Genomic DNA, 56,969 nt, shown 5'->3' on the forward strand with positions numbered 1-56,969 from the left:
ATTTGCTGTTTGGATAAGGTTTTGGCTTCATAATAAGGCTGCATTTGTGCAACTAATTTAGTATCCGAACCTTGGGTTTTAATTAAGGCTGTGATGCTAATTGTTTCGCCTTGAGAATTGCGGGCAACTAGACGATGTGGTAAATGTTTGTGGGTAAGAGATTTACCGCTCATTGTTTCTACAGAATGCTCTTGAACAAGTAACCAGCGATATCCGCATTCTTTCAGCGCTTTCACAAATTCAAAAAGAGCATCAGGGTGATTTGGTAGGTGCATCTCTGGAGGCGAAAATCCCTTGACTCGCGCTAGTGCTTCCCAGCCAAAAATTGCCGCAAAGTGATGTTGCCATGCAATGATATGCAATTTGATATCTGCTATGGGTGTAGAAGGAATAACTGCATGGCCCCACATTGTACCCAGCCATTCTACATAAGGTTGGTAGGTGCGATCGCAAGTAATCCGTTTGAGATTATCGAGAACATCATCGCGTCCCATTTGCCGCAGTCCCCACAGAAGATTACCTGAGTAATCCAACATCACACGGGGATTGCAACCTTGACTGACAAGTTCGGGGATCAAGTCTCCCATGCGGCTATAACAATGGGCAAAAGGATCTGCATTGTGGTTATCCCCTTCATGAGGATGTTCAAACATATATTGCAGATTGCTGATGAGTGTACCACCATTTCCAGCAGGTATAGTTGGCTGGTGCATGTGTAAGGCGATCGCAAACACAGCATTGACATCTTTTAAGCGAATATTTGTTGTTGGTAAAAATACTGGTTGATTGTGGTTAACTACAGAGAGAACCTCTGTTTCCCAACCAGAAATATTTGGCAAGCCATCAATAATTTCGGGTAAATTACTAAGAGTTGTGGGGAAGGACAGCATTTCTGGTAGCTCCAATATGAGTTATATCGAGAAAATTACGTTTGTATTTAATAAGACTTGACTCAACATATATACAATGAATACCCCAAGTCACGCTATTCTCAATTTGGTGATTTTCAATCAACAACTGCGAACTCAGGCAAGTGCGGCAATTGTCATCGGCGCAGTCTTACCAGATATTCCCATCTTTGTGTTCTACTTCTTAATGAAGTTTGTTTACCATCTGCCAACACGCCAGATTTGGTCAGAAGTCTATTATCAACCTTTTTGGCAAGCTATTGTCAGTACGTTTCATTCGATTCCACTGGCATTGCTTGGAATATTGATTGCCCATATCTGGAGTTGGCAGTTGATTGAAATTGGCTTCGTCAGTATGGTGTTACATTCTCTTTTAGATTTACCAGTTCATAACAATGACGCTCACCGACACTTTTTTCCTTTCAGTAATTACCGTTTTATCAGCCCTGTTTCTTATTGGGACTCAAATCATTATGGCGCAATCGCAGCTTTGGTAGAAATCCTGTTAGTTCTAGGGGCAACTATTTATCTATTTCCTTCCACACGAACCTACTGGGGTAAAGGACTGCTGATTACGGTCAACCTGTTTTATTTGATCGGGTATTTCCGTTTTTACCTTTTAGCTAAAGGCAATCAACCCCAGTAGGGTAGGTGATGCGCTAAAAAATCTAGAATTTACGCGCAGACACACCATAAATCATCAAAAATTCAGTTTCGGCATTAGCTTTTTCAGTTTTTGACTCGGCTGTTGTTTTGTTGATGCTGGCGGAGTTGCTATTCGTAAAATTAGTTCTAGCAACCAAGGAACAAAGCGTTGACACCATACAGCTAAATGACTTTGCCATCCGACTAAAATTTCTGGTGAATCATTTTGCATTCCGGTGACGAGTGCTTTAGCCACTTGCTGGGGAGTCATGGGGATCACCCAGCGAAATAATTTTAAGTCGCGCACCATATCTGTGTCTGTGAGGGAAGGTAGTAATGCAATGACTCGGATATTGTAATCAGCTAGTTCCTGGCGCAAGGCTTGGGTAAATCCTAAGATGGCAAACTTGGTAGCAGAATAAGTCGCCATCGTCGGTGCAGCCACCTTCCCCATTAGACTTGATACATTGACGATTGTTCCCTGCTTTTGGCTGGCCATGCGTCTAGCTATCAGACTAGTGAGGTTGTACATTCCTAACAAGTTCACGGAAATTTCTTCTTGAACTTGCGGCATTTTAAATTGCAAAAACGAGCTTTGGTATGCGACTCCTGCACAATTAACCAGTAGGTGAATCTGTCCGTAATTGCGCCACAGTTGGGCAACAGCGATATTTACTTCAATTGTCTGCGTCAAATCTAAGGGTACGATCGCAGTTTCTGTTCCTATCGCCTCGATTTCGTTAGCTACCTCAACTAACTTTTGGCGATCGCGTGCTACCAATATCAGTCGCTTTATACCTTGTTGCGCTAGTTCGAGGGCGATCGCTCGTCCAATCCCACGCGAAGCCCCTGTAATTAAGGCAACTTTACCTTGAATCTCCATTGGTTTTATCCTCCAAAATTTAAGTCTTACCAAACTCTTCGTTATTGCCGATACACACAATCAAGAGCTACTCACTTGTCGGCACAAGGTAAGACAAATAATCAATTGCAATTTAAATCAAACTGAAACTAAGCCTTTAGCAACGAGATATTTCTTGGTTAATCTGCAATCCCTCATAATTGTCTATACGAGGCAGAAATTTATCGTTTTTAAGCTGTTAAAGCCTAACACACTTGGCTGAATGTATATAGCTCATAGATTTTACTTCTCCTAGATCCGAGCGCTCATCAGCATCGTTGTCATACACACGTTAGCAATTAAATCAAGCTATTGCAATATTCTTTAATAAGTATTTCTTAATACTTCTTAACTACAAGTATATATATGGAAAATATTTTATTAAATAAGTTTTTATGAATACCTCAGTACAAATATCTTACTTCCCTGACAATTAAGCACTCTTTCGAGAAATTGTAATATCTCAGTCATAGTTAAGAAACAAAAAAGACATATAGGTTTTGGTCTATTGTTGCAACACCTCATTTATTAAGCTAGTTCACATAACTACGTCAGTATATTTACTTAAGTAGTTAAAATAAAGGTTTTTGATTTCTATTTTTTAAAGAATAGAAGAAAGAGAGTTGAATTATTGTTTTTAATGTAAATTAGAACAGTATATTTCTTTACCAAACCTTTATAAAAAATGTTAACTTGTTTGGCTTTAGCTTTGAGTTTATCAAAGGAATGCTTGAGACTTGCTTAGTGTATAGCAAACTTAAATCATTTATGAACAACAAGAACCCCGATTTTTTAGAAAAATCGGGGTTCTAAAGCTTTCAATTTTGACAAATCAAATAAGGCTGGCCTAGTTAAAACTGTGAGCAATTAAGGGTTTAAAAAGTCTAAATGCTTTCCTGGCTGGACACGCAAATCTTCTACTGTCCCCTGAATTTCTAACTTGCCTTGATTAAGAAAAACAATCCAATCAGCACGGTTAATTACTCTAGGACGGTGGCTAATCAGGATCGTGGTTTGACCTTTGCGGTGGGACAACAATTGATCTAAAACTTGAGCTTCACTAACTGGATCGAGTCCAGCAGTTGATTCGTCTAAAATTAGGACTGGTGGATCGTTAACAATAGCTCTTGCTAAAGCCAGTCTTTGGCGTTGTCCACCAGAAATATTTGACCCAAATTCACCTAATACAGTTTGATATTTTTCAGGTAGTCTACTAATAAAATCATCTGCCTCAGCAATTTGGCAAGCCTTGACAATTTGATCGAAGGTGAGGTGAGGAGAACCTAAGCGGAAGTTTTCAATAATTGTGCGACTCCAAAAATGAGCGTCTTGAGGAACGAGAACAACTTGTTGCCGCAAACAATCAAGAGCTAGGTCTTGCATATTGTACATTCCAAAGCGAATATTGCCAGAATTAGGTGCATATAATCCGGCTATCAGTTTCGCAAGAGAACTTTTTCCACAGCCAGATGTACCAATTAAGGCAACAACTTTACCACCAGGAATTGTCAGGGAAAAATCTTCCAGTAGCTCTAGTCTGCCAGCGTAGTGAAAGTTTAGCTTTGTGCAAATAATATCAGCATCACTGGGAATTTTAGCAAAGGGTTTGTTGCTATCGCTTGGAGCTTCAGGCGTGGAATCGATAACTTCTGTTAAACGTTCCGTGGCAGTTTTAGCACGCATGAATTCATCTATAAATCCAATCACAGTACCGATTAATGCCAAAAAATTCCCATTCATCCCGTTAAATGCCAGCAGTTGACCGATGCTGAGTTCCTTACCAATAACTAGGACGCTGCCGAAACCAATCAAAGTAACGCTGCCGATAGCATAAACTAACCCAGAAAAGGTGCTGTTAATAATTCCAATCTGAATTGTGCGAAATGTTATGTTTGAGAGCCGACCAAATCTGTTCTGAAATTCTTCCCAAAATTGAGGAGCAGCAGTAGTACTTTTGAGTGTCAGCGCTCCTTTAAAGCTTTCTACAAGAACGCCCTGGTTTTCCGCGTCTAAGACCAACATACTTCTAATTTTTTGTTGAAGTGTAGGCAAGAAAACCACCGTAGATGAACTCATGACAATAGCAACAACGACGGCAACAAAGGTGAGTTTCCAGCTATAGAACACCATGAAACCCAAAGAAATCAGTCCGATAAACAATTGGCTAGGCAGACTGATAACTGCTTGAGCAACTAGCTGATTAATTTGTTGAATATCTTGTAATCTGCTAACAATCTCGCCACTGCGACGTGATTCATAGTAAGCCAGAGGCAACCGCAGGATTGACCTAGCAAATTCCAGAATTAGCCCTAACTCAAGCCGTTGGGCAAAATTGGCAATCAGGTTAGATTGAACTAGTTGTAGACTACTTGACACCAAATTCATCACTACAACAGCTATAATCACACCAGCAAGAAGCTGGATATCACCTCTAACTAGTACATCATCCGTTAGAATTTGAAGCAGGAAAGGAGACGTTAATGAAAGCAGACCGATAACTATAGCGCAGAGAAAAGCCTCGAATATTATGCCTCCATAAGGCAATGCACGCCGCGCAAAGCGCCAAATACCGTTGACTTTGTCATCCGGTTGAGCATAAAAGCGAACCGAATCTGGCTCTAGTAACAGCATGACTTGATCTGACCAAGCCTCTATTAATTCTTTTCTAGAGACATAACGGATGTTAAAAGCTGGGTCAGCAATTACATATTTTTTGCCTTTCTGACCATACAAAACAACCCAATGGTAGCCTTTCCAGTGGATGATTGCTGGCAGTGGCGCTTGGTTCATTCGGTCTAATATTTCTGTTGATGCCCTGACCGAACGTGCATTAAAACCAAGTGCCTCGGCTCCCCGTCTCAATCCCAACAATGTTGTTCCAAGTTGGCCAGTCCCTACCGCTTCCCGGATGCGATTTAGTGTAAAGTTACGGCGATAATGTTTGGCAACGGAAGCAAGACAAGCAGCTCCACAATCTTCTTCACTATGTTGTGTAACAACTTGGTATTTCATTTCACACTCCAGTACCCAATAGCATCGTAAAAAAACTTAAAAAAATAGCAGGGTTTCGTCCCTGCGTGGTTAATAATTTGACCAACAGTTTAATTTTACTAAGTAACTAAGCAAAAAAATCAAACTATGTTATGTAATGTAAAATTAATTAAATTACCTTGTAGTAAGCGGCTCCAGCCGCTTACTACAAAACTTCAATTATTCACGCCCGCTTACTTATCACTACCAATGAAATTTTAGTAGGGAGGACAGGTCTATTCCCAGGCTCTTTAATATTCCTGACGCTGAAGTTTTTCCTTTGGTAGTTTTCGTTTTCACAACTTTTTTAATTTGTTTATTTGCTCCCTTCTTATCAATTATGACTTGACTACTATAAGAATAAGAAACAACGTTGCTTTCACCACCACACAGGGTTACTTCTTGATCTTCAGTCAGGGAGATAAACATTGGGAAGATTTGAGTGCTTTTCATGATTCTAATTAACCTCAGATGTTAATTACAAGTTTTCAAGTTGATATAAAGGTGCATTAAATGAAACATAACCAGAGGTAGCACCTACCAAAATGGCCATATCTTTTCCGCTATTTTTTGCAAACTAATAAATTTTGATCTATATTCCTCTTTAATCACTCTCGGATGAGAAAAATTAGGGCTATATGCCGAAAGTCAGATATAGCTAGGGATTAAATACTTGTATATTGATAGAAACCCCAAAACTAAGGGAAATCAACAGAACCCTAAATATAAAAGGGTTTAAAATTTTCCTCTGCCGAGAGTGATTAAACATGGATATGAGCGATTTCTGAAATAAGAGCGTTTAGTTCCCTACTTGACTGCTCACCTTGAGCAGTATCTTTAGCAGCAAAAGCATTAAGTAAGTCCATCAACAGTTGCCTATTAGGAACCATTGATAGACTTTATTAACTTTGTTCAACAAAAGTATGCGGTAGGAATAAACGTAATGCTAGAATAACTGCAATAAGCAACAAAGCTAATGTCTTGTCAGAAGGCAAACTACCCTGTTGGAGCAGGTTATTTTGTTTAAGACACTTTATCTCAGCAAAGACACGGTTAATCGTGTCTTTACGTTTATTCTTTCCCTTTTACTAACCAGCAATAACATTAGTAATGTTACTGGTATTTTTTTGTTCTATCTTGTCTACATCACCGACGTCAGCAATAGCATTTGTTTGTGAAACTGTGTTTTTAATTATGTTCAGGTTCAAATCTAAGTACTTGGATGCAGAGTCCTTGTACTTTTTAACCTTGTGTTCCTTCTTGCCCTTCTTATCAGTACCACCAGACAAACTAGCTTCTTCGGTAACGGTTAATGTGGTGAACAATGTGCTTTCCATAATCTTAGTTCTCGCTTGATTGTTGAGGTTAAAATCGCGTCGCTTCAAAGTAATAAATATAAACATTTAAAGAGTATATTTAATTACTTTTTTGTTTCGCTAAAAGTATTATGCGACTCTTTCTCGAAAGGTCAACAAAAGTATGCGGTAGAAATAAACGTAATGCCAGGATAACTGCGATAAGCAACAAAGCTAATGTCTTGTCAGAAGGCAAACTACCCTGTTGGAGCAGGTTATTTTGTTTAAGACACTTTATCTCAGCAAAGACACGGTTAATCGTGTCTTTACGTTTATTCTTTCCCTTTTACTAACCAGCAATAACATTAGTAATGTTACTGGTATTTTTTTGTTCTATCTTGCCTACATCACCGAGATCAACAGCAACATTTGTTTGTGTAACTGCGTTTGTAATTATGTTCAGGTTCAAATCTAAGTACTTGGATGCGGAGTCCTTGTACTTTTTAACCTTGTGTTCCTTCTTAGCCTTTTTATCAGTACCACCAGACAAACTAGCTTCTTCGGTAACGGTTAATGCGGTGAACAATGTGCTTTCCATAATCTTAGTTCTCGCTTGATTGTTGAAGGTGAAAGTAACGTCACTTCAAAGTAATAAATATAAACATTTAAAGAGTATATTTAATTACTTTTTTGTTCCGCTAAAAATATTATACGACTCTTGCTCGAAAGGTCAACAAAAGTATGCGGTAGAAATAAACGTAATGCCAGAATAACTGCGATAAGCAACAAAGATAATGTCTTGCCAGAAGGCAAACTACCCTGTTGGAGCAGGTTATTTTGTTTAAGACACTTTATCTCAGTAAAGAAACGGTTAATCGTGTCTTTACGTTTATTCTTTCCCTTTTACTAACCAGCAATAACATTAGTAATGTTACTGGTATTTTTTTGTTCTATCTTGTCTACATCACCGAGATCAACAGCAACATTTGTTTGTGTAACTGCGTTTGTAATTATGTTCAGGTTCAAATCTAAGTACTTGGATGCGGAGTCCTTGTACTTTTTAACCTTGTGTTCCTTCTTAGCCTTCTTAACAGTACCACCAGACAAACTAGCTTCTTCGGTAACGGTTAATGCGGTGAACAATGTGCTTTCCATAATTTTAGTTCTCGCTTGATTGTTGAGGTTAAAATCGCGTCGCTTCAAAGTAATAGATATAAACATTTAAAGAGTATATTTGATTACTTTTTTGTTCCGCTAAAAGTATTATACGACTCTTGCTCTAAAGGTCAAGCATTTATTTTTTTAATAAATATGTATTACACCTTTTCAAAAAAGATACTACATAGTTCTTCTTTATACAAATTTAATTAGAAAAATTTCAATTATCCAAAAATAGCAAATACCGTCAATATTCATATTCATATAAATATGGCGGACTAAATGATGTATTTTTTCCGAGAATACATAAGTTAAACATATTCAGCATTAATGCTGAGGAAATAACGTAAATACAGGCAGTTAAACATAAAATTAGTAAAATTAATATATTTTTTATACAAGATACTTTTAAGTAGTCGATAAAACTCACAACTGGGGTTCTGCATCTCTTGCTAAGTATATTTACATAGATATGCTTTACGTTAAGTTTTTATATACAAAGCTAAAATAAATTTGTATAAATTATTTTAATATCTAACAGTGTAAACTTACTTAATCTTTGATAAATGAGAAATAGCTTTGAAAAACTTGTAAGCATTATACCATTTTTTTGAAAATAAATAAAGGAAAGATAAAATTTTAGATAAATCTTATAAAGATTTGATATTCATACTAAAACGCCTAATTGTTATTTAAACTTAGCTGTATAGAAACCTTGTATTTACATACTAACTATATACTGGTAAGGGACTTATCAGTAATAAAAGCAAAAGCTGTCGCTTTCGCCCTGAAAGGCAAAAGCGCCAAAATCATAAGATTTTTACAAAAAATATTATTGAAACCGAAGAGAGGTTTTATTTCTTGTATCTACCTAAATCTTTATCGTCGCGCTAACGGTAGGTAAGTTTTTTTGCTAGATTATTTACGTAAACAAAATGCTTTTTAACGTTTATGCTCATTGACCCACAGCCAGACTTTCTCCGCCTAGTCGAAAAAGACGAATATCTTCCCTCAGTCAGTATATGGACAAGGTTGGGAGGGATATTTTTAATTGGAAGTGTTGGCGCTGCCTTTAGCCTTGCTAGTGTCTTTCAATACAACGTAATAGTAAAAGCTAATGCTACCGTCCGCCCAACCGGAGAAATCCGGTTAGTGCAAGCAACAGCAGAGGGAACAGTCATAAATATCAAAGTAAAAGAAAATCAAGTTGTGAAAAAAGGAGATACGATCGCCCTCATCGACAACTCCCAATTACAAAGTAGAAGAGAAGAAATACTCGGAAATATTCGACAAAATGAGTTACAAAGAGCGCAGTTTACTGCACAATTAAAAGCTCTAGAAACTCAAATCACTGCTGAATCTAATGCAATGCGACAGGCGATCACATCTGCAAAAGCAGACCTTAGTCGTAACCAACGGGACTATAAAGACAGGGGAATTACAACTCAGACAGAAGTGCAAGAAGCAGAAGCGGCTGCTGAATTAGCTAGGGAGGAAATGAACCGATATCAGCAGCTAGGAAATACAGGAGCGATCGCTATTCTCCAAATTAAAGAAAAAGAACAAGCTTTAAAAGCTGCACTTGCCAGATTGGAACGTACTAAAGCTGGACTCAATCCCAGTAATGCTAATGTGGCGATCGCCCAAGAACGCATTTCCCAAGAAGTAACAAGAGGTGAATCTACTCTAGCGGCATTGAACAAAGAAAGACAGGAACTCATCAGGCGTCAAATAGAGATTCAAAACCAAATTAGTAGCGCTCAACAAGAACTTAAACGAGTGTTCACGGAATTACAAAAAACTGTAATTCGTACCTCAGAGGCAGGTACTATCCTCAAACTGGAGTTGAGAAATGCTGGACAAGTTGTCCGTCCTGGGGATGCGATCGCTCAAATTGCTCCCAAAAATGCCCCTTTAGTAATCAAAGCCCGTGTTCCCTCTTCAGATATTAGTAAAGTGCAGGTGTGTAAAGTTCCAGAAGTAACAAAATGCTCAGAAGGGGAAGTACAAATGCGGCTTTCTGCTTATCCGTACCCAGATTATGGCATTCTCAAAGGTGCTGTTAGAGGCATAAGCGCTGATGCTATTACATCTCAAGGGAACAGTAACATTCCAATTGCGCCTTACTATGAGGTGACAATTGAAGCAGAAAGAAATCATTTAACAAGGGGCGATAAATCCTATTCTATTCAAGCAGGGATGGACGTTACAGCTGAAATCATTTCCAAAAAAGAAACCTTACTAACATTTATTCTGAGAAAAGCAAGGCTGCTAACAGATTTGTAGGCTCCTTACTATATTCCACGCCATTGAGAACTACCACAACAATTACTAAATTCCAAATTCACCCATTGTTCGCGCAGCGTCTCGTAGAGAAGAGAGTTACATAAGGGGATTTAAAACCCAACTGTAGCCTACTTCTCGCAGCCTAATTGAGCAGATTTGGCTGATTCTTTTTCAATTAATGCAAACACTTTTTTCATATTGAACTTTCACCTACAATCATTGTCAAACTAATGCCTGTTTCCTTCACCTTGGGCGCGCAAGTTTTATGCAGAGCCAACTAATTCTTTAGCGGATGTTTGAAAAGTCATCTTGTCGGCATCAAAACCTCTAAATACCTCTAAATCCACTTTAGAAAGGGGGACTGTGATTCCGGTTCCCCCTTTAAAAAGCTGTAGGGGGGATCTAAAATTGCCTAAAATCACAGTGAAACACTTTTCAAACATCCTCTGACAGAAGTCCATAAAATCCTCCCTGATAGTTGGACAGCACTGTGTCTGTTGAGTTATCAGTTGGATCTCTAAATTTTATGCAGACCCAACTAATTCTTTACAAAAGTTCACAAACTGCGTTATAACCAACGTTTTCTCGTTATGCGTGGTCAGAGTTTTGTTTTGGTTGCTTGGGCCTGCTGGTAAAACTTCGGCTCCCAACTCTTGGAGAGGCTGCGTCCAAAGGGTAGCTATGCCGCAGGCTTTACGATTACGCTCAGGGCAAGACGCTCAGTGACCACCTGCCTCCCTTCCCTTAAAGCGTACTCCTTTGGGGAAGCAAGCTACACGTAGCGTCCCGCAGGGATGGAATATTTTTTTATCAAAAAAGCTTCATGTTCAAAACCTCGCCCGCAAGTGGCGCGTTCGCGGTAGCGTTTGCACGAGAAAAAATCCTTGTATCTCAAGGTAGGTAAAAACCCCACCCCTAGTATCGGGCTGAGTTTAATTGCGTTAGCGCAGGGTAAAGCCTTCTCTACGAGAGGCTGCGCCCTAAGCGTAGCTATGCCGCAGGCTTTACGGCATGGCTACGCTTAGAGCGACGTAGGAGCGTCATTGCGAAAAAGCGAATTGCGAATTGGATTTATCTGGAAGCCCCAAACCTCTTACGGATGGTAGGGGTAGAGGGAGGTTGAAAATTTAATGGTTTGACTGACTGGACAGTTGATCTATTCCGAATTTGATTGAACTGATCTGCCGACAACGACTGCAAAAGACTAAGATTAAGTGGCTCTTGACTAATATATGTGGCGTAGGATGGCTGTAAATAGGAACGGTATTCAGGGCGGTTGAGGAGATGAGTTTCCAAAAAAGCTACGCTGAGGGCGTTGAGATAGGAATAAACAGGAGTACGATCAGGGCCTAACAAGGCAGCTGGCACAGGTAAAACATTATTTTCAGAAGTAGGTTCTGCGATCGCTGAAAAGTGGGTGGCATTTTCGATCAAAGCTAGGTACTTATTAGATGCAGAAAGCCAGGTAAAGGGGCGAATCTGCTCAAATACAGGTGGGGCGAAAATATCTTGACTAGCTCCTACCAACATTACAGGTACTTTAATTTGACTAATTCCGTCTTCACCCAGGATTGAACTGTTAATCGGATTAATCGCCATAATGGCCTTGATGCGATCGTCTTTGAGTTGGTAAATTGTCGGGGATAACTCAATTGCTTGGCACTGCAAAAAGAGCGACAAATTAAAGGATGAAGTAATAGGATCACAGTCTTGGCGCAGTTGGTTAAAGTTAATATTTGCTCCTGCTAGAGCCAACACAGTATAACCGCCAAAAGAATGGCCGATTGCCCCAACTTGCTGAAAATTGAGTTTTCCTTGGAGGGTAGGATCAAGTTTTTCCAGTCGCTGGAGTTCATTGAGTAGATACTTAATATCCAAAGGTCGGTTGATAAATTCCGTTGGTTGTGGCGGCCCTGCTAAACCCGAAAAGTATTGTTGAATGCGTTCGGCATTACTACCAGGGTGTTCCAGTACAGCAACAGCAAAACCATAGGATGCTAGATGTTCAGCTAGATAAACAAAGGGAGAGCGGTCTGAGGCGAGGCCATGAGAAATGACAATAAGAGGAAAGGGAGGGGACAGAGAGTTTTGAGTTTCAGGTAAATAAATATCTACTGGTAAACGGCGATTGCGAAGAAAGTCATTTAGCTCCAGGTTTTTTTTCTGCCAGCGGAATTTACCAGGCGATCGCAAATCTAGCTTTTGTGAGAAGTCAACGGTTGAATTAGCTGCTTGAGCGATCGCTTCTTTTTGAAGAGAGGCAACAACTTCATCCCTTCTTCTGAGCAATTGTGACAAGTCATCAACTATTCTTAACCCCTCTGTGAAATTCACCCGCATAGTATTGCTAGGAAATTTCCGCAGCAAATTCACAACTGTTAAACCTTCTTGATCAACAGCAGCCAAAATCAAAGAGGCACGTATGGCATAGAAGCCGTTCTGTCGAGACTCAGTGAGGAGTAATTCTCCTAGCTGTTGCATCACTTGTTCGCCTATAGGTGAGTAGGTAACCTGAGACACCAAAGTAGGAGTGACATTGAACCTTTGCTGGAGCAGATCCCGCAGTTGAGCGAGTTGTTGTGGGGTAGCACGACTAGCATAAAATGAAAAATTTTGATCGATTTTGCCTTCTCTAGCAAAAGTTTCCAGCGAATCCACAGACAAGGAGAACTCCCCGAAGGGAGGATAATAAAAGCTAATGCGTTCAGCTCCCAATCCAGGAGTTGCAGTCAGAAACGTAGATAGCAAACCTAAACCCAGGTATCTCAAAAATTTTTTCATTAGAAAAATCCACTATCTAACCCTGTCAGACAAGTTTGAGCAGAGAGGAAAGCGGGGCGGGATCTATAACCGCTTTCCTGTTTACTTGGTTTAGATATATCAAACAGGTTACAAGCACAAGAAAGCAACTACTTACAGCCATAGTTTCGCATATACACTTTAAATCGGCACTGGCATCAAAACACATCAGGAGCAAATTTTTCAGCCAAACAGCATCAGTAGAGCGATAATAGATATAGAGATCAAAATATTTTATATGTCTTTCTCCTCCTGCCCTTGTTGTGTTGTCGTCCTCAACCAACAGCAGCAAAATGTCTCCTACCAAAACCAGTCCCAGGATGTGCCAGTTAACTACAGCAAGAGCATGGTTAAAAGTTGCACTGTAGTTGAGAATGGTCGGGTTGTCGTTAAACCCTTACAACCAGCACTCAATCAGAATTTGGACTAACTTTTAGCCATTTAAAGTATTTCATCTAAAGGTAAAACATCGTGGAAGCGGTTGTAATCAATGTAGCGATGTCCATCGGGTGTGTGGTGGATGATATCAACAAATTGATTGTTCCACAAAATTTCATTAGCAGCATAACTATGACGCGCATGGACGACCTGTGCAACCGTTTCATCAATGCCACTTAAAGAGATGATCAGCATAGTATTTGTCTGCGTTAATGATTCTGCTGTCATCCCATATAAAGGGCTAAACTCATCAATCACATGCATCACTGACCAGCTTAACGTAAAGCTAGGTGTTTGGCTGCTTAAGAGTTTGAGATCGTAGAACCGACGCATGAACTTACCTTCTAGCGTTACTTCGTCGCGCATCAAGTAGACTCGCATCTGCGCTTCCAGAATCATATTGCGACGCTGATTAGCGCTACGAAATATGAGAGTCGGCATCGCATTATGAGGTGTAATTACAGCCACACGACTAAAAAGCACGCGGGCTGTCGGTCGGGAGAATCGAGCAAACGCTAGCCCCGTCATCACAGCAATTCCCATCAAACCGATCATTGCTTCAATCGTGACAACAATGTTGGCGTAAGTTGTTTTAGGATACATTGCCCCATAGCCGATAGATGCTAGGGTTTGCACGCTAAAGAAAAAGACATCTAAAAAAGAGCCAGGTCGGGCGTTGGCAATACAATCTCCTCCTATCCAGTAAGCTAGGGCAAATAGAATATTAATCGTTATATAGAAACTACAAATTAGGCTCAGAAAGCCAGCCCAGGAAATCGTCAGCAGCAGATGGTAGGGATCGCGCCAGTAGGAATGCCATGCACCCATACCTATAATCTCAAACTTTCCATCTCGAACTTGAATCTGAATACGTGGGATCAGGCGGGGTTTTTTCTTCGGTAAAAGTCTCTTCAGTTGAAATTTCATTGCAAGTGGCCAAAAAAACGGCAACTGCTTAGTATTGTAAATTAAGTTGCTTCAGGGACATTCCACTGGCTCTTAACAGAAATTTCAACTTTCTTTTCTTAAATCAACAAAAAAAATTAGGGTGTGCGATGCCCACCCTAACAATCAGCGAGAAACTAACTCATTTTTCAGGATTTGGTTGCTGACCTTTAGAACAGCGATCAAACCATTCCTGATATTTTTTCTGGTGTGACTCATCTTCAACAGCAATGGTCACTCGCACCTGATTGCAGCCGTGATTTTGCTCTAGTGCGATCGCATTTAATAATAAACTAGCTGTTTTAGGTGAGCTAAACTCGCCGCTTACCGTTAAACCACTGTTAAGATGTGTAACTTCAAATCTTTCTGTATCGGTTAATTCGATGCCAGAAATTTCTTCTTCTCCTAAATCAATTTCTGCAAGTTGTTTTTGTTCTGGGCTAATTTGTTCTACGATCAGCTTTTCACGCCGGACAGGAACTTGTATCATCCGGGTTTCGACTTGTTTGCGAACTATCACCTCGCCAATTTTACGCTTACTGCTTTCAACAACTAATCGTTCTTCTAGTAAACGAATAATCTGTTCTTCGGTAGCCTCTTCTAAATTTATTGGCTCAACTGGGTTATTTGTAGTTTGATAATCAACTGGTTGCTCAGTTGAGTTTTCTGATAGTACGCGTTCGCCTGGTGTTTCTGCTTCTAAATATTCAGGCATATATTCAATTTCTGATTTGTTTAAGTCTATGAAGACAGATTTAGTCGGCTTGTCGATTTTTTTGATTTTCTGGCTCTGCAACCGAAAGAAACAAGGATGTTTCCCGGCTAACTGCTGACCATATTCTAGAGTCTCTTGATTCACCTGGTTAGATATAACTAGGTTTAATCGACGATTAGGATCCACAACTAAGTCATGAACTACTCCTACTAGTTGACCTTGCTGATCGAATACAGCAAAACCTTTCACCTTCTTTCTTAAATCTGCTAATGAGGTGCTAGTTTGAGAGTCGGAGTTTGCCTGTCCAATGTTTTTTGTCATCGGTTGGCTATTCATATGCAAATTATGAGTTACTTTTTACTTAACTAAATTAAACGTATTGACCACTTAAATACTAATTAGAAAATGTTTACGACAGATAGTATTTATCTAACCCATATTTACGACAATATCCGCAATCCAAAATCTAAAGTTGCATTATCTATCGTAAGCACAGGCAAAGCTAACTTCACAGCCTCACCTGTACTGTACTAAATTGATTATTAGTCATTAGCTACTAACTAATGACTCTCTTAGTTAGCGTTCTTCAATCGGAAGATTACCAGCATTCACATCTAACTCTTCACGACGTACAGTTTCTTGAGTTTCAACTGTGTCTTGTTCGACCACTTTTCTAACTCTGACTTCTTCACGCAAAAATGCTTCTTTGCGAATTTCAGGAGTTTCTTCGTGGATTTCCACGCGAGCAACTTCGCCTTCACGGAAGTCTGCTTCGCGCCCAGAAACGGCAGTACCTGCGTCTGCTGGAGTTACGCGCTCAATCACAACGCGCTCTCTTTCTATTGGCACTGCAACCCGTGCAGTCTCAGTTTCAACGTGTTTGCCAATCGCTACTTCTCCAGCTTTTTGGCGACGTTTGCCGGCAATTAGCCGTTCTTCATACAATCTCAGAGTTTGATGATCTTGCTCATTTACCCCGTATAAAGAAGGCTCATGTTCGTAATTGTAGGTATCACGATTGTAAGTTGGTGTAGTTGCTGCTGGTTGATAGCTTGTATCTACAGGTATTGTTGCTTCTACAGGTGTTGATGCTTCTAAAGGACGGGTGTAGTCTGTGGGCTGGCGATACACCCCACGCACCCGTTCTTCATAGTCGTAATCAAGCGCTAGGCGCTCATTGAATTCAGGTAAGTCTTCTGCTTGCTCTCTAGTCAAGCCAATTGTGTAAACGCGATCAACGTTATAGTCGATCCTGGCACGACCAATTGGTAGTAATACCTTTTTACCAAAAATCCAGAAACCTAAGTCAACGACTAAATAGCGGAAATGACCTTCTTCATCCACTAAAGCATCGCTAACAGTACCAATCTTTTCATCAGTTCCTTGTGTATAAACGCCAAGGCCATTAATGTCGCGACCTTCAAAGGTTTCACGATAATTAGGCTCAAAATCTTCTAATCTGTAAAGAACCATGATATTTTCCTCAAAAATTTTCTTCCCATCTCCTAATAACTAAGTTAGCCATTTAATGACTTATTTACCTCTTTCTGGCGAATGAACTATTTTAAAAGTTAAATTATCAAAAGTTATAGATATTTTCTTATAGCAGATTTATAGCAGAGCCAAGCATTAAGTAGAGATAGGAAGGAATTGTAATATAAAGTGCAATTTGATGTCTCTATATGTAAATTTTTTTCAATTGGTTAAATCTCCGCCTTCTTAGAGAAACCGGAAATTTTGTTGTTTAATACAAAAATACAGGCATAGATAAAAATTAACTTTGCCTGCATAATTATTTTAGATAAAGATACCAAACAAACTTATTGACCTATTAGTTAAATAGTTTCATGTGTAGTAGTACCATGTTCTTGCACTTGTAAATTACCCTCAGTATCAACATCTAACTCTTCTCGACGAATAGTTTCTTGTGCTTCCACTGTGTCCTGTTCTACTACTTTCTTAACACGGACTTCTTCACGCACAAAGGCTTCTTTACGTATCTCAGGAGTTTCTTCGTAAACTTCTATGCGTGCTACTTCCCCTTCTTGGAACTTAAGCTCATTGGCATCTACAACGTTTCCTGCTTGTGTTGGTACAACTCGCTCAATTAGAACTCGTTCTTTTTGAATAGGTACTGTAACACTTGCAGTTTCTGTTTCAATGTGTTTACCAACCGTTACTTCTCCAGTTTTGATCCGCTGTTTGCTAGCAATTAATCGTTCTTCATACAGTCTAAAAGTCTGATGGTCTTGATCATTCAAGCCGTATAAAGCTGGTTCTGTTTGGTAATTGTATGTATTGCGATCATAAGTCACATCGCTGCTTGGAGAACGAAATCGACTACGTACACTTTCTTCATAATCATTATCAATGAACGCGTCTTCTTTGTACTCAACTAAACCTTCTACTTGCTGCTTAGTTAATCCCTCAACATAGACACGTCTTGCAGCATAATCGATCCGGGAAAGCCCAATTGGTAGTAATATTTTTTTTCCTAGAAAATCTACGCTTGTATCAATAATTAAATAGCGAAAATGGCCGTCGTCATCAACTAAAACATCGGCCACTGAGCCAACTCTGTCTCCTCCCTCAGTATAAAGATCCAGGGATTTAAGGTCGTCTCCGCCAAAAGTTTCTCGATAGTTTGGGTCAAAATGTTCAAGTTTATGAAGAGGCATACGCTGTTTCCAGATTTATAAGCTTTGTTCGCAATTATAAAAAATATTGTGCTAAATCTCCTCCTGCTGGCGACTGAATTAAATTGAGATATTTTATGGTTTATGGTCTTTATGAGTTAAATACTCAAGTTGAACATTCAAGGTAATCAATAGGAGTATAACTAAAGTTATATAAAACTCTAGCTTATGCTTGGAGAAAGAATTTTTTACTGGAGATGATCTCGAAGGTTGGTCAGGGGAGGCGGACTTATAGAGCAGTAAAAAGACAGAGAGATTTCAGGCTGCAAAATCTAACCTGTAAGTGTTTCCTTGAAAGAACTTATTTCTTCCACATTCTTGAATAGTGTTGTTTTAAGAGTAGTGTCTACTTCCAGAAAGTTGATAGTAGAAAGACAAGCTAGATTTGCCCAACTTAAAACTAAAACAGCGATAGTTTAATAGCTCTAGGAGTGTCAAGATACCTGAAAACTAAAGCTAAGACTTGCCCAATTATTTACATCCAAGATATATGAGTCGGCTGCTGTGCCATTCATCTCAGTTTTGAGGGCGTTAGCGTTATGCAAGTCTTGTAGCAAGGCTTGTGCAACGTCCAAGGGATTTAACAATGGATCAATCGACCGTTGTTCGGCTGTGGAATACTTAGCAGTACTTAAGGCGGCCAGAGTTTCGCTAAAGGGGGCAGTACTAAAAATCAGTTGTTGTTCGCACTCAGAAGCTGGCCCTGAAATCACCCATTGGGAAGCAGCATTAGTTTGGGGTAGGGTAAGGGTTTCACCTGGGGCAATAACGACTTCTTTAAGGAGGGGCTTGGTGTCCGCAGTGTTTGCTTCTGTGGGGGTTTCCCAAGGGTAGAAGGCGATCGCTGTATGATTATTGTTTAATCCCAGCAAGATTAAATATACTGGGCGATCGCTCTGGTTTTCCACTCGATATTGCATTCGACTACCGATAGGCACAATCGGAGTAGGGAGTGATTTTTTAATCGAGTTTTCAGTCTTGAAAGTTCGTACTGTTTCGCGCTCGATGACGACGCGAGGTGAGATGCCACTAATTATTTCTAAGGTTGCCTTGAGAGGCAAGCGGGAAGAACCTTCATTTTCTGTAAGCCGCCATAATTTGGCTGCATACAGGATTGATAATTTTGGCGCTAACCTTTGTACTATTAATTTTACTGCTTCTCCTACTTCCCCGGTGGTATTGGGAATTAGCTCGCCACCAAGAGAAAATAGACCATAACTACTGGGAATTTCTTGTAGCTTGGCAAATAGATAATCAGCTGGTTTTTCTCCTGCTATTACGGTAGATATATGGGAAAATCCAGCAAAGGCACTTGTAGCGTCTACCCGCTCAATTCTTTCCAATCCCGTATCCAAAGCGATTGTCAAATTAATATTTCGGGGTAAAACCCGGACTGCTTCTTGGACAAGTTGCCCGATTTGTAGGGGATTTGCACCTTCAATTTTGGAAATTTGCGCTTTTGCTGTTAACCCAGTGCGCGATCGCAATATTAATTGCTCTGTTGTTGGTAGGGTGAATCTAGAATTTACTCCGTAGTATAGCAGCACTTGTGGAGGCAATCCTGCCAACCACAGATGTACTGTTTTACCGTCTTCTTCAATATCACTCACCACACCTTCTGCACCAATGATACTTTCTGGAAGTAGAGTTGTATCTGGATTTTTTTGACTACTTAATAATGCTGGTTGCTGTTTATTTCCCAATTTGTATAGGGAATTTTCCACATGAGACAGGGCGACTTGAATTGTGGTAGCTGGGGTGAACTCCCACAAATACTGCGTCAACGCATAGGTAAATAACCCAGCACTAAAACCAGAAAATAGCCTTTCTCTCGCAGGCTGCTTTGGCTCTGAGGTAGCTGCTAAAACAATTGGAGTGCTGGATAACTTCTGAGTTTTAAGTTGTTTAAGAAAGTCGAGTTCCTCTGCTGCTAGCTTTGCTACTGACTCCTGAAGGGCGCGAATTTTTAATCCTATTACTGCGCTAGGAGCATAATAGCTAGTATCTAATACTGCTGTAACTCGGTTTGTGGGGAGCGATCGCAATAATAGCAGTAGAGTTTCTTCTAATATATAGTTAACTATTTGTGAATTTTGACTCTCATTAAATGTCACCAGAGCGTTTTGCATTTGCTCTGGCGATGTTTCTAATTTGACACGGCTGCCATAACCACTAAAATGGAACACGACCACATCACCAGGTTTAGCTTGCTTACCCAGGTGATCCAAAAAAGCCGCTTCAATGAATCCCCTGCTAGCTTGTTCCTCAGTTAAAGTTAAAATATCTGACCTTTGAAAGCCAAAGCGGTGAATCAAAAGTTCTCTTTGTAGTTCTACATCTGTCAGACAACCACTGAGGGCTGAGATTTTTGGGTATTGGTTAATACCTATCAACAATGCCAATTTCCGCGGGCTGGGTTGTGCCAAAGCTTGATAATAGCGATTTCCCAAAGTCAACCACTCAGCTTCAGTTATCCCCAATACCGCGAGTATTGAGCCAATTCTGTGTAAAAACGTGCGCCGTTTCATAATTAGCTATCAGCCCTCAGCTATCAGTTAGCAGCTTACAGGGCTGAACTCTGTATTGTAAAGTTACAGTCGATACTGTTTGTTGTTCAAAATCTGGAGATAAGGAAGATGAGGTAACAGAGTGAGAAACCATAATTAATGCCCCATGCCCTATACCCCATGCCCAATGCCCTAAACAGATACTTCTATCCGCATTGCCCGCGCCAACTCTGCCGCTACTTCAGGACGAGAAAATTCTGGTGGAGGTAGTTCACCACGTCGCAGCATTTCTCGGACTTTTGTCCCCGATAAATGAATGCGTTCCTCTGGCCTGCTGGGACTGGTTTTAGATGTTGCCATCTGCTTAGTGCGCGTGCAGTAGAAAGCGTGTTCAAATTTCATCGGCACAATACCTAATTCACCTGGGGCAAATTCATCAAAGATGTATTGAGCATCGTAAGTACCGTAATAGTCACCAACGCCAGCGTGATCCCGTCCTACGATAAAGTGAGTACAGCCGTAGTTTTTGCGGACTAAAGCGTGGAATATTGCCTCACGAGGCCCAGCATAGCGCATTGCTGCTGGATTAATTGCCAAAGTTACCCGATCTAAGGGGTAATAGTGTTCTAGCAAAATTTCATAGCAGCGCATCCGCACATCGGCGGCAATATCATCTTCTTTTGTCGCTCCCACTAATGGGTGCAAAAATAGACCATCAACAGTTTCTAAAGCGCACTTTTGAATATATTCATGGGCGCGGTGAATGGGGTTGCGAGTTTGAAAGCCAACGATGGTTTTCCAACCCTTGTCTTTGAATAGTTGCCGTGAGACAGCTGGATCGATTTGATAAGTGGGAAACTGGGGATGAGGTTCGCGCTGCAATAGCCAAATATCACCCGCCAGATGTACAGTACCTTGGTTATAGAGTACTTGTACGCCTGGATGTTTGACATCATCAGTGCGGTAGACATTAATGGCTTCGCGGGTTTTGTCGTAGTGATATTTTTGCGTGAGTTGCAAAACCCCAATAAATTCACCTCTGGAGTTATCCAGACGGATGAAGCCGCCTTCTTTTAAGGGGGAAGCTACTTCTTCGCTTACCGATAGTGTAATCGGTATTGACCACACAAGACCGTTAGCTAGTCGCATTTCTGTAACAGTGCGATCGTAGTCTTCCTGGTTCATAAAACCCGTGAGTGGACTAAAAGCACCGATCGCAATCATTTCTAGATCAGAAACGGCGCGATCGTCAAGTTGCACCTGCGGCAAAAAGTCAGCTTTTGAGAGAAACTCTGCTCTTTGTTCTGGTGTGGCGATACGGTTAACCAATTGTCCACCGTGGGGGGCTATGGCATCTGGATTTTGACTCAATGTAATCCCCTCTCTGCTTTTAATGTTATTGTTTCAGATTATGTACTAACTTATCAAATGCTGGTACGTAGAGAAAAAAAAGAGTTTAGATATGGAGGAAAATTTTTGCAACTAGCGTGTAAGCGATCTGATTAGGTTACGCTAAAGCTAATCTAGCCTCAATCAGAATAGTTCCTTTATAAGGAAAATGCTTATGACTGCTGTATCCCCCATTGTTAAACCTGTTAGTCAAATGCGGCTAACACCTGGTAGTACAGTGAATATCCAGGATATCAGTTGGGAGGAATTTGAGTCTATTTTGCAAGAACTGGGGGAAAAGCGATCGCTACGAGTTGCTTACAGCAAGTCTACGTTAGAAATTATGGTTCCTCTACCCGAACACGAAAAATCAAAGGACTTAATTTCGGATATTGTAAAAAGCTTGCTGAAGATCGCAGGAAAAAGTTATGAACCTTTTGGCTCAACCACCTTCAAGCGGGAAAATATAGCAGGGGTAGAACCAGATGCTTGCTTCTACATTCAGAATTACCAAAGAATGATTGGTCGTCGCAAGCTGGAACCAAACGATCCGCCTCCCGATTTGGCAATTGAAACAGATGTGACATCAAAAACAACTCTTGATGCTTACGAAGCGATCGCTGTTCCAGAACTATGGATTTACGATAGTAAAAAGCTGAGGATTTATTTACTCAAGGATGGACATTACATCGAATCTGAACACAGTTCTAACTTTCCAAATATCCCTCTAACTCAAATTATTGCCGCTACAGTTGAACGAGCTTGGCAAGTAGGAACTGTACAAGCTTTAAAAGAGTTTGAAGGGGCATTAGATAGATAAAAGTAGTTTTTGATAGAGAGTACGTAGCTCCAACCCTTCGCAGCTATAGCTTTTGCTTATTGAGCCTAGTATGGCAATAAATGGCATAAATTGCCATAAAATAATATTATGAAGAAAAAATTAGGAAAGTTGTGCCAGTGAAAAGTATAAATATATCTCTTCCTGATGCGATGCGGACTTATATAGAAGAGAAAGTGGCAACTGGTGGTTACAGCAGTGTCAGTGAATATTTTCGTGAGTTAGTGCGCCAAGACCAAAAGCGTCAAGCGGCTGAACGTTTGGAAGCGATGCTTTTAGAAGGTCTAAATTCTGGGAATGCAACTGAGATGACTCCTGACGATTGGGAAGACATTCGTCAAGCCGTGCGCGAAAGAATCGCCAAGCATAAAGGATCAAACCAAGGTTGATGAGCGAGGTAAGCAAACGACAGATAATTTGGAAGCTTCAGATAGGTTTCTTACAGCAGCAGAAACAACTTTCAAACAACTGGGTAAAATGCCAGGAATGGGAAAATCTTGTCAATTCTCTCATCCCAAATTAGCTGGTATTCGACAGCAAGCAATAAAAGGATTTAAAAAGTATCTTATTTTTTATCTTCCTTCGGATTCAGGTGTAGAGATTCTTAGAGTCATTTATGGCGGACGAGAGATCGGAGCAATCTTGGATGAAGATTTAGGAGAGAATGACTTGGAATAATAATTACGAGTATTTTAAGGTATCACTTCTAGGATAAGCGATCGCAGTTCCAGAACTATGGATTTACGATAGTAAAAAGCTGAGGATTTATTTACTCAAGGTTCATTCCTTTTACAATATACAACTGAACTAAGTGATTGGCTTTTCTTCTGGAATTATTATCCAATTTAAACATAAAAATACCCCTCCAAAACTCAGGGCAGCTTTTGCATATCTGAAGTTAAAAGGAGAGGCAGTTTTGGTTTTTACCAAAATGGTGGTGAGATTCAACTAAACTGCTCAATTATTCCGCCACCTAACACTTTTTCCCCGTCGTACCACACCGCCGCTTGTCCGGGGGTGATGCTGAATTGGGGTTCATCAAACACCAAACGCACACGGGAATTTTCCAACGGAATCACTGTCACTGGTGTAGGCGTTGAACGATAGCGAATTTGCACTTCGGCATGAATTGGGGTAGATGGTTCAGCAATGGAAACCCAATTTACCCGATTTACAGTGCATTCTGGCTGAGTTACCTTAGTGCGATCGCCTACTACTACTTTATTATTTTCCGCATCTAATTCAATCACATACAGAGGTTCAGCAGCAGCAATCCCTAAGCCTTTGCGCTGGCCAATCGTGTAGTGATGGACACCATCATGTTGTCCCAAAACTTTGCCTGATACATCTACAATATCGCCTGTTTTGGGAGCTAAATATTTATCCAAAAATGCCCGCATGGAACCGTTACTTTCGACTAAGCATAAGTCTTGACTTTCTGGCTTGTCAGCAGTTTTCAGTCCGTATTCAGTAGCAATGCGGCGCGTGTCAGTTTTTTCTAGTTCGCCCAGAGGAAATATAGTTGCTGCAAGTAAATCTTGAGACAAATCATAGAGGAAGTATGATTGGTCTTTGTTGCGGTCAACAGCCCTTAATAATTGGTAACGTCCAGTTGCTTCGTCATAGCTAATTCGGGCATAATGACCGGTGGCGATGCGATCGCACCCCAATTGTTCATGGGCATACTGCACCATTGGCCCAAACTTCACCGTTTTATTACACTGAGAGCAAGGCAAAGGCGTGATCCCAGCACTGTAACCAGTCACCAGGTAATCGACAATATGCGTTTGAAAGACATCTCGAATATCCACAACCTCATGGGGAACGCCCAATTGTTCACACAGATCAGCCGCGTCGATCATACCTTCAGAACAACATTGACCTTTGCCTTTCATTAGCCAAAGAGTCAAACCAATCACTTCATAGCCCTGATGGTGCAGGATAGCTGCGGCGGTGGAACTGTCAACGCCACCAGAAAGACCAACGACGACTTTTTTCATACAAAGTACGACACGATAGCTGCGTGGTTGTTCAATTGTAGCACATACTCTTCAAAGCCTTACTACTAAAGCATTTCGGTTTTTGAGTAAGCAAATATAAATTGCTCTTAACTCCGTCATTACTGAGAATAACTGGGTAGGCATTCTCTGGGAAAGGTTGCGCGTCCTTTCGTGTCGGATATTCCAATATTCCAAAAATTTAATAGCTTTTCCTCCGCAGCTTTAAAGAATGGGCGCAGTCGTGCTTATCTTGGTGTCCATTTCCAATGGAATGCAGATACAGCTTATGTGTATGGTACAAAATTGGCAGACTTTGTGTTTGAAAGCTTACTGGTTAATATTTTCCTCGTTCCCATGCTCTGCATGGGAATGCATTTATATAAGAATAGTTGCAGATGTATTTTTTGTCATGTAGATGAGCTAACTTCACGTTAACGCTATATTGTAGTTGCTACAACGGTGAACTAATTAGTTCTTGATGGAAATTGCCTAAAAATACTTTGACTACTTTCTAACTACTATGTCGAGAGGAATACCAAGTCAATTTATCCCAATTGAGATGCTGCGCCGAAGTTCTGAGGGTTGGAAGCCTACTATCAGACTTCTCTCTTTATTGGTGGGAGGATGGTTCGTGCTGATTCCCAACTCTACTCCAGCACAAGCACAAATTTACAATAGCAAGGTGCTATTGGCTCAACAAGCAGGTGAAACTTTACCGCCACTGCCAATAATTCGCTTTGGTCAACAGCCATCACCGCAGTTACAACCAGCTGACGAAAGTCAATTTGAGCAGAATTTTCAGCCCTCTCAACCATTACAAAACAATCAATTTGAGCCGAATTTTCAGCCTTCTCAACCTTCACAGTTTAGTCAATATAACCAAAACTTTGAGCGCTACTTAGTTTACGTAGATGGTAGTGATTTCGAGACGCTACAAGCAATCCGTCAAATTGAACCTACTGCTTACATTCGCCAGTATCAGGGACGGAGTGTAATTCAGTCAGGCGTTTTTAACAGGGTATCTAACGCCCAACAACGGGTAAATGAGTTACAGTCACGAGGAATATATAGCGCCCGGATTATCAGTTTTGCGAACGGACAAGAGATAGATGTAGGTAATAGAGGCTTTGTAGGCGATCGCAATAATATAAGTGCTACTAGGCCTGTTTCGAGGTATTATGTCATCATTCCGACCACTCTAGAACAATTATCTGCGATCGCATCACAAGTTAGGCAGAATCTGGGTCAATTTAGTCAAGATTTAGGACGATCTGGCGCAGTCCTAGAAAGGACGCAACCACGAGGGCCACACGTAGCCATAGGGCCGTTCTCTGATCGATTCCCAGCCCAGGAATGGAATAAATATCTGCGAAATATAGGATACCGGAATGCCAGGGTTTACTACGGTAAGTAAATAAGTTAGAAACCATTTAATTTTAGATTTTGAGTCGCAGCTTTGGTGTGCTTCCAACGCAACTTAAATTTTGGATTGAAGGAAAAATCTCAAATTACAAATTCCTTTCCCAGAGCGATTACATGAAGATAGGGGGTTAATCTAAAACCTAAAATCCAAAATTGAATAACTCCTTACTCCCAAGATTGTTAACGCAGGGATTCAATAATGACTACTGTTGTAATTAAACACAACAAGATGATTCCCAGTGGAAGCAAAAGCTGTTGTAAAAGGTACACCAGTATGGGTATAATGTGTAAAATGCCTAAACCACTGGATAGAACGTAGGCGATCGCAATGCCAAACAGTAGCAGTAAGAAATATTTCAAAGATTTAGAAGCAAAGCGAAATAAAAGCGTATCTTGATTTGTTTCCATAATTTTACTCACGAAAATAACTAGCTTTTAGCAGTGGATATTCTTTTCGATTTCCCATTTACCTTTTAAAAAAGGAGATTATGGGAAATCTCGCCCAGCCTGAAGATTAGTCTTACACGTCGTGAATGTTTGCCTGATTGGGTGAGTTATTCAAAGACTGTTGTTGCCTTTGTAGATGGTTTCGTCTTTCGTAGATAACCAATAGTTGAAACGAAATAAACAAGCTTAACAACAGCAGCAAAAATGAGCCGAAACCAGGGGAATACTTATTTATTTCTCGCTCAATACCACATTTGAGGCAAACATATCTATTGGGATTACGTGTATCTTGGGCAAAGGGGCACTGATTTTGATTGCAATCATGATGACAAGCTTTGTCTAACATCATTGAACCTCCTGTAGGGTAAAGGCTTACATACTTAGCTGTAAATATGCTCTACAGAATCTAGTTAGTTAATACCTACTGCCTGTATTAGTAGACACCACTTTCATGAGTCAAGAAAAGAGGAAAAGGGGTAGGGAACAGGGAAGAGAACCCGATAACTAAATTTAGTTGTTCTGAAACCCTCTCCTTTTTGCAGGGGGAATCCTAAATCCTCCCCCTTGCCTCTTTGGTCATTGATATGGGACAGTAACAAGTAATATCTGTGATTTACTAAGCTTGCAGTAGTAACGCTGGTAAAATCTCTCCTCAACCACCTTTTATTGGCGCTTAACTTAACTTCGCCTGTATTAATTACAAGAATAATACAGTCCAAAATGGTTTGCAGTAGGATAAAGTAAATATACTACCGAGTAGGAAAAAGTATTTTTGTAATATGCAAAGTAGGAAGAAGTAGTAAAAATATAGTTATAATAAATTGCAAATGATACATCAAGCTAGCAAATGGGTGTAGAAGAAGCCTTAGAGTTTGTAGATAACTTGGTTTTTCTTAAGACGGGAGAACACCTAGATAAAACTCAAAGGATTATCTTGCGTCATTTGTGGGAGGATGAAAAGCGGACTTACCAGGATATTGCCAACAGCCGTGGTTATACAGAAGCCCATTTAAAAGCAGTTGGTGCAGAACTTTGGCATTTGCTGTCAAAAGTGCTAGGAGAAAAAGTCTCAAAATCAACCTTCCAAGGAGTGGTTCAGAGGTTTAGAACAACTCAACAATCACAAAAAATCCCAGATATTCCAAATTTAGTGGGGAATGACGCTAAACCTCAAGATTTAGATTCTAACTTTGTGGGGCGCGATCGCCAAATATCCGAACTCCATACCCTTGTTAGTGGAGGAGCAAAAGTTATCCTCATCCAGGGTGAAGGTGGTGTTGGCAAAACAACCTTAGCACGCAAATATTTTAAAAGTCAAAGATTTGATTTTGTTTTGGAACTATGGATGGCCACAGAAATCCAAAACATCACCCCTGTGGAGAGTGTAGTTGAAGAATGGCTGCGGCGATACTTTAACGAAGAACCGGGATGTGACTTTGGTATCAGCTTAGAACGACTCCGGCGCAAACTCCGAGAACCAACTACTAAAATTGGGGTGTTTATCGATAATCTAGAAACTGCTCTCGATCAAAATGGCAAGTTTCTAGAATATCTTCGCCCTTATGTTGAGCTATTGAGAGTATTAGCAGATCCTGATGTGCATTCAGTTACTTTAGTAACAAGTCGTGAGCGTTTGCGAGAGTCTAGCGTAGAGATAAATCTCTACCCACTCGAAGGTTTAGATGATGAAGCATGGCGAGAGTTTTTCCGCAGATGCCATATCAATTGTGATTGTACTATTCTCAGCGAAATGTGCAGAGCTTATGGAGGTAACGCCAAAGCAATGCAAATTCTCCGAGGAGCGATATTGACAGATTTTTCTGGTGACATACACGCCTATTGGCAGGAAAACTGTACATATTTATTAATAGAAAGAGAGTTAAAAGATTTAGTCGCCAGTCAATTTACACGTCTTGAAAAAAATGACTTAGAAGCCTATCGCCTTCTGTGTCGTTTAGGATGCTATCGCTATCAAGATATTCCTTCAGTACCTATTGAGGGAGTTTTATGTTTGCTTTGGGATGTTCCAGAACAACAACGCAGGCGTGTAATTAAAGCTTTGCAAGATTTGTCTTTAATAGAAGCGAAAAAAGGACAATACTGGCTGCATCCGGTAATTCAGGATGAAGCGATTAGTAGATTAAGATTAGTCAGTCAAGAATGGGAATTAGTAAACCGAAAAGCCGCAGAAGGTTGGACGCAACGAGTTACAGTCATCAAGAATATTACAGATGCATTAACCGCTTTAGAAGCTTATTATCACTATGTAGAAATTAGTGATTTTGAGCAAGCTTGTGATGTAATTGTGCAAGGAAGAGGTAAAAAGTGGGGTACAGGTTTACCTTTAGGTTCCTCGTTTTACCAATTGGGACTGCTCCAGAAAAATTTTTCTGTAATTAGCCGGATAATAGACTATATAGAATCACCAGAAAGACTAATTAAACTTTACAATATACTAGGTTATACATATCGAATTATCGGTTGCATTCGAGAAGCTATAGCTTGCTATAAAAAGTCAGAAGAAATATTAGACAATCTAGATGTCAAGGTAATAAAAATTTCTGTAGTTTTCAATACAGGACTTTGCAAGCTTGATTTATTAGAGATGGAAGCAGCCGAAGATTGTTTTAAGTCGGTTTGTAACTTGGCTGAACAAGATAGCAATCTTGACGATTACATGGCATATGCTCAGTGTTGCCTAGCTTTTGTTAAATCATTTTCTAACTTTAGAGAAGATGCTGTTTATATTGCTGAAGATGGCTTCTCTGCCATATCTTCATCCACTAGAGTGACTTTTTGGGGAGTTGTGCATAGCTTAATAACTCTATGTTTAACTTACAAAAACTTAGGTGATATTAAAAAATCTTTTGATTTTTGCCAAAAAGCTATATCTACTTCCGAAGAAAATAACTTTACTCAGCTTAAGGCTAAAGCTATAAGTTGTTTAGCTGGGTTATATAGAGAAGAAGGAGAATTTACTAAGGCGCTTTTTTATCATGCTGAAGCGATAGAAATTCTGTATAAAATAGGTGCTAAATCTAATTTAGCAGAGGCTTACTATCAATTTGCATTGACTCATCAAGAAATGGGTGCTCTTGACAAGAGCAGAGAAAATTTTATACAAGCGATCGCACTTTTTAACGAAATGCAAGCACCCAGACAAGTAGAGAAAGTACAAACAGCAATGGAGCGTTTTGGAAAATAAGTAATTGCAAATTTCACAAAATCTCTGCCAATTTTACCAGCAGAGTACTTGCTAAATCCAATAACCTAAGATCATCTGTATTAATACTATTTTCTTCACCAGCTAACAGATTTCTGACAGCAGATAACCTGTCATTGGTTTCAGGAATTTTCCAAGATTCTTCTAACTTTACTGCAAAATCAAACAGCGATCGCTCTTTTAAATCCTCTCTTACCTTGACAGCTACACTATCATTACTTACCAAAAATTCCTTAATGGCATCTAATTGAGAATTACCTAATATTTCGCCATGTCCCCAGGTTTCTAGCCAGTCTCCCTCCACATCTTCAACGTAAATATTGACAAAATCAACCCCATAAGTTAGCCAGTTCTGCTGCATTTGTCGCGCTGTTGCTAAAGCTTCAGCAAATGTATCTACTTGATTGTTGCAGTGAGTTTCTCTCTTATTAGCCATATAAAGCTGTAATTAGCACGTAAGTATGTAGGCTAGAAACAAATCTGGAATATGAAATTCCTGAAAATTCACGAAAATTTTAAATATTTGCCACCAGAAAGGTAATCACTGTTATACAGGGCCACGTTAACTAACTGGTTGACAAAATTAGTATCTTTGGGATTGTAACTCAAGAACAATCCTCTCTCTATTTCCCATGAGCGTAGTGTATTTTGCCAAGCTTGGTACTTTTGGTGATTAAGTTCTTCAGAAACACTGGTAACTTGAATACAAAGTGGTTGATTGTTACGACTACTAACAATTAGGTCTGTTGCCATCGATAGGTCGGCGATATAACGCTGCCAAAAACTACCTTCTCGATTAACAACATCTTGAGCTATTGACTTAATGATATCATCATCTACCTGATTAAATTCACCTGCCATCAATTTTTGTTTCCAAATATAAAATTTGGAGTCACTTGCATTAATCCATCTAGGAAAGAGATAACCATACCAATATCTTTCAATCGGTGTCATTTGTTCAAATTTTGCTTTTTGTTCTTCTGAAGGTAGGGATTTGACGATCAGCCAAATTGTAGAATCCGTAATCACCTCTAGGAGAAATGCAAGGACAAAAGGTTTTGCAGTCAGAGAACCTGGCTTAATATTTTTTACCCAACGATTGATTTCATCTAATCTTCTCGCTAAATTGGGATCTATCGAGGAGGCTTGCTCGATAAGGGACTTTAGCTTATCCTTAATGTCTTTTGCTTGCAAACGATGCCCTACTTTCAGAAGATAATGCTTTTTTTACACACCAATAACTAAATCTTAACTTGAAAATGGACTTAATTAATTTCCTAATGTAATTAAATGTTCTCTAAGTCGATGCCCTGTTTACGTAAAGCCTCGCGCAGTCGAGTAATTTCTTGCTCTGCCTGTTGGGCGCGTAAACTTTCTTGTTCAGCTATTTGTTCTGATGATAGTATCAATTCATTTCCAGCAGTGAAGAATCTTAATTTACCTTCATAAACCCCCAAATAAAGTTTTAACTGCTGGCTCCACAAATGTCCATAAGTGGTAGGTTGAATTTCTTGATACTTACCATCAACTAAATGAAACCCTTGAAATTCCATTGTTACAGGATGAAAGCAGAAATAATCTGGTGTACGGAAGGTATCTTGATAAACTTGTTTTTTTAAACCTTTATCGACTGCTGCCGTTGAACTTGACAAAATTTCCACAATCAGGTTTAGATATTTGCCGTCTTCTTGCCAAACTAGCCAACTTTTATATTTTATTTAAATTGTCAAGCTTGAATAGTTGTGGAACAACTATCTTCTTCTATTGGACTGTGATAATTTTCTCGATAGAGATGCATCTACTCGGTTTTAGGTGACGTTGATGAAACAACCAAGCAAACGCAGACGGGGTGTAATCCTTACCCTTCAAGGCTGGGAGAAATTTCGAGATGCCAAAACTCAAGTCGAATTTGACGAGAATGCTGGAGATAGCTTTTCTTTAGAAGAACTGAGCGATCGCACTCATTTAGCTCTACACACTATATCTAGAATTTTGGCACGCTTGGAACCTGTAGATAAAAGTTCCTTGCAGTTTGCCTTCGCGGCCTTTAATTTAGAGTTGTGTAAAGAAGATTATACCCGACCTAGCCCCCCATCTGGCGATTTAGAAATCCGACGCACAAATCCACAGTATGACTGGCAAGAAGCCCCGGATGTATCTGTGTTTTTTGGTCGCAGTGAAGAATTATTGCAGCTACGACAGTGGATATTAGAAGAACGATGTCGTTTAGTTGGACTGCTGGGAATTGGTGGTATTGGCAAAAGCACTTTAGCGGTGAAGTTGGGGCAGCAAATTCAAAGCGAATTTGAGGTAATGGTGTGGCGAAGCCTACTAAATGCACCACCAGTAGAGGAGCAATTAACCAATATACTGCAATTTTTGCTGTGGGCGTTGCGAAAGGAGATGGTAGTACCCGAAAGCTTTGATGGCAAACTATCAAAGTTAATGGAATGTTTGCAATCAAACCGATGTCTGCTGATTTTAGACAATGTTGAGACAATTCTCTCTGGTGGCCAAGCAGGGCAATGTCGTCCTGGTTACGAGGGATATGGTCAATTACTGAAGCGCCTTGGCGAAGTACCTCATATTAGTTGCGTTCTGTTCACTTCTAGAGAAAAACCCAGAGAAATTATACCGTTAGAAGGAGACAGAACAGAAGTGCGATCGCTCCCATTAAAGGGATTAAATTCTACCGAGGGACAACAGTTATTCCAGCAAAAAGGGCAATTCACGGGTACAGAACGAGAATGGCAAGAACTTATTGAGCATTATGCTGGTAATCCCTTAGCGCTCAAGATGGTAGCAGCCGGAACCCAAGAGCTTTTCAATGGTAAAATTGCCCCTGTTTTGGAGTATGTCAAACAAGGGATACTACTCGCATAAAAATTTGTTGGGAAAGTGCGATGTAGCTTTTACATATCCCAGTTCGTTTACTTTCCCTTACTGACACAAGGCAACTTTAGCAAGTTATTTTCAACTTAAGCGTTTCAGAAACAAACGAGAGCGATCGCTCGTAGTAAAGTAGCAGATGCACTCGCCTACATCACCCCGTCATCAGAAATGCGATCGCCTACATTAACCCCATAAGCACAAGTGCGATCGCCTTTATAAAAGTATGAATATTGCAGGTGTAACTAGGTTAATAGCAGCGCAGCGATCGGTACTCTTGGCTTTGGTGGCTGTGGAAGGTATTGTGTAGATTGTATTATTGAAGATATAGCGTTTGCAGATTGTACTCAGTTTTAAACCTATTTCTTTGGCATAGTCATAGCTGATGAGGATCGCCTACTACCCCTTGTGTTTTTTATTATATTTAAAAATATTATTAACAATCTTTTCAGAGGACTCGCATTCGGATACGCTCGTCTTCAACCACACTGAAATGTCCTGCCCAGTCAGGGCGAGATGCTATGGCAGTCGCCACTTTTTGAGCAACAACTATACCGGAAGGTGCTTTAATCCGAAATAAGATAATCCCACAAGTTGCAGGCAAATGTGAACGGAAGGCGAGTTCACCAAAGTCTTTATCAAAGGTGAGGAGAATGCGCTCGTCAAGTTGAGCGCGGTTTAAAACTTCGGCATCAGCAATCCCAGGAGCATCAGTGCGAATCCATGTAACATCGTGACCTCCGCAGCGAAGTGCTTCTATGGCATCTCCTGGGAAATTTTCGTTGGCTAGAAAGCGCATAATTACCCAGGAAAAGCGTAAACTTTTTCAGCTTTAAGGCTGGCACTAGCATAGCCTAAACAAGCTTGAATATCTTCGAGGGTAATACCAGGGTAGTTGCGGAGAATTTCGTCATTTGTCCAGCCTTGAGCTAGAAGGTCAATGATAAACTCAACAGAAAGACGAGTACCTTTAATAATTGGTTTGCCGACAAGGACGTTAGAATCTATAACAATTCGGGATTGCAAATCCATAAAATTAAGTTTAGTGTGTTGTTTTTATTTTATTCTCTTTGCCTCAACAAACCTCTACTTGCTCAAATAACTACAATTTGGATTAGAGCGATCGCTCACATCAACCCCATTATCAGAAGTGCGTAGGCGTAGCCCTTCGGCTGCGCTCAGGAACCACCCGTCGTAGACATCACCAACATCAACCCCATCATCAAAACTGCGATCGCTCATTGGACACAGTTGCTCAAAGTGCGTAGGTGTAGCCCGTCGTAGACATCGCCAAGTTTAAGAATATTCTTTCTTTGCTTGCCTCTGCACAGATATGGTCCTAATATGAGTTAAAGGTGATATTTCCGTTAAATTATGTGTAAGTAATAATGGCCTGGGAGGTAGAATTTACAAACGAGTTTGAAATGTAGTGGGTTGAGTTAGACGACAACACCCAAGTTGCGATCGATGCAGTAGTGCGACTACTTGAGGCGCGGGGGCCAGAACTTCCTTTTCCCTACAGTTCAAAAATAAACGCGTCACGTCATTCCCACATGAGAGAGTTGAGGGTGCAGCACAGAGGAGAACCGTACCGAATACTCTATGCCTTTGATCCAAGGAGAGTGGCCATTCTTCTTATTGGAGGAAACAAGGGAGGAGACGATCGCTGGTACGAGGAGAATGTGACAAAAGCAGATACGTTGTATGAGGAACATTTAGAGGAATTAAAAACAGAAGGGTTCCTATGAAGACCAAGCCATTTAATGAACTTCGCAAAAAAATGACTCCTGAACAACAAGTAGAAAGTAAGATGCAAGCAAACCTTGCATTGCTCAAATTGACACTTTCTGAACTTCGAGAGTCTCTTGGACATACTCAAAGCGATATTGCGAAAAATATGGGAGTGGTACAATCGGCGCTTTCAAAAATTGAGCATCAGGAAGATATTCAAATATCTACGCTCTCTCGATACATTAAATCTCTTGGCGGAAGTCTGACAATCATAGCGCGTTTTCCCGATCAAGAGGTTGTTATTTCTCAGTTTGATTGATATTCGACTGGTATCGTCGCCACATTAACGCCATCATCAAAAATGTGATCGCCGAATAGCCCATTGTAGACATCGCCCACATCCACTGCATCATCACAAGTGCGATCGCACTGCCAACTGCGCTCAATTTTTTCATACCCGCAAGGGTAATAAATTCAAAACTTCTCATAACGCAATTTGCGTTCTCAAACTGGGGTTTGAGTTCTCATTTGAGTATATTTAGTACGCAAAAGCTAATATTGAGTTCTCAAACTGGGGTTTGAGTTCTCATTTGAGTATATTTAGTAGGCAAAAGCTAATATTGAGTTCTTAAACTGGGGTTTGAGTTCTCATTTAAGTATATTTAGTACGCAAAAGCTACTATTGAGTTCTCAAACTGGGGTTTGAGTTCTTTTTTGCGTAATTTACTGATTTATTAGCGATTTACAGTGTAATAAAATCTAATAGAGATTTGCAGGAATTTCCTCAGGCTGATCGATACGGAAGTTTTTTAAAGTAAAGAAGCTTAAATCAGTGAATTTGAAAACTGATAACCAAATAACCGCATTAAAAGGTACATTTTATGGCTAGACTAAAAAGAACTTCCCAAGTGCTAGAAAAAGCAGCACGTCGTGCAGCCAGTATCACTTCAATTGATCCAAACTTAGATGTGAGTAATGGACTCACTTTATTTGCCTACTCAAGCCTAATTGAGACAATGCGAAATAAAGAAAATACTTACAACACTGCGCTTTCTAACCTAGATAAGATATACCGTGAAATGTTGGAAACAGAGCAGCAGTTAGCAGACATGACAGAACACATACTCATGGGTATTGGGGCTAAATATGGCAAAAGCAGTGTAGAGTATGGTATGGCGGGAGGAGTTCCTAAAAACCAACGCCGCAAGGGATTGCGAGGTGAATCGCCAATTGTTAGTAATGAGCCACCGTCAATGATTGTTGGTGTGAATAGCAATGGCAAAGTAAAAGCATAGCGTGTGTTACGGCTTTAGCCTAACGCACCATCTTATGAGTCGGTGCATTAGGCTTATTTGACGCAGTTAGTCGCCAGAAGTGCGTAGGCATAGCCGATTGTAGACATCGCTAATTTGACACAGGTTCAAAAGTTACCATTAGAGAAGGTTTATCTACTAAGCCAAATTGAGTTGGCTCTTCGTCTTCTAAATGCAAAGCGACTGCTTCACGAAGGTTATGAACAACTTCATCCAGAGTCTCTCCCTGAGTTACTACAGAAACTTCTAGACATTCTGCTACGTATCCCTGCTGTTCACCTCGATGAATTACTGCTCTAATATTCTGCTTTAACTCCATAAGTCATCTTAAAATTCCAAGAAGTCTATTAAGTTAAGTTATCCTTTTATGCTACACCATTCACTATGAATAATTCGTATCCGCAACCAATCAGAGCGTAGACGTAGCCCGTTGTAGACATCGCCCACATTCACCCCATCATCAAAATTGCGATCGCTTTTAAGTCTTTTGGCTAAAACGTTTTTGATAGCGTATATGCTACCATGTTTACATGGCAATTAAAATTGTAGTTGATACCAGCGTTCTTATTAGTGCGCTGATTAGCTCTAAAGGTTCTAGTAGAGAACTAATTCGACGCTGTTTAAAAGGAGAGTATCAGCCTTTGATGGGAAATGCTTTGTTTTTGGAGTATGAGTCAGTCATTCATCGTTCAGAAATTATCGCCAAATGCCTTTTAACTACTGAAGAAATTTCTGCTTTACTTGCATCATTTATGAGCGTAAGTCAATGGTTTTATATTTATTATTTATGGCGACCTAATTTAAAAGACGAAGCTGATAATCACTTAATTGAATTAGCAGTTGCCGGAAATGCTCAAATCATTGCCACTTACAATGTCAAAGATTTCCAAAATGCTGAATTGTTATTTCCTAACTTATCAATATTAAAACCTGAAGAAATTATTAGGAGTTAAACAAAAATGGCAACTTTAACGATTCGTTTACCAGACGATAAGCATAATAGATTGAAAGAACTTGCTCAAGCCAAAGGCATCAGTGTCAATAAATTGATTGAAGAACTTTCTACCATAGCTCTAGCAGAATTTGATGCCCATACAAGATTTAAAGCAATGGCTGCAACTGGCAACCCAGAAGAAGGCTTAAGAATACTGGCTAAACTTGATGCTCTGACAGAATAGAGCTTGTCAACCTAATCAGCACATCGTAAAATCCAGATAGCCGCATTAATGGTGTGAACGTTATAAATTTAACCAAACCTTCAGAAATTTTACCAAGCCTGAAATAACGACGGAAGTCGTTTCTAATTCGCAATAAATCTTCCTATTCAAAGTCTGTCAATGGTTCTAAATTTAAGAAGTCTGTGAATGAACCATCTGAAAGTTCTTCTAGTTTGAGAAAGCGATGAACATCGTTGAGAGATAAGCTGCTAGCTTCAACAGTGAGCGTCATAATTTCAGGCGTTGTTTGTCCAGACTACTTATATTTTGCAACATTCGCAATAGATAGGCTGCAATGTAACGTCTTTACATTTCTTGAGCGCTTGTTTTTAGTAGATAAAAATGGATGTAAACTGAATAACTCGGCAATTTCTACCTAGCTTAACGAAAATCTAAACACTGTCTAGCACAACTGAGCTAAGAATAGTTTTTAGTAATAATAGCGATCGCATTCATAACTAACCATGTCTCAACCAACTATAGAATCAATCCTACAAGAGAATCGCCTCTTCCATCCTGGCTCGGAATTCTCGCAGAATGCCCATATCAAAAGCCTGGAAGACTATCAGCGCCTCTATGACAAAGCCAAAGCTGATCCGCAGCAATTTTGGGCAGATTTGGCTGAAACAGAATTAGAATGGTTCCAAAAATGGGACACCGTGCTAGATTGGCAACCACCTTTTGCTCAGTGGTTCGTTGGCGGTAAGATGAATATTTCTTACAACTGCCTTGACAGACATCTCACTACCTGGCGCAAAAATAAAGCAGCATTGATTTGGGAAGGAGAACCAGGTGATTCGCGTACCCTAACTTATGCCCAATTGCACCGGGAAGTTTGCCAGTTTGCTAATGTGTTAAAGCAACTGGGCGTAAAAAAAGGCGATCGCGTTGGTATATATATGCCAATGATTCCTGAAGCTGCGATCGCTATGTTAGCCTGTGCCCGAATTGGCGCACCCCACAGTGTAGTGTTTGGTGGTTTTAGTGCCGAAGCTTTGCGCGATCGCTTAATTGATACCACAGCTAAACTGGTAATCACGGCTGATGGTGGTTGGCGCAAAGGTGCGATCGTTCCTCTCAAGGAACAGGTAGATAAAGCCTTAGCCGATGGTGCTGTTCCCAGTGTCGAAAATATCGTAGTTGTCAAGCGCACTGGGCAAGAAACTTATATGCAATTGGGTGGACGCGATCATTGGTGGCATGATTTGCAAAAAGGAGTATCAGCAGATTGTCCCGCCGAACCGATGGACAGCGAGGATATGCTGTTTATTCTCTACACTTCTGGCAGCACGGGCAAACCGAAGGGCGTGGTGCATACAACTGCTGGCTATAATTTGTATACCCATATCACCACCAAGTGGATATTCGACCTGCAAGACACAGATGTATACTGGTGTACCGCCGATGTGGGCTGGATTACGGGACATAGTTACATAGTCTACGGCCCCCTTTCTAACGGTGCAACAACCGTGATGTATGAAGGTGCGCCTCGTGCTTCTAATCCTGGTTGTTTCTGGGATGTAATTGAAAAATACGGCGTTAATATTTTTTATACTGCACCTACGGCAATTCGGGCATTTATTAAGATGGGCGAACAACATCCCAATGCGCGAAACTTGTCTTCATTGCGTTTGTTGGGAACCGTTGGCGAACCGATTAACCCAGAAGCTTGGATGTGGTATCAGAAAGTAATTGGTGGCGATCGCTGTCCAATTGTTGATACTTGGTGGCAAACGGAAACTGGCGGTATCATGATTACACCGCTACCAGGAGCAATCCCCACTAAGCCGGGTTCGGCAACTCTTCCCTTCCCTGGAATTATTGCAGATATCGTAGATTTAGAAGGAAACACCGTACCCAATAACGAAGGCGGTTATCTAGCAGTGCGACATCCTTGGCCAGGAATGATGCGGACAGTCTACGGCGATCCAGAACGCTTCCGCCGCACCTACTGGGAACACATTCCGCCCCAAGATGGTAACTACACTTACTTTGCAGGTGATGGCGCGAGGCAAGATGAAGACGGTTACTTTTGGGTAATGGGTCGGGTGGATGACGTACTGAATGTATCAGGACACCGACTTGGTACAATGGAAGTAGAATCTGCTTTAGTTTCTCACCCAGCCGTTGCAGAAGCGGCGGTAGTTGGTAAACCTGATGAACTCAAAGGTGAAGAAGTAGTTGCTTTTGTGACTTTAGAAGGCACTTATCAGGGAAGTGAGGAACTGAGTAAAGAACTTAAGCAGCACGTTGTCAAAGAAATTGGTGCGATCGCTCGTCCGGGAGAAATTCGCTTTACAGACTCTTTGCCAAAAACGCGATCGGGTAAGATTATGCGGCGCTTATTGCGGAATCTAGCCGCCGGACAAGAGGTATCTGGTGACACTTCCACATTAGAAGATAGAAGCGTCTTAGATAAATTGCGGGAAGGCGCGTAAGTAATGCAAATTTCCCAAAATAGGAGTCTGTTAACGACAAACTAACACAAAGCAATTCTTAATACTGTAGGGTAGGCAAAACAGCCTGCCCTTAGCTAAACAGGCTCAATTAAAATAGGTCTATAAATGAAAGATGCACTAGGGCAAAGAGGCGAAGCAATTTTTACAGTATTAATGACGGAATTTCACTCTCATGCTGGCCCTATTTTCAGGAAGTTGATGATTTTTGGAGTAGATACCATACTAATCAATTAGTTTCCAAATTTGCCGATCAAGACTGGAGATAAAACAATGAAAACCACAGCACCTTGGTCTATTGGAAGACGAGCAGAATCTCTTGCCGTTGTTTACTTAACTCGTCGTGATGACTTGATTATTTCTCAGCCAATACCAAATCAATGATTAGACTTTTTAATCACAATTACCACAGATGGAGTTTATACTGGAAGGCTTTTTGGTATTGAAGTAAAAGCAACAGATTCTACATCTAATTTAAAGAAGCATAATGATATTTTAAAGCTAGACAAAAATAGGTTGAGTAGACTAGAAAAATTTAAAGATTTACCATTCTCCGTTTGTCTATTTTTCTTTATTTTAGAAAACGATCAAGGTTATTATAAATGGATTTTAGAACCTAAAATAGATGGAGAAAAGCAAGTTAAATTGCACTTTAAGGAAGATGATGAATTGAAAAAGCTTGATGACAAAGAAATAGCTGATATTATTTCAAGTATAAATAGTTGGTATGACCATAGAAGTAATACATAAGTATGCATATACAAATTTATTCTTACAAAATGAATAGGCGCGATCGCCCGTACCTAAAATTTTAATTACACCGTGCAGTTAGCGTATTGACAAACTTTTTAGTGCATTGCAGACTTACTAATGCATCCTCACATTATTATAAGAATAGAACATTATTGAGGCATTCAGGGCGATGAAAGTAAAGCGCAAACTGAAATCAGCAGTTGTTCAATTTATTAGCGGCATGACGCTGAGTATTATCACTGTAATGGGGATATCACCATTAGTGTTAGCGGTTCCTACTAAAGTTTCTTTGGATTCGTCTGAACAGTATCCACAGAGACAACCACAAAAACTAGCACAGTTTTCAGACACAGGTTCATCACAGCGATCGCAGATGCTGCAACAAGCCAATGCTTTATTTAATCAGGGAGACTTAGCAGGTGCAGAGGACAATTTACGTAAATTCATTAAACAATTCCCAGAAGACGCTTTCGGACACTTTCAACTAGGAAATGTGCTTTTTCGTCAAAAGAAACCAGAAGAAGCAATTAGCTCTTATCAAGAAGCCATTCGCATCCAGCCAAAATACGCTCTAGCTTACAATGCGATGGGTATGGTTTATGCAAGCCAAAGTCGCTGGGAAGAAGCCATTAGTGAATATAAAAAAGCTCTAGAAATTAATCCTAATTATGGCGAGGGACTGACTAATTTTGCGCTGGCATTGTGGCAAACGAATAAAAAAGACGAGGCGCTATCTTCTTTAGAAAAAGCTTTAAATATCTTCAAAGAACAGAATAGAGGTGAAAAAGTTAACCAAGTCGAACGAATTTTGCGAGAAATAAAAACTGCTGATGATCCTAGTGTTTCATGAAAATCAGCAGGTAAACCAATGCTGTAAGATATCGTAACAGGTAGGGTGTGTTGCTAAAATTTAACGTACCCTACATTGTTACTTACTTCTTTTAAAAAATAATTTTTCGCATATTCTCAACTAGCTTTGCTGTGTAATGATGTCAGACGAGTCCATTTTTTTATCTAGATTAATTTTATATAACGTATTATATTTGTAATATAAAAGAAGTGACAACTTTCTGTAGTATACAAAATCATAATTTACAATAAAAGTCATATAAACTCCCGGTTAAAGCCTATGACTTCCCTATCGGCATTAACTTTACCTGACCACACCCAGTTACCAGACTCAGATGGTACATTCGTGTTCGCGAAGCGTGCCGGAGGCAAAAATCTTCAGGAGCATCTGCAAAGCATTTTAATTACAAATTCAATTAAACCTGTTTTAGAGCAACTTCATCCTGATAGTCAATATTGTATTGGACAAGATTCTGGTATCTACTGGCGATTGACAAATCCTCCTGAGAAAGGGGCTGAAGCACCAGACTGGTTTTATGTACCTAATGTACCACCGACCCTTGACGGTAAACCTAGTAGATAATACTTATCAACTGATGAAACCCAATGAACGAGGACATTACCCAATCGCTCCTATGGGGGTAGAGCTAGGAATCCGGCAAGGATTTTATCAGAATGCAAAGTTACCTTACCTTGGTTGCGCTGGTGGGATGCACAAGGAAATTTACTGCTAACAGGGGAGGAACGGGCTGTCATTGAGCGACAAAAATGGGAGAGAATTATAGAGAAATTGCGTACTCTCTCTCTTGAACAACTCAACGCTTTAGGAATTGACCCAGAAATGTTGGATTAAGAAACATTTTTTCGTTATGAACTTATGAAATTATGTACTTAGTAATGTACAATTAAGCCCAAGAGTTCAGGGTGCTTGTCAAGTATTAAACTACTTGCTGGTACTGCCAAAGCATGTTATATGTCTAAATCTGCAATCACCGTTACCGTCAAATTGTTCGCTGCTTATCAAGAAGCCTTTAGGGTTTCGGAACTGGTGCTGGAATTTCCTAATAATATACCAGTCAAAACAGTATGCGATCGCCTCATAGCTGAACACCCCGAACTCTCCCAATGGCGTGACATCACCCGGTTTGGGATTAATTTGATATTTGTCGAACCAGATACCCTATTACAAGACGGAGATGAAGTCGTGCTGATTCCACCAGTTAGCGGTGGGTAGCAAAACAGTTAGGAGTTAGGGGTTAAAGATTCAAAACTTCTAACTCATAACTACTGATTCCTCACTTTTATTTCACCCTGGCACAAAAACAAAATCGTAAAAATCTTTGGTTAAATTGGCTAAAACTGGACTCTACGTGATATTTACCGCCACAGGTCCATTGATGTTAGCACCACACACAGTATGATAGCGCTGTATCGTTAGCAGCATAAAAACGTCCGCGACGCTTGTATTTCAGCAATGACTGTGTAAATCACACTAATTATGCAGGCATGATATGAGTTGTGATTTAGCTGGTTAGTCTATACCAACAGGGAAAAAATCATTTATTTAGCCTTTAATACATACTAAATAATAGCGCTCATAATGCAGAATACGATGCTAGTAATTTGCGAATCTTTTTGAATGTATGTTTAAAGCTACGACTGCCAGCAATACAGTGGAATACCAAGAGCAATACCAAGGAGCAGCAAACATAAATAATATTAAAGTAGCCCATCCTATATTTACACTTAGATTAGTTTCAGAATATTTTTTTACAATATGGTTTTACTAGAATAATCAAAGAAGAAACTACAAATATAGAAAAGATTATAGTTTTAAATATTGTGTATATAGTCTGTTGGAAACTTAGAGAAAAGTTTAGAATTTTCAAATCGTTATACTGTTTTAAATATCTCGTGTGTAAGGATTTAAAACTGCTATTAATTGTCAACTAACAGCCAGGAAAACAAAAACTTTTCCTTTAAAGAGCGTCAGCTTTTCAACCAATATACTACACATCTCGATTTATAATAAAAGTATTGCTTTATACATTATTTTTAAAATAATTGCTAGTAGTATAGTTTAATTAGTTGAAAAATGCAGTCAATAATTTTTGCGCTTGTCACCGTTGGCTAGGTAATTTTTGTGCTGTCCTTACTCCTCTGGGATCAAACTGCTTAGAAATTGGATGTGCCAATTTTACTCAATAGCTTTAGGACCTAGCAGCTAGTTTTACTAAGTGATCTAACTCTTGCTGCATCAGGCTAACAACTAATTCATAACATTCATTGACATAGTGGCGATCGCTGGCTGCTTCAGGGCCGTAACGTTCAAATACAATTGCTGGACAAACCCGTGTGTACATGGGCACAGGTAATGGAATGTTAGGCAACGGGCCAATTGCTAATCCCCAAGGCAGTCCAAGATAGATCGGAAAAACTTCTGGATCAATTCCAAGCAGCCAAGGCATTCCCCATTCGTGTAGTTGCTGCACAATTTTGTAGTAGTCAGCCAGTACAATCAACGTATCGTGAGCGCCCCAGGAAATCACAGGCACAATCGGCACATTTTCCCGTAATGCTAACTTGATAAATCCTTGCCGCCCCGCAAGGTAGATTTTATTACTTAAATAATGCGGTCGAAAGACATCTTCGGCTCCACCTGGATAAACTAGCACACTAGCCCCAGAGCGCAACGCAGTGTAAGCCATTTTCGGATGAGCCATGATTGCTCCAGCTTTGGCGACTAGTTGTGCTAGTGGTTGGCTAACCTGCCAAACCTTGGGATGCATCAAACCATAAACTGGTTGCTCTACACCAAATCGTCGGAACCAGTCGTACATCATCATTGTCATATCGGGAGCCGCGAGTCCCCCATTATGCGAACCGACAAATAGGACTTTTTTTTGGGGTGGAATATTATCCCAGCCACTAGTTTGAACTCGGAAATAGTAGTGATAGAAAAAACCCAACAAGGGCATCAGAGCTTCTATGAACTTTGGATCTCGCTCATCCAAAGACCAACCGGATTTTTTGTTTATAAAATGTTGCTTTTTTAACATCGATGCATTCTAACAGGATTGGTAGCTTTTTCTGTGACACACTCCCATTAAACCAATTTCACCCAGCTGCCTCCAGCTGCCTGACTAACTATTTAACTGAGCGACTGTAAATCAGCCCACCAAATCCAAAACCACTGCTAACCTGCCCACACAATTCTCCTACTTGTTAAGCACAAATTGCTCCAGATCGTGAAACTGCCCTTTGAAGAAGCCATACTGTTTCAGTAAACCCTGACTCTGAAAACCTAACTTTTCTAACAACTTTTTAGAAGCTATGTTGTCCAGCATGACTTGGGCAACAACGAAACGCAAACCCATTTTCTTAAACCCAAATTGCAAGATAGTATCCACGGACTCAGTTATGATACCTTGTCTCCAAAAAGTACTGGCAAGCTCATAACCGACCTCAGCAGAATTCTCTTGTGGGTTCCACGTAAACCCACAAGAACCAATCAAAACGTTGTCTTGCTTACGAGCAATTCCCCAGCGAATTCCTTCTCCTTGCTCAAACCGCTTGGCTCTACGTCCAACAACAGCGATGGCTTCTTCAATTGAAGTGAAAGTATCAAGATCATGAAACTGAGTCACGGCTGGATCGGAGAATATAGCAAAGATAGCCTCAGCATCCTGCAAAGTTGTCTCACGAAGAAGGAGCCTTTCTGTTTTTAATTCAGGAAAGGAAGATAGTGAGAAATCGTTGCTCATAATTGCTCCTTTAGAGCTTACTTAGCGATCGCCACAATAATAATATGTATGGCGGTTCTCATTTACGTGAGGTACACCCGTAAGGACACAGCACTGCCGTGTCCCTACACATTGCGTTGTATTACATCTGAATGGGAAGCGCTATAAGACAATTTAAAAAGCTCAAGGTTGAATAGTTTTCGCCGATTGGTTAAATAACAAGTCTCGTGACTGATCTGGATCAAGCGCTTGAGTTTTCAATGCTTCTGCTTTCTCATAGGCACGAGTTGTTGCCGGACGAGCTTTAATTGTCTCAAACCACCGCTTGACGTGAGGAAAATCCTCTAGATTCTGACTTTGGCGCTCATAGCCCAGAATCCAGGGATAAGCAGCAATATCAGCGATGGAATAATCGCCAGCTACAAATTCTCTATCTGCAAGTTGCTTATTCAGCACTGCATATAAGCGTCCCGTCTCATTCACGTAGCGGTTAATGGCATATTCAATCTTTTCGGGAGCGTAGGTGCTAAAGTGATGATTTTGTCCCGCCATTGGTCCCAACCCGGACATTTGCCAGAATAACCATTCTAAAACTTGAGTGCGATTACGTAAATCTTGGGGAATCAATTTCCCGGTTTTTTCTGCTAAATATAGCAAGATTGCCCCAGACTCAAATATCGAAATCGGTGCGCCTCCATCTGCTGGTTCGTGGTCAATGATCGCAGGGATGCGATTGTTAGGAGAAATCTTTAAAAATTCCGGTTTAAATTGATCTCCAGCCCCAATATTCACAGGAATTATGGTATATTGCAAACCGACTTCTTCTAAGAAAATCGTAATTTTATGACCGTTTGGGGTTGTCCAATAATAAAGATCAATCATGGTTATTTTCCTCAAATTGTGCGATAGTTTTTTAAGTCAATGGTGCGGACACCTCTTTCGCATTTCTCACCAAATCTGAAAATAAAGGGGTCAATAACTGCGAAAATCGTATATATAACAAGAATTTTAGCACTTTATACCTAAAAGTATTGCCCTAGAGGTAAGATGGAAAATCGCTTTCAGGAATGGAGCTAAAGCGCCATACTGAACTATTGTGTGTAATCCAAAAATGCATGAGTCATTTTTGAAGTGTAGTAAGCAAAAAGCTCTGCCTTTAGTTGTTTCAAAGAGGCAGAGCTTAAGTAAGTGCATTTCTTGGCTAGAGTTGAGAAATGAGGTAGATTAAGTTGTTTAAGTTTTGTTAGTCTAATTTCCGTCTATTTGGTTTTTTCCCACAATTCCAGTTGCTTCTAAAGCTAGCTCACCTGCTGTGTAGAGTCCAAGTGCTGTCATGCCTCCGGTCTGAGTCACTGCATTGCCTGCATTATTCAAAGTTTTTACTGTGGCACGCTCAACTGTTTTTGTAACTTTCTTCCACCAACTTTTACCTCCTGTTATTTGTTCGCAGCATTCATCTGATAAGTCTTCAAATAATTCTTCTTGGTTTTCAACTATCAGGTTTTTGTTTTTGTTTATAGACATGATGAATTCTTCTCCAGAATAAATAAGTTACGAAAATTTACTTTTTAGTTTTTGAGCAAGAAAATAATATTATTTATTGCTCTAACTATTAATTAGATTAATCAAGAAGAATGTATATGCACAGACTTGACAATCCAGATTTGAAAAGATAGCAAGCCCTGTGACAATTTCTTTGCTCTTTTTTCAGTATTTATTATGAGCATTTTTCTTGTTTAATCTTAGTAAGTAAATATATGGAATTTAATCCGTTATATAGCCTTAATTACTATAATTATCAAGCTTTTTAATATATAATATTTTTGATATTTTGATATATAAATAATATTTATAAAATAATCATAAATTATTTATAGCCTTGCAGGACTTGTTTAAAGTTATCAATAAACATTCCTGAGTTGTTTCTACCTATTTTCCCTGAAATTGATTTTCTGAGCAGGTATCAATTGTATGAAAGGTTAAACTGGCGTAGCTGCTGTGGCTTGCAAACAAGACATTAGTTTTCGTTTTCGCATGTCTGTGGGTGGCGCGATCGCGTGGGGTGAGAAATCCCTCTGCGAACAATCGCCTTAATTAGTCTTGGCTTAATATTTTGCTTTGTCCGTTATCAGAAACCTTCATCTTTGCGGTGATTTGGCGATCGCTGCCCATACTCTGTGGTGAACCTGAAGAATTGGTGTAGGATATTTTGCTTCGAGTAATGTCGCCAATTCCTGGTCAAACACTTCTACCTTTTCTAGCGTCAAACTGGCTCCTACACCAGCACTAGCCCGAATTCGACCCCGCCAAGCTTCGTGTGTATAAGGTACAAATACATCATAAGAAAATGTGCGGATTTCTCGGAATCCTCCTTCGCCAATGTCTTGTAACCACAGGGGGTACAATCCATTACCACCACCCAGATTCCACGCTGGATTATGAGCCTTGATTAGTTGTTCTGTTGCTTCAACTACATTACCTTTTAAGGGTATCCAATCAAAATGAGCGATCGCAATCAAGCCATTTCTTTTCAATATGCGAGTAATTTCTTGGACAGCACGAGGACGATCAAACCAATGCCAACACTGTCCGGCAGTGACTACATCAGCACTTGCGTCTGGTAACTCGGTATTCTCAGCAGTTGCAACTCGATAATCTACTTTGATTTGGGCAGGTTCGCTTAACTGTCTCGCTTGTTCTAAAAGTGATACTGATGGGTCTATGCCAATTACATAAGCACCTCTATCTGCAAAGCCCCGCGCTAATGTTCCTGTTCCTGTACCAAGGTCAACAATGTACTGCCCTGGTAAACCTATACCATATTCAGACAGTTTGTTAAATAATGAACTGGGAAAGCCAGCGCGGTGTTTTGCATAATCAACAGCAGTTGCACCAAAATCAATTTTCATATGTTCAAAACTATTCTTGTAACAATTGTCTAGGCTAGAAGTTCTCTACCCAAGGACGTAGTTCTACTTCCCATGTCCAAGCACTGCGGGGTTGGCGTAAAATGCTGAGATAAGTTTGAGCGATCGCATCAGGGTCAAGAGTACTATCAGGATTATCTAATGGATCTTGGCGGACTGTGGAGCGGATTGCACCATCAATCACAAAATGCGCCACATGGATATTCTTTGGTGCTAATTCCCTAGCAATACTTTGAGCTAAACCGCGTAGTGCAAATTTACCCATTGCAAAAGGAGCAGACAGAGGATAACCCTTGATACTCGCTGAGGCTCCAGTAAAAAAGATAGCACCACCGCCAAGCTGTAAAAACCTTTTGGTAGCAGCTTGGGCGACGAGAAAGGCTCCATAGGCAGTTACATCTAGGGTTTTTGCCACCTCACTAGGGTCTAGATCAACAAGAGATCCCCGCACCCGGAAACTGGGATTGTAAATGACAACATTTGGAGAACCGAGCTTATTTTCAACATCAATAAATAACTGTTCTACTTCATCTGCCTTTGAGGCATCAGCAGCGAAACTAACTGCGCCAATTTCACTGCTCAATTGAGTGAGTTTTTCAATTTGGCGAGCTGCTAAAGCTACGGTGAATCCTTCTTTTGCAAATAGGCGGGCTAAAGATGCACTCAGCCCACTACCTGCACCGACAATTAAAGCTGTTGTTGGCATAAATTCAATTCTCCTTGGTGAACTACCCCACCGCATAGGCGCATGGGGAATGCCGCGATTCAGTTCAAAATTTTAGTCAGTTGAACGCACCCCCTCTAACTCAAATATAGATGGGGTGCGTTAAAACAGTTATATAAAGAAATTTAATGCCCGATTCAGAGAGAACTACCCAACATAAGGGTTCCCGATTTTATCCACAGAGACGTTGGAGGAGAATGGCAAACGACCTGGATTTAAGCGTGGTTCTGCTGCATAGCCAACAGGAACTAAAACAGCGATCGCTAAATCTGGATTATCCCCAGCACCAATCACTTCTTTTACTTGATCCTCAATCCAACCGTTCATAAAACAAGTGGATAATCCCAAACTTTCTGCCGCTAACACTAAATGAGTAGCAGCAATGATCGCATCTTTGATCGCATATTCGCGTCGCTTGTCGCCTAAGCTAGCTTGGAATTGCGGAATGGAGGTTTTAAAGTAGTTTACCGTACCTTCATTCCATGCTCCAGTTTCGAGTCCCCGCTCCAGAATCGGGGTCAAGTCTTGTTCGCCTGCGTTAGGATCGGCAGCAAACACAAAGGTTACAGGTGCTTGGACAATTTGCTGTTGATTCCACGATGCGGCTGACAATGCTGCCTTTTGCGCTTCATCTTGTACAATAATAATTTGCCAGTCTTGCATATTAAAGCTGCTGGGTGCTGCCACGGTCAACTCTACCAGTTGCTTGAGCAGTTCTGGGGTGATGGGGTCTGTTTTAAAAGTTTTGATTGAGCGGCGTTGAGCGATCGCACTTGGTACATCTAAAGGTTGGGTTTGAGTGATCGAACTCATAAGATTCTCCTTCCTGATAGTTGGGTTATGAAGTTGCTGGAGCGATTTTTAGGATTGTCCGAAATAATCTAGTGGTGTAAAAAGTTGCTTGAAAATAGATTAGCAGAATTATGCGTTAGCTACTGGCTCATTAGCAGCTGACCAAAATGGATAGTCTGTATATCCCTTTTCATCGCCACCATAAAAGGTTGCTTGATTTGCTTGATTTAGTGGTGCATTTAAAGCCAAGCGTCTGGGTAAATCGGGATTTGATATAAATAATGTGCCAAAGGCAACTAAATCTGCTGCTTTGTTTGCCAGTACAGCATCGCCTTTTTCACGGGTATAACCACCATTGACGATGAGTGTACCTGTAAAGCGATCGCGTATATGACTAGTAGGTACAATTATCCCGCCATGTCTAATGTCTGCCTCTGTTGCCTCAAAAATATGCAGATATGCCAAATTAAACTGGTTCAATGCTTGAGCCGCATAACCAAATGTCTCCAAAGGATTGGAGTCACCTATATCGTTAAAAGTCCCGCTGGGAGATAAACGTACTCCTACCCGGTTAGAATCCCACACACTAGTTACTGCCTCTGTTACCTCCAACAAAAATCGAGTGCGATTTTCAATGGAACCGCCATATTTATCTGTGCGCTGATTGGTGCGATCGCGGAGAAACTGATCTATTAAATAACCATTAGCTCCGTGAATTTCTACCCCATCAAACCCAGCCGCTAGGGCATTTGCTGCTCCCTGACGATACTGTTCGACTATCTGCGGTATTTCCGATGTTTCTAAAGCACGGGGAGTTACAAAGGGTTTTGGCCCCTCATAGGTTGAAGCTTCACCTTTAGCAGCAATGGCAGAAGGTGCCACAGGTAAAGCTCCATTCGGTTGTAAGTCTGGGTGAGAAATCCTGCCTACGTGCCATAGTTGCAGAAAAATTCTCCCTCCCTGCTGATGCACGGAATCAGTCACTAACTTCCAGCCCTCCACCTGTTCTGATGAATGAATTCCTGGTGTAGCGGGATAACCCTGTCCTTCAGGAGTTACTTGTGTTGCTTCTGCAATAATCAGTCCGGCAGAAGCACGTTGAGTGTAGTAGGTAGCATTAAGTTGGTGTGGTACATTTCCTTGACCTGCCCTATTTCGGGTTAAGGGTGCCATCACAATCCGGTTTGGTAGTTCCAGATTTCCTAATTGGTAAGAAGAAAATAAATTGATATCAGTAGTCATGTTATTTACTCCAATTCAAAACTTTTGAACCCACCAAGGTGAGTTTTGTTTGTGTAGACGCGGTTTTTAACCGCCCTTTTCACGTAAAGTTGACTGTACGCCTGCTACAGATGTGGTTCAAATACTAAACAATCGATCGAATAACGCCACCATCTACCCGCAAAGCTGCACCATTAGTTGCTGAAGCTACGGGACTACAAAGGTAAACTACGATCGCAGCTACTTCTTCATTAGTTGCAAAGCGTTTGATTAGGGAACTGGGACGTACTTTTTGGAAAAACTCAGCCTCAACTTCACCTGCACTAATGCCACGTTCCTGCGCCAGCTTAGTGATAAAGTCTTCAACTCCTTCTGAACGGGTTGGCCCTGGTAGAACGGAGTTTACCGTGACTCCAGTCCCGATAGTCATTTCTGCTAGACCTCGTGCAATAGCTAGCTGCGCTGTCTTAGTTGTGCCATAGTGAATCATTTCCACTGGGATCTGAATGGCAGATTCGCTAGAGATAAAAATTATCCGCCCCCAGTTTTGCTCTAGCTGCTTTTGCAGATATTGCCGACTTAAACGGACTCCACTGAGAACGTTAACCTCAAATATGTTTAACCAGTCTTTATCAGTAATATCAAAGAAGGTTTTTGGTTCATAAATACCGACATTATTTATGAGAATATCAACGTGAGGAACTTCTTGAAAAAGTTGCTCTACCCCTGATGCAGTGCCTGCGTCAGCAACAATACCAGAAATTTTCGCTTCGGGTGTACAATGCTTAATTTTGGCGATCGCTTGGGCTACTCTTTCTTCAGACCGACCGTTGACAATTACTGATGCACCTTCTTGAGCTAACCCAAGGGCAATCGCAAAACCAATACCTGCGGTTGAGCCACTCACCAGCGCGGATTTACCATGCAATTTCAAGTCCATTTCGCTCTTTCCCCGTTAATTGAAACAGAATGATCTAGGATTGGGGATTGGGTAGTGGGGATCAGGGAAAATAGGAGGGGGACAAGGAGAAAGGTCTAAGCGCCAGAAGTCGGTGCTTAGAACTTTAGAGGGACAAGGGGGACAAAGAATATTCAAGAAGTCTTTCCTAAATCCCCAGTCCCTAGTCCCTAGTGCCTAATCCCTTTCACTTAAATTAAAGATGCTGTGCTAAGGTCTTATTCAAGGTAGTTTTTGGGACTGCCCCTACGACAGTGTCAACCTGCCGACCTCCCTTAAAAACCATCAGCGTCGGGATGCTGCGAATTCCATAATGGCTGGCGACAGTAGGATTCTGATCTGTGTTTAGCTTCACAAATTTTACCTGTCCCTCGTATTCAGTAGCGACTTCATCGACTACTGGGCCTACCATCCGGCAAGGGCCGCACCACGGGGCCCAAAAGTCTACTAAGACTGGAATTTCACTTTCCAAAACTTCTTGCTTGAATGTGGCTTCTGTGACATTTGTAATGGATGACATAAAATTGCCTTCCTAATTAATTCTATAATTCGATAATATCGAATAATAAAAATATATGCCACCTGATGAGATAATGCAACTATGAAATTTCTTTATCATCCAGATAGAAAAAATATTTCTTTACCGGGAGTGCTGTATGCATTGGGCGATCCAGTCCGGCTAGAGATTGTGCGGCGGTTGGCTACTGAGGGGGAACAATGCTGTGCGAGTTTTGATTTTGCGATCGCTAAGTCTACCATGTCCAATCACTTCAAGATTTTGCGGGAGTCGGGGATAGTCTTTACACGTAAAGAAGGGACACATCACATTAACATCCTGCGGCGTGAAGATTTAGAGATGCTGTTTCCAGGGTTGCTCGATGCGATATTGAAAGCGGCTCAACCATTACCTATTAGTCCTGCGAGTGATAAACAAACAGCTGCAAGGATTTAAGGGCATGGGGCATTGGGTATAGGGCGATCGCTACCTGTTTAAGAATCTTCTCGTGTTTCTTTCTGTATTTCTAAATCAGCAAAGATATCATGTTGTTCTCGAAAAAGCCTCGGAGTCTAAGAAGCAATAAAATCAATATCCTTACTCCAGCGATATTCTTCAAACTTAAATGCAAGAAGGGTTTCGCCACCGAAGTAAGCATAACCCTTCCTAAGTATGTCCGAATTTAAAGATTCAAGAGCTGTGAAATTTTATTATGATATTCAAACCTGGAAGTCATAAACAAACTTGCAACCAGGATTTATAGCGTCTGGCGATTTCCTTAAGGAAATTGAGTTCTTCACCTTCAAGATTATTAAATAGGTTGCGATATTGCCAGCCACGCTCGTAGCGACTCAGCATTTTCTCTAAAGTAAACCGATATACATCGGCAGTCTGCCAACAAATTGACTCCAGAAAAGGCAGCTTTTTGGGGATACTAATAGAATTATCTTTTGGTGTTGCGGTTGTCATAATTCATTTAATCAACCACTTTCGGCTTACTTGAATTTTAGCTTTCGCGCTTTATATTTAGCCACTGTATTTGAGAAGGACAAATCACTGGTGAAATGGTGAAATATAAGGCAGGTGATCCAAAAAATCTACGTACCGCTAAGTATTAGCGTGTGAATGTTTGTGCGTACGATGGATGGTGTGGGAGGGGCAGGAGAAACACATACCTTGGCTCGATTGGGCCGCTTTCACGACTGAGCTAACTTCAATACATAACGCCAATATCGAATCCCAAAATTACGTGGAAGCTCAGTATCTTGCTGGAACCCCAGCTTCTCATACATCCGCCTCGCTGTAACCATCAATTCACTGGTATGAAGTCCAATCACCTCTGCTTGATCACGTTTGGCTCGTTGAATACACTCCTCAGTGAGCCGACGACCAATTCCTTGACCTCGATATTTTGGCGAGACTGCCAACATTCGTAACGATGCCCATTCAGGTTGAAACAGGCGATTTGTAGATGTACCGGGATAATAATAAGTCACTGATCCAACTAGCTCATGATCTTGCAATGCCACAATTAACTTTGCTTGATTAGGAACTTTTGAAACATTGGATAGGTTCATTTTCATTTTGTCCCAATCCTCTGAACTCAACCATTCAGAGTATTCTCGATACGCGTCAACCGACAATAACGCAACATCGTCAAAATCTGTAGTTAGGGCATCTCGAATGGTCAGAGGCATATCAACTATAAGTTCTTTATCTTTTACCGTCATTGCCTTGAGAAAGTTTTCTTTCAATGTTAGTAGTACTTTCAAGTTCATTAAGTTCAACAGTCAAAGTTTGTCATTTCTTCCAGGTCACATTAACACTACCGATTTTGAAATTCAATTTTATCCCAACTATAAATTATCCGAACTGGGATAAACTCTTCCTTTCCAAGCGCCGCCGCGTCCTTGCCAGTGACGTAATGCTGAGTCTAGAGTCATCAGGGTATAGAGAAAAGCGATCGCAGGTAAACTAAAAGCTAACCAGCGAGAACATTTATAAAAGCGGATCGTCGGGTAGTAAGCCAAAGTCATTAACATCCATCCTAATAAACCTGTAAGTGCGATCGCCCAATTACCCCAAACTGCACCTAGAATTACACACATAGGTGAAACTAGATAAATTAAAGGCATTCCGACCAAAGTGCCTAATAGTAGTAATGGAGAATAATTAAGTTGGGTATAGGCGGTACGAGCAACCATATCCCAAATTGTCGCCAGCGAGTCATAGGCACGCAGACTCCGAGTCAAGCTACTCAATCCTAGCCAGATACGACCAGAGGAGGCAGGGGGAGCAGGGGAGGCAGGGGAGAAAGAAGAATTACTTTGTCTTCCAATGTTCTTAACAGCATCAGCCAGGGCGCAATCGTCGATTAAAGCTTGGCGGATCACTTGAATACCTCCGATTCGCTCTAAAGCTTCACGGGCGATCAGAATAGATCCCCCTGCGGCGGCAGCTGTGGGATTGTTGGGATTATTTACCCAGCGAAAAGGATAGAGTTTTTGGAAGAAAAAGACGAAAGCTGGAATCAAAAGTTTTTCCCAAAAGCTTTCACACCTAAGTCGCACCATTACCGAAACTAGGTCTAAATCTTCTTGAACAGCTTTCGCAACGAGTCGGCGGAGATTACCAGGATCATGCTCGATATCTGCATCAGTCAATAAAAAATAGTCAGGTGTGAATTTACTCGCGCTGTTTATACCTTGCTCAACTGCCCAAAGTTTGCCAGACCAACCAGAAGGCAGTGCTTCACCTGAGATAATATGCAATTGCTGGGGTTTACCTACAGCGTGTGCAACTTTTTCGGCAAAATTTGCTGTACCGTCTGTGCTGCGATCGTCTACCAAAAATACGTTGAAAGAACCAGGATAATCTTGGAGTAGGAGCGATCGCAGTGTCGTTGGTAGCAATTGGGCTTCGTTGCGAGCTGGAACGACGGCACAAACCATAGGTAACGATTGTAGCTGAGTTTCTGTAACCTCTAATTGCTGGTCTGTCCGCCAAAATTGTCCCCAAAAACACAGTAATCCTAACCAAATTGTCAAGGATAAAAGCATCAATCCTAATACAATTACACCCATAACCGTCGCTATCTCCATGTGCAGAATCCAAAATCACTGTACCCTGCCTGGTATAGGCAGGCGATCGCCGATTCCTAGAATCACAAGCCCCAGCCCCGCCATAAATATTCGGTAAGTTGCTGTCCTACATGACGTTCTTCTTTGGGATCGGGGTTTAAATACCAACGCACAGATTTATAGAGTAGATGGCGGTGCAGATCAAAGGTGGCTTCGATTAGTTCACCACAGTTTCTGGCAGCATCAAGTGCCCTGACTGCGTTTCGCTTCTCTAGCAATCAACCGACGACGCAAAGGACGCAGCCAAGGATACCAGTACCCTTCCAGAAAGTGCAGCACAGGCAAATCGAAGCGTTGTACCACGAAGGCAGAAACGACAATTAGGCAGAAAACCCCGATGAGGAGGGCGATTTGTAAGGGTTCAGGCTGTTGGCTGAACCAAGTACTTTTCCAGCCAAAGTACTGTAACCCAGCGGCGGCTCCCCCTGTCCAAAAAACAAAGGCCAGGGTGGTTTCATACAAGCAAAGAAAAACTAAAACTGCGTTTCAAAGCCTCTCCCCGTTTCGGAGAGAGGAATGGAAGTGGGGTAAAAAGCCATGCCACAAAACGAGAAATCAAGACTTATGTATTTTTCTTTTTTCGTATGAAACCACCCTGCCTGATTCGAGTGCAGGAATGGGTTCTGGCTTACTAGGCGGACTTGAATAATTGCAATTTGCTATGCTATCTCCTGCGAAGTTTACGTAGTTATTATTCATTCGCAAAGAGATTTTAATCACAAGCTATTGCAAATTGTTAGTGACTCAGACAGAATACTATGTCTACTGATAAAGGAAAATAATTTTTTCACCTATATTGCCGTGTTGATAACTAGTGTTGGGTGTTGAGGTTAAATAGTATTTCATGCAAACACAAGACAGGGTAAAAGTCAATCAAGTCGCAGATGCGATCGCAGCCAGTCAACAATATTTGCTTTCGATTCAAAATCCGGCAGGTTACTGGTGGGCAGAGTTAGAATCTAATGTCACCATCACTGCTGAAGTCGTCCTGCTGCATAAAATTTGGGGAACAGACCAAGGCAGACCTTTACACAAAGTTGAAACATACCTGCGCCAACAGCAACGGCAGCATGGCGGCTGGGAACTTTACTACGGTGATGGCGGAGAACTTAGCACTTCAGTTGAGGCTTACATGGCGCTGAGGCTGTTAGGTGTACCAGCAACCGATCCGGCGATGATTAGAGCGAAAGCTTTTATTCTCCAACGGGGTGGTATCAGCAAAACTCGGATTTTTACCAAGTTGCATCTAGCCTTGATTGGCTGCTACAACTGGCGCGGTATTCCCTCGCTACCACCTTGGATAATGCTGTTGCCAAAAGCTTTCCCAGTTAATATCTACGAGATGTCTAGTTGGGCGCGTTCCAGTACTGTGCCGTTGCTGATTGTATGCGATCGCAAACCTGTTTTTATCACCAACCCAACTATCAACCTAGATGAGCTATACGCTGAAGGCGTTGATCAAGTCCGGTGGGAATTACCCCAAAGTGGCGATTGGACAGATTTATTCCTCACCCTCGATCAAGGGTTCAAGTTGGCAGAAAGCCTGAATTTAGTACCTTTTCGTGAAGAAGGCATCAAAGCCGCCGAAAAGTGGATTTTAGAGCGCCAAGAAGCTACAGGCGACTGGGGTGGCATTATTCCGGCGATGTTGAATTCAATGCTGGCTTTGCGGTGTCTGGATTATGACCGAAACGACCCGATTGTGGAACGAGGGTTGCAAGCAATTGATAACTTTGTCATTGAAACAGAGAATAGTTACCGAGTACAACCCTGTGTTTCACCCGTTTGGGATACAGCTTGGGCAATGCGTGCCTTAATAGAATCTGGCTTTGCACCAGATTATCCAGCTGTAGTAAAGGCTGGAGAATGGTTGCTCCAAAAACAAATTTTAGATTACGGAGATTGGGCTGTAAAAAATCGCCAAGGAAAACCAGGGGCTTGGGCTTTTGAGTTTGACAATCGCTTTTATCCTGATGTAGACGACTCGGCGGTGGTAGTGATGGCTTTACATTTGGTGAAACTGCCCAATGAAAAAATTAAGCAGGCTGCGATCGCTCGTGCCTTAAATTGGATTGCATCTATGCAATGTAAACCAGGTGGATGGGCTGCTTTTGATTT

At 40.8% G+C, this 56,969-nt stretch carries 61 protein-coding genes and 3 pseudogenes (2 of these 64 only partly in view); 21 read left to right on the top strand and 43 right to left on the bottom strand.

Annotation, left to right across the window (positions count from 1 at the left end; all coding sequences use genetic code 11):
• A protein-coding gene (locus H6G96_RS05800; protein WP_190910554.1) for a glycosyl hydrolase family 57 crosses the window boundary here: on the bottom strand, nt 1-890 show its 5' portion. It extends 607 nt beyond the left edge of the window; only the first 890 of its 1,497 coding nucleotides appear in the window; its start codon is at nt 888-890; the stop codon falls past the left edge of the window.
• 76 nt (nt 891-966) lie between these two features.
• On the opposite strand from H6G96_RS05800, the gene H6G96_RS05805 reads away from it, so the two are divergent.
• Nucleotides 967-1,554 (top strand): hypothetical protein, encoded by a 588-nt coding sequence (locus H6G96_RS05805; RefSeq protein WP_190910555.1) that lies wholly within the window; start codon nt 967-969, stop codon nt 1,552-1,554.
• Between the two features lie 54 nt (nt 1,555-1,608).
• Here H6G96_RS05805 and H6G96_RS05810 read toward each other — a convergent pair whose 3' ends face one another.
• The 7 genes from H6G96_RS05810 to H6G96_RS05835 all read right to left on the bottom strand — a co-directional run bounded on the left by H6G96_RS05810 (nt 1,609) and on the right by H6G96_RS05835 (nt 7,934).
• On the bottom strand, nt 1,609-2,436 hold the full coding sequence (locus H6G96_RS05810; RefSeq protein WP_190910556.1) for an SDR family NAD(P)-dependent oxidoreductase: 828 nt from the start codon (nt 2,434-2,436) through the stop codon (nt 1,609-1,611).
• A gap of 885 nt (nt 2,437-3,321) precedes the next feature.
• Nucleotides 3,322-5,466: a peptidase domain-containing ABC transporter gene (locus H6G96_RS05815; RefSeq protein WP_190910557.1), complete on the bottom strand. Its 2,145-nt coding sequence runs from the start codon at nt 5,464-5,466 to the stop codon at nt 3,322-3,324.
• A gap of 222 nt (nt 5,467-5,688) precedes the next feature.
• The gene (locus tag H6G96_RS05820) at nt 5,689-5,937 is read right to left on the bottom strand and encodes a hypothetical protein (RefSeq protein WP_190910558.1); all 249 of its coding nucleotides are present in this window, start codon (nt 5,935-5,937) and stop codon (nt 5,689-5,691) included.
• Between the two features lie 308 nt (nt 5,938-6,245).
• A complete protein-coding gene (locus H6G96_RS42285) occupies nt 6,246-6,374 on the bottom strand; it encodes a hypothetical protein (RefSeq protein ID WP_277932895.1) in 129 nt (42 codons plus the stop codon).
• A gap of 198 nt (nt 6,375-6,572) precedes the next feature.
• The gene (locus tag H6G96_RS05825) at nt 6,573-6,821 is read right to left on the bottom strand and encodes a hypothetical protein (RefSeq protein ID WP_190910559.1); all 249 of its coding nucleotides are present in this window, start codon (nt 6,819-6,821) and stop codon (nt 6,573-6,575) included.
• 307 nt (nt 6,822-7,128) lie between these two features.
• Entirely contained in the window at nt 7,129-7,377 is a 249-nt protein-coding gene (locus H6G96_RS05830; protein ID WP_190910560.1) for a hypothetical protein, read from the bottom strand.
• A 308-nt stretch (nt 7,378-7,685) separates the two neighbouring features.
• The gene (locus H6G96_RS05835; protein WP_190910561.1) at nt 7,686-7,934 is read right to left on the bottom strand and encodes a hypothetical protein; all 249 of its coding nucleotides are present in this window, start codon (nt 7,932-7,934) and stop codon (nt 7,686-7,688) included.
• Nucleotides 7,935-8,888: 954 nt separating this feature from the next.
• Between H6G96_RS05835 and H6G96_RS05840 the strand changes: the two genes are divergently transcribed.
• Nucleotides 8,889-10,223 (top strand): HlyD family efflux transporter periplasmic adaptor subunit, encoded by a 1,335-nt coding sequence (locus tag H6G96_RS05840; protein WP_190910562.1) that lies wholly within the window; start codon nt 8,889-8,891, stop codon nt 10,221-10,223.
• 1,071 nt (nt 10,224-11,294) lie between these two features.
• On the opposite strand, the gene H6G96_RS05845 is transcribed toward H6G96_RS05840, so the two are convergent.
• A complete protein-coding gene (locus tag H6G96_RS05845) occupies nt 11,295-13,004 on the bottom strand; it encodes an alpha/beta hydrolase (protein ID WP_190910563.1) in 1,710 nt (569 codons plus the stop codon).
• A 256-nt stretch (nt 13,005-13,260) separates the two neighbouring features.
• On the opposite strand from H6G96_RS05845, the gene H6G96_RS05850 reads away from it, so the two are divergent.
• Nucleotides 13,261-13,452, top strand: a complete 192-nt coding sequence (locus tag H6G96_RS05850; RefSeq protein ID WP_190910564.1) for a hypothetical protein — start codon at nt 13,261-13,263, stop codon at nt 13,450-13,452.
• An 11-nt stretch (nt 13,453-13,463) separates the two neighbouring features.
• On the opposite strand, the gene H6G96_RS05855 is transcribed toward H6G96_RS05850, so the two are convergent.
• The 6 genes from H6G96_RS05855 to sat form a co-directional block, all read right to left on the bottom strand.
• Nucleotides 13,464-14,387, bottom strand: a complete 924-nt coding sequence (locus H6G96_RS05855) for an ion channel (RefSeq protein WP_190910565.1) — start codon at nt 14,385-14,387, stop codon at nt 13,464-13,466.
• Between the two features lie 160 nt (nt 14,388-14,547).
• Nucleotides 14,548-15,441: a DUF2382 domain-containing protein gene (locus H6G96_RS05860; protein ID WP_242063178.1), complete on the bottom strand. Its 894-nt coding sequence runs from the start codon at nt 15,439-15,441 to the stop codon at nt 14,548-14,550.
• A 255-nt stretch (nt 15,442-15,696) separates the two neighbouring features.
• Complete coding sequence (locus H6G96_RS05865; protein WP_190910567.1) at nt 15,697-16,593, bottom strand: DUF2382 domain-containing protein; 897 nt, start codon at nt 16,591-16,593, stop codon at nt 15,697-15,699.
• 362 nt (nt 16,594-16,955) lie between these two features.
• Entirely contained in the window at nt 16,956-17,798 is an 843-nt protein-coding gene (locus tag H6G96_RS05870; protein WP_190910568.1) for a DUF2382 domain-containing protein, read from the bottom strand.
• A gap of 452 nt (nt 17,799-18,250) precedes the next feature.
• Complete coding sequence (locus tag H6G96_RS05875) at nt 18,251-20,344, bottom strand: caspase family protein (protein ID WP_190910569.1); 2,094 nt, start codon at nt 20,342-20,344, stop codon at nt 18,251-18,253.
• 171 nt (nt 20,345-20,515) lie between these two features.
• Entirely contained in the window at nt 20,516-21,694 is a 1,179-nt protein-coding gene (gene sat / locus H6G96_RS05880; protein ID WP_190910570.1) for a sulfate adenylyltransferase, read from the bottom strand.
• Between the two features lie 193 nt (nt 21,695-21,887).
• Between sat and H6G96_RS05885 the strand changes: the two genes are divergently transcribed.
• The 3 genes from H6G96_RS05885 (at nt 21,888) to H6G96_RS05895 (ending at nt 23,228) form a co-directional block, all read left to right on the top strand.
• On the top strand, nt 21,888-22,532 hold the full coding sequence (locus H6G96_RS05885) for a Uma2 family endonuclease (protein ID WP_190910571.1): 645 nt from the start codon (nt 21,888-21,890) through the stop codon (nt 22,530-22,532).
• 137 nt (nt 22,533-22,669) lie between these two features.
• Complete coding sequence (locus tag H6G96_RS05890) at nt 22,670-22,939, top strand: type II toxin-antitoxin system ParD family antitoxin (protein ID WP_190910572.1); 270 nt, start codon at nt 22,670-22,672, stop codon at nt 22,937-22,939.
• 28 nt (nt 22,940-22,967) lie between these two features.
• Nucleotides 22,968-23,228: a type II toxin-antitoxin system RelE/ParE family toxin gene (locus tag H6G96_RS05895; protein ID WP_242063179.1), complete on the top strand. Its 261-nt coding sequence runs from the start codon at nt 22,968-22,970 to the stop codon at nt 23,226-23,228.
• Nucleotides 23,229-23,494: 266 nt separating this feature from the next.
• On the opposite strand, the gene mnmA is transcribed toward H6G96_RS05895, so the two are convergent.
• Nucleotides 23,495-24,550, bottom strand: coding sequence for a tRNA 2-thiouridine(34) synthase MnmA (mnmA, locus tag H6G96_RS05900; RefSeq protein ID WP_190910573.1), 1,056 nt, complete (start codon nt 24,548-24,550; stop codon nt 23,495-23,497).
• A gap of 520 nt (nt 24,551-25,070) precedes the next feature.
• Between mnmA and H6G96_RS05905 the strand changes: the two genes are divergently transcribed.
• Nucleotides 25,071-25,964 carry a hypothetical protein gene (locus H6G96_RS05905; RefSeq protein ID WP_242063180.1) on the top strand — a complete coding sequence of 298 codons (894 nt, stop codon included), beginning with the start codon at nt 25,071-25,073 and terminating at the stop codon, nt 25,962-25,964.
• Nucleotides 25,965-26,152: 188 nt separating this feature from the next.
• On the opposite strand, the gene H6G96_RS05910 is transcribed toward H6G96_RS05905, so the two are convergent.
• The gene (locus H6G96_RS05910; protein ID WP_190910574.1) at nt 26,153-26,380 is read right to left on the bottom strand and encodes a hypothetical protein; all 228 of its coding nucleotides are present in this window, start codon (nt 26,378-26,380) and stop codon (nt 26,153-26,155) included.
• A 112-nt stretch (nt 26,381-26,492) separates the two neighbouring features.
• The gene (locus H6G96_RS05915; RefSeq protein WP_190910575.1) at nt 26,493-26,768 is read right to left on the bottom strand and encodes a hypothetical protein; all 276 of its coding nucleotides are present in this window, start codon (nt 26,766-26,768) and stop codon (nt 26,493-26,495) included.
• Nucleotides 26,769-27,266: 498 nt separating this feature from the next.
• On the opposite strand from H6G96_RS05915, the gene H6G96_RS05920 reads away from it, so the two are divergent.
• Nucleotides 27,267-29,624: a tetratricopeptide repeat protein gene (locus H6G96_RS05920; RefSeq protein ID WP_190910576.1), complete on the top strand. Its 2,358-nt coding sequence runs from the start codon at nt 27,267-27,269 to the stop codon at nt 29,622-29,624.
• A 13-nt stretch (nt 29,625-29,637) separates the two neighbouring features.
• Here H6G96_RS05920 and H6G96_RS05925 read toward each other — a convergent pair whose 3' ends face one another.
• From H6G96_RS05925 to H6G96_RS05935, 3 genes and pseudogenes are all read right to left on the bottom strand, one after another.
• Entirely contained in the window at nt 29,638-30,078 is a 441-nt protein-coding gene (locus H6G96_RS05925) for a hypothetical protein (RefSeq protein WP_190910577.1), read from the bottom strand.
• Between the two features lie 68 nt (nt 30,079-30,146).
• The gene (locus H6G96_RS05930) at nt 30,147-30,836 is read right to left on the bottom strand and encodes a hypothetical protein (protein ID WP_190910578.1); all 690 of its coding nucleotides are present in this window, start codon (nt 30,834-30,836) and stop codon (nt 30,147-30,149) included.
• 92 nt (nt 30,837-30,928) lie between these two features.
• A pseudogene (locus tag H6G96_RS05935) lies at nt 30,929-31,351 on the bottom strand (Uma2 family endonuclease); the annotation flags it as partial.
• A gap of 112 nt (nt 31,352-31,463) precedes the next feature.
• Here H6G96_RS05935 and H6G96_RS05940 point away from each other — a divergent pair.
• A complete protein-coding gene (locus H6G96_RS05940; RefSeq protein ID WP_242063181.1) occupies nt 31,464-32,525 on the top strand; it encodes an NB-ARC domain-containing protein in 1,062 nt (353 codons plus the stop codon).
• A gap of 454 nt (nt 32,526-32,979) precedes the next feature.
• Here H6G96_RS05940 and H6G96_RS05945 read toward each other — a convergent pair whose 3' ends face one another.
• From H6G96_RS05945 to H6G96_RS05955, 3 genes are read right to left on the bottom strand one after another with little or no spacing between them, the layout of a single operon-like run.
• A complete protein-coding gene (locus H6G96_RS05945) occupies nt 32,980-33,330 on the bottom strand; it encodes a DUF5615 family PIN-like protein (protein ID WP_190910579.1) in 351 nt (116 codons plus the stop codon).
• Between the two features lie 2 nt (nt 33,331-33,332).
• Entirely contained in the window at nt 33,333-33,563 is a 231-nt protein-coding gene (locus H6G96_RS05950) for a DUF433 domain-containing protein (RefSeq protein ID WP_190910580.1), read from the bottom strand.
• Between the two features lie 54 nt (nt 33,564-33,617).
• The gene (locus tag H6G96_RS05955; RefSeq protein WP_190910581.1) at nt 33,618-33,773 is read right to left on the bottom strand and encodes a hypothetical protein; all 156 of its coding nucleotides are present in this window, start codon (nt 33,771-33,773) and stop codon (nt 33,618-33,620) included.
• Between the two features lie 203 nt (nt 33,774-33,976).
• Between H6G96_RS05955 and H6G96_RS05960 the strand changes: the two are divergent.
• Both H6G96_RS05960 and H6G96_RS05965 read left to right on the top strand, forming a co-directional pair.
• Nucleotides 33,977-34,279, top strand: a pseudogene (locus H6G96_RS05960) (type II toxin-antitoxin system RelE/ParE family toxin); the annotation flags it as partial.
• Nucleotides 34,276-34,581, top strand: coding sequence for a helix-turn-helix transcriptional regulator (locus H6G96_RS05965; protein WP_190910582.1), 306 nt, complete (start codon nt 34,276-34,278; stop codon nt 34,579-34,581). The pseudogene H6G96_RS05960 and the gene H6G96_RS05965, both read left to right, overlap by 4 nt.
• Here the strand turns inward: H6G96_RS05965 and H6G96_RS05970 are convergent.
• Nucleotides 34,562-34,717: a hypothetical protein gene (locus H6G96_RS05970; protein ID WP_206757663.1), complete on the bottom strand. Its 156-nt coding sequence runs from the start codon at nt 34,715-34,717 to the stop codon at nt 34,562-34,564. The genes H6G96_RS05965 and H6G96_RS05970 overlap by 20 nt on opposite strands.
• Nucleotides 34,718-35,143: 426 nt before the next feature.
• On the opposite strand from H6G96_RS05970, the gene H6G96_RS05975 reads away from it, so the two are divergent.
• Nucleotides 35,144-35,557 (top strand): hypothetical protein, encoded by a 414-nt coding sequence (locus H6G96_RS05975; protein WP_190910584.1) that lies wholly within the window; start codon nt 35,144-35,146, stop codon nt 35,555-35,557.
• A gap of 109 nt (nt 35,558-35,666) precedes the next feature.
• Here H6G96_RS05975 and H6G96_RS05980 read toward each other — a convergent pair whose 3' ends face one another.
• Together H6G96_RS05980 and H6G96_RS05985 are read right to left on the bottom strand one after the other, a co-directional pair.
• The gene (locus tag H6G96_RS05980; protein WP_190910585.1) at nt 35,667-35,894 is read right to left on the bottom strand and encodes a type II toxin-antitoxin system HicB family antitoxin; all 228 of its coding nucleotides are present in this window, start codon (nt 35,892-35,894) and stop codon (nt 35,667-35,669) included.
• A 38-nt stretch (nt 35,895-35,932) separates the two neighbouring features.
• Nucleotides 35,933-36,112: a hypothetical protein gene (locus H6G96_RS05985; protein WP_190910586.1), complete on the bottom strand. Its 180-nt coding sequence runs from the start codon at nt 36,110-36,112 to the stop codon at nt 35,933-35,935.
• Here H6G96_RS05985 and H6G96_RS05990 point away from each other — a divergent pair.
• Both H6G96_RS05990 and H6G96_RS05995 read left to right on the top strand, forming a co-directional pair.
• The gene (locus tag H6G96_RS05990; RefSeq protein ID WP_190910587.1) at nt 36,106-36,528 is read left to right on the top strand and encodes a putative toxin-antitoxin system toxin component, PIN family; all 423 of its coding nucleotides are present in this window, start codon (nt 36,106-36,108) and stop codon (nt 36,526-36,528) included. The two genes, H6G96_RS05985 and H6G96_RS05990, sit on opposite strands and share 7 nt — an antisense overlap.
• 6 nt (nt 36,529-36,534) lie before the next feature.
• Nucleotides 36,535-36,753 (top strand): toxin-antitoxin system HicB family antitoxin, encoded by a 219-nt coding sequence (locus H6G96_RS05995; protein WP_100897403.1) that lies wholly within the window; start codon nt 36,535-36,537, stop codon nt 36,751-36,753.
• A 142-nt stretch (nt 36,754-36,895) separates the two neighbouring features.
• Here H6G96_RS05995 and H6G96_RS42290 read toward each other — a convergent pair whose 3' ends face one another.
• The gene (locus H6G96_RS42290; protein ID WP_277932896.1) at nt 36,896-37,024 is read right to left on the bottom strand and encodes a hypothetical protein; all 129 of its coding nucleotides are present in this window, start codon (nt 37,022-37,024) and stop codon (nt 36,896-36,898) included.
• A 232-nt stretch (nt 37,025-37,256) separates the two neighbouring features.
• Between H6G96_RS42290 and acs the strand changes: the two genes are divergently transcribed.
• From acs to H6G96_RS06025, 5 genes and pseudogenes are all read left to right on the top strand, one after another.
• Nucleotides 37,257-39,230 (top strand): acetate--CoA ligase, encoded by a 1,974-nt coding sequence (acs, locus tag H6G96_RS06005; RefSeq protein WP_190910588.1) that lies wholly within the window; start codon nt 37,257-37,259, stop codon nt 39,228-39,230.
• Nucleotides 39,231-39,644: 414 nt separating this feature from the next.
• A complete protein-coding gene (locus tag H6G96_RS41150) occupies nt 39,645-39,998 on the top strand; it encodes a DUF4365 domain-containing protein (protein ID WP_347242189.1) in 354 nt (117 codons plus the stop codon).
• A 172-nt stretch (nt 39,999-40,170) separates the two neighbouring features.
• Nucleotides 40,171-40,851, top strand: coding sequence for a tetratricopeptide repeat protein (locus H6G96_RS06015; RefSeq protein ID WP_190910589.1), 681 nt, complete (start codon nt 40,171-40,173; stop codon nt 40,849-40,851).
• A gap of 279 nt (nt 40,852-41,130) precedes the next feature.
• Nucleotides 41,131-41,703: pseudogene (locus H6G96_RS06020) on the top strand (Uma2 family endonuclease).
• Nucleotides 41,704-41,823: 120 nt separating this feature from the next.
• Nucleotides 41,824-42,084, top strand: coding sequence for a MoaD/ThiS family protein (locus H6G96_RS06025; protein ID WP_190910590.1), 261 nt, complete (start codon nt 41,824-41,826; stop codon nt 42,082-42,084).
• A gap of 976 nt (nt 42,085-43,060) precedes the next feature.
• Here the strand turns inward: H6G96_RS06025 and H6G96_RS06030 are convergent.
• The 10 genes from H6G96_RS06030 to trxA all read right to left on the bottom strand — a co-directional run bounded on the left by H6G96_RS06030 (nt 43,061) and on the right by trxA (nt 51,735).
• Nucleotides 43,061-43,909, bottom strand: a complete 849-nt coding sequence (locus H6G96_RS06030) for a lysophospholipid acyltransferase family protein (protein WP_190910591.1) — start codon at nt 43,907-43,909, stop codon at nt 43,061-43,063.
• Between the two features lie 159 nt (nt 43,910-44,068).
• On the bottom strand, nt 44,069-44,614 hold the full coding sequence (locus H6G96_RS06035; protein WP_190910592.1) for a GNAT family protein: 546 nt from the start codon (nt 44,612-44,614) through the stop codon (nt 44,069-44,071).
• Nucleotides 44,615-44,776: 162 nt separating this feature from the next.
• Nucleotides 44,777-45,475: a glutathione binding-like protein gene (locus tag H6G96_RS06040; protein ID WP_190910593.1), complete on the bottom strand. Its 699-nt coding sequence runs from the start codon at nt 45,473-45,475 to the stop codon at nt 44,777-44,779.
• Nucleotides 45,476-45,841: 366 nt separating this feature from the next.
• Entirely contained in the window at nt 45,842-46,117 is a 276-nt protein-coding gene (locus H6G96_RS06045; protein ID WP_190910594.1) for a hypothetical protein, read from the bottom strand.
• 614 nt (nt 46,118-46,731) lie between these two features.
• Nucleotides 46,732-47,502, bottom strand: a complete 771-nt coding sequence (locus H6G96_RS06050; protein ID WP_190910595.1) for a class I SAM-dependent methyltransferase — start codon at nt 47,500-47,502, stop codon at nt 46,732-46,734.
• Between the two features lie 34 nt (nt 47,503-47,536).
• A complete protein-coding gene (locus H6G96_RS06055; RefSeq protein ID WP_190910596.1) occupies nt 47,537-48,226 on the bottom strand; it encodes an SDR family NAD(P)-dependent oxidoreductase in 690 nt (229 codons plus the stop codon).
• Between the two features lie 165 nt (nt 48,227-48,391).
• Nucleotides 48,392-49,057 carry a nitroreductase family protein gene (locus tag H6G96_RS06060; protein ID WP_190910597.1) on the bottom strand — a complete coding sequence of 222 codons (666 nt, stop codon included), beginning with the start codon at nt 49,055-49,057 and terminating at the stop codon, nt 48,392-48,394.
• Between the two features lie 108 nt (nt 49,058-49,165).
• Complete coding sequence (locus tag H6G96_RS06065; RefSeq protein WP_190910598.1) at nt 49,166-50,278, bottom strand: alkene reductase; 1,113 nt, start codon at nt 50,276-50,278, stop codon at nt 49,166-49,168.
• Nucleotides 50,279-50,402: 124 nt separating this feature from the next.
• Nucleotides 50,403-51,197 (bottom strand): SDR family NAD(P)-dependent oxidoreductase, encoded by a 795-nt coding sequence (locus H6G96_RS06070; protein ID WP_190910599.1) that lies wholly within the window; start codon nt 51,195-51,197, stop codon nt 50,403-50,405.
• A 214-nt stretch (nt 51,198-51,411) separates the two neighbouring features.
• Nucleotides 51,412-51,735, bottom strand: a complete 324-nt coding sequence (trxA, locus tag H6G96_RS06075; RefSeq protein ID WP_104906809.1) for a thioredoxin — start codon at nt 51,733-51,735, stop codon at nt 51,412-51,414.
• A gap of 81 nt (nt 51,736-51,816) precedes the next feature.
• Here trxA and H6G96_RS06080 point away from each other — a divergent pair, with 81 nt between their 5' ends.
• Nucleotides 51,817-52,167 (top strand): helix-turn-helix transcriptional regulator, encoded by a 351-nt coding sequence (locus H6G96_RS06080; protein WP_190910600.1) that lies wholly within the window; start codon nt 51,817-51,819, stop codon nt 52,165-52,167.
• 276 nt (nt 52,168-52,443) lie between these two features.
• On the opposite strand, the gene H6G96_RS06085 is transcribed toward H6G96_RS06080, so the two are convergent.
• The 5 genes from H6G96_RS06085 to H6G96_RS06105 all read right to left on the bottom strand — a co-directional run bounded on the left by H6G96_RS06085 (nt 52,444) and on the right by H6G96_RS06105 (nt 55,313).
• Nucleotides 52,444-52,680, bottom strand: coding sequence for a hypothetical protein (locus H6G96_RS06085; RefSeq protein ID WP_190910601.1), 237 nt, complete (start codon nt 52,678-52,680; stop codon nt 52,444-52,446).
• 227 nt (nt 52,681-52,907) lie between these two features.
• Complete coding sequence (locus tag H6G96_RS06090; RefSeq protein WP_190910602.1) at nt 52,908-53,489, bottom strand: GNAT family N-acetyltransferase; 582 nt, start codon at nt 53,487-53,489, stop codon at nt 52,908-52,910.
• Between the two features lie 78 nt (nt 53,490-53,567).
• Nucleotides 53,568-54,794 carry a glycosyltransferase gene (locus tag H6G96_RS06095; protein ID WP_190910732.1) on the bottom strand — a complete coding sequence of 409 codons (1,227 nt, stop codon included), beginning with the start codon at nt 54,792-54,794 and terminating at the stop codon, nt 53,568-53,570.
• Between the two features lie 80 nt (nt 54,795-54,874).
• Nucleotides 54,875-55,069, bottom strand: a complete 195-nt coding sequence (locus H6G96_RS06100) for a hypothetical protein (protein WP_190910603.1) — start codon at nt 55,067-55,069, stop codon at nt 54,875-54,877.
• The gene (locus H6G96_RS06105; RefSeq protein WP_190910604.1) at nt 55,035-55,313 is read right to left on the bottom strand and encodes a hypothetical protein; all 279 of its coding nucleotides are present in this window, start codon (nt 55,311-55,313) and stop codon (nt 55,035-55,037) included. Before H6G96_RS06105 ends, H6G96_RS06100 begins: the two co-directional genes overlap by 35 nt.
• 382 nt (nt 55,314-55,695) lie before the next feature.
• On the opposite strand from H6G96_RS06105, the gene shc reads away from it, so the two are divergent.
• On the top strand, nt 55,696-56,969 hold the 5' portion of the coding sequence (shc, locus tag H6G96_RS06110) for a squalene--hopene cyclase (protein ID WP_190910605.1). 643 nt of this gene lie beyond the right edge of the window; only the first 1,274 of its 1,917 coding nucleotides appear in the window; the start codon lies at nt 55,696-55,698; its stop codon lies beyond the right edge, outside the window.

It is taken from the genome of Nostoc sp. FACHB-892 (assembly GCF_014698795.1).
Lineage (GTDB): Bacteria > Cyanobacteriota > Cyanobacteriia > Cyanobacteriales > Nostocaceae > Nostoc.

Coding starts and splice junctions, on each gene's coding strand:
- H6G96_RS05805 (WP_190910555.1), top strand. CDS start 967: ATGAATACCCCAAGTCACGCTATTCTCAATTTGGTGATTTTCAATCAA.
- H6G96_RS05810 (WP_190910556.1), bottom strand. CDS start 2,436: ATGGAGATTCAAGGTAAAGTTGCCTTAATTACAGGGGCTTCGCGTGGG.
- H6G96_RS05815 (WP_190910557.1), bottom strand. CDS start 5,466: ATGAAATACCAAGTTGTTACACAACATAGTGAAGAAGATTGTGGAGCT.
- H6G96_RS05820 (WP_190910558.1), bottom strand. CDS start 5,937: ATGAAAAGCACTCAAATCTTCCCAATGTTTATCTCCCTGACTGAAGAT.
- H6G96_RS42285 (WP_277932895.1), bottom strand. CDS start 6,374: ATGGTTCCTAATAGGCAACTGTTGATGGACTTACTTAATGCTTTTGCT.
- H6G96_RS05825 (WP_190910559.1), bottom strand. CDS start 6,821: ATGGAAAGCACATTGTTCACCACATTAACCGTTACCGAAGAAGCTAGT.
- H6G96_RS05830 (WP_190910560.1), bottom strand. CDS start 7,377: ATGGAAAGCACATTGTTCACCGCATTAACCGTTACCGAAGAAGCTAGT.
- H6G96_RS05835 (WP_190910561.1), bottom strand. CDS start 7,934: ATGGAAAGCACATTGTTCACCGCATTAACCGTTACCGAAGAAGCTAGT.
- H6G96_RS05840 (WP_190910562.1), top strand. CDS start 8,889: ATGCTCATTGACCCACAGCCAGACTTTCTCCGCCTAGTCGAAAAAGAC.
- H6G96_RS05845 (WP_190910563.1), bottom strand. CDS start 13,004: ATGAAAAAATTTTTGAGATACCTGGGTTTAGGTTTGCTATCTACGTTT.
- H6G96_RS05850 (WP_190910564.1), top strand. CDS start 13,261: ATGTCTTTCTCCTCCTGCCCTTGTTGTGTTGTCGTCCTCAACCAACAG.
- H6G96_RS05855 (WP_190910565.1), bottom strand. CDS start 14,387: ATGAAATTTCAACTGAAGAGACTTTTACCGAAGAAAAAACCCCGCCTG.
- H6G96_RS05860 (WP_242063178.1), bottom strand. CDS start 15,441: ATGACAAAAAACATTGGACAGGCAAACTCCGACTCTCAAACTAGCACC.
- H6G96_RS05865 (WP_190910567.1), bottom strand. CDS start 16,593: ATGGTTCTTTACAGATTAGAAGATTTTGAGCCTAATTATCGTGAAACC.
- H6G96_RS05870 (WP_190910568.1), bottom strand. CDS start 17,798: ATGCCTCTTCATAAACTTGAACATTTTGACCCAAACTATCGAGAAACT.
- H6G96_RS05875 (WP_190910569.1), bottom strand. CDS start 20,344: ATGAAACGGCGCACGTTTTTACACAGAATTGGCTCAATACTCGCGGTA.
- H6G96_RS05885 (WP_190910571.1), top strand. CDS start 21,888: ATGACTGCTGTATCCCCCATTGTTAAACCTGTTAGTCAAATGCGGCTA.
- mnmA (WP_190910573.1), bottom strand. CDS start 24,550: ATGAAAAAAGTCGTCGTTGGTCTTTCTGGTGGCGTTGACAGTTCCACC.
- H6G96_RS05905 (WP_242063180.1), top strand. CDS start 25,071: ATGTCGAGAGGAATACCAAGTCAATTTATCCCAATTGAGATGCTGCGC.
- H6G96_RS05910 (WP_190910574.1), bottom strand. CDS start 26,380: ATGGAAACAAATCAAGATACGCTTTTATTTCGCTTTGCTTCTAAATCT.
- H6G96_RS05915 (WP_190910575.1), bottom strand. CDS start 26,768: ATGATGTTAGACAAAGCTTGTCATCATGATTGCAATCAAAATCAGTGC.
- H6G96_RS05920 (WP_190910576.1), top strand. CDS start 27,267: ATGGGTGTAGAAGAAGCCTTAGAGTTTGTAGATAACTTGGTTTTTCTT.
- H6G96_RS05925 (WP_190910577.1), bottom strand. CDS start 30,078: ATGGCTAATAAGAGAGAAACTCACTGCAACAATCAAGTAGATACATTT.
- H6G96_RS05940 (WP_242063181.1), top strand. CDS start 31,464: ATGAAACAACCAAGCAAACGCAGACGGGGTGTAATCCTTACCCTTCAA.
- H6G96_RS05945 (WP_190910579.1), bottom strand. CDS start 33,330: ATGCGCTTTCTAGCCAACGAAAATTTCCCAGGAGATGCCATAGAAGCA.
- H6G96_RS05950 (WP_190910580.1), bottom strand. CDS start 33,563: ATGGATTTGCAATCCCGAATTGTTATAGATTCTAACGTCCTTGTCGGC.
- H6G96_RS05955 (WP_190910581.1), bottom strand. CDS start 33,773: ATGAGCGATCGCAGTTTTGATGATGGGGTTGATGTTGGTGATGTCTAC.
- H6G96_RS05965 (WP_190910582.1), top strand. CDS start 34,276: ATGAAGACCAAGCCATTTAATGAACTTCGCAAAAAAATGACTCCTGAA.
- H6G96_RS05970 (WP_206757663.1), bottom strand. CDS start 34,717: ATGAAAAAATTGAGCGCAGTTGGCAGTGCGATCGCACTTGTGATGATG.
- H6G96_RS05975 (WP_190910584.1), top strand. CDS start 35,144: ATGGCTAGACTAAAAAGAACTTCCCAAGTGCTAGAAAAAGCAGCACGT.
- H6G96_RS05980 (WP_190910585.1), bottom strand. CDS start 35,894: ATGGAGTTAAAGCAGAATATTAGAGCAGTAATTCATCGAGGTGAACAG.
- H6G96_RS05990 (WP_190910587.1), top strand. CDS start 36,106: ATGGCAATTAAAATTGTAGTTGATACCAGCGTTCTTATTAGTGCGCTG.
- H6G96_RS05995 (WP_100897403.1), top strand. CDS start 36,535: ATGGCAACTTTAACGATTCGTTTACCAGACGATAAGCATAATAGATTG.
- H6G96_RS42290 (WP_277932896.1), bottom strand. CDS start 37,024: ATGACGCTCACTGTTGAAGCTAGCAGCTTATCTCTCAACGATGTTCAT.
- acs (WP_190910588.1), top strand. CDS start 37,257: ATGTCTCAACCAACTATAGAATCAATCCTACAAGAGAATCGCCTCTTC.
- H6G96_RS06015 (WP_190910589.1), top strand. CDS start 40,171: ATGAAAGTAAAGCGCAAACTGAAATCAGCAGTTGTTCAATTTATTAGC.
- H6G96_RS06025 (WP_190910590.1), top strand. CDS start 41,824: ATGTCTAAATCTGCAATCACCGTTACCGTCAAATTGTTCGCTGCTTAT.
- H6G96_RS06030 (WP_190910591.1), bottom strand. CDS start 43,909: ATGTTAAAAAAGCAACATTTTATAAACAAAAAATCCGGTTGGTCTTTG.
- H6G96_RS06035 (WP_190910592.1), bottom strand. CDS start 44,614: ATGAGCAACGATTTCTCACTATCTTCCTTTCCTGAATTAAAAACAGAA.
- H6G96_RS06040 (WP_190910593.1), bottom strand. CDS start 45,475: ATGATTGATCTTTATTATTGGACAACCCCAAACGGTCATAAAATTACG.
- H6G96_RS06045 (WP_190910594.1), bottom strand. CDS start 46,117: ATGTCTATAAACAAAAACAAAAACCTGATAGTTGAAAACCAAGAAGAA.
- H6G96_RS06050 (WP_190910595.1), bottom strand. CDS start 47,502: ATGAAAATTGATTTTGGTGCAACTGCTGTTGATTATGCAAAACACCGC.
- H6G96_RS06055 (WP_190910596.1), bottom strand. CDS start 48,226: ATGCCAACAACAGCTTTAATTGTCGGTGCAGGTAGTGGGCTGAGTGCA.
- H6G96_RS06060 (WP_190910597.1), bottom strand. CDS start 49,057: ATGAGTTCGATCACTCAAACCCAACCTTTAGATGTACCAAGTGCGATC.
- H6G96_RS06065 (WP_190910598.1), bottom strand. CDS start 50,278: ATGACTACTGATATCAATTTATTTTCTTCTTACCAATTAGGAAATCTG.
- H6G96_RS06070 (WP_190910599.1), bottom strand. CDS start 51,197: ATGGACTTGAAATTGCATGGTAAATCCGCGCTGGTGAGTGGCTCAACC.
- trxA (WP_104906809.1), bottom strand. CDS start 51,735: ATGTCATCCATTACAAATGTCACAGAAGCCACATTCAAGCAAGAAGTT.
- H6G96_RS06080 (WP_190910600.1), top strand. CDS start 51,817: ATGAAATTTCTTTATCATCCAGATAGAAAAAATATTTCTTTACCGGGA.
- H6G96_RS06085 (WP_190910601.1), bottom strand. CDS start 52,680: ATGACAACCGCAACACCAAAAGATAATTCTATTAGTATCCCCAAAAAG.
- H6G96_RS06090 (WP_190910602.1), bottom strand. CDS start 53,489: ATGAACTTGAAAGTACTACTAACATTGAAAGAAAACTTTCTCAAGGCA.
- H6G96_RS06095 (WP_190910732.1), bottom strand. CDS start 54,794: ATGGGTGTAATTGTATTAGGATTGATGCTTTTATCCTTGACAATTTGG.